This is a genomic window from Photorhabdus stackebrandtii (genome assembly GCF_011189495.1).
GTDB lineage: Bacteria > Pseudomonadota > Gammaproteobacteria > Enterobacterales > Enterobacteriaceae > Photorhabdus > Photorhabdus khanii.
Map to the genome: position 1 here is coordinate 1 of NZ_PUJV01000021.1, position 57671 is coordinate 57671.

Annotated in this window: 49 protein-coding genes, 3 tRNA genes and 3 pseudogenes (1 of these 55 running past the window's edge); 38 read left to right on the forward strand and 17 right to left on the reverse strand. The window is 43.4% G+C overall.

Translation table 11 applies throughout. The features are described 5' to 3' along the window. Positions 1–463 precede the first annotated feature (463 nt). Positions 464–839 (forward strand): annotated as a pseudogene (locus C5470_RS15830) (transposase); the annotation flags it as partial. 143 nt (positions 840–982) lie between these two features. Here the strand turns inward: C5470_RS15830 and C5470_RS15835 are convergent. Beyond that, positions 983–2077, reverse strand: coding sequence for a Fic/DOC family N-terminal domain-containing protein (locus C5470_RS15835; protein WP_207627017.1), 1095 nt, complete (start codon positions 2075–2077; stop codon positions 983–985). A gap of 396 nt (positions 2078–2473) precedes the next feature. Between C5470_RS15835 and C5470_RS15840 the strand changes: the two genes are divergently transcribed. The 3 genes from C5470_RS15840 to C5470_RS15850 are packed head-to-tail and all read left to right on the forward strand — an operon-like array spanning position 2474 to position 3281. Continuing rightward, positions 2474–2743, forward strand: a complete 270-nt coding sequence (locus C5470_RS15840) for a type II toxin-antitoxin system Phd/YefM family antitoxin (protein WP_152964129.1) — start codon at positions 2474–2476, stop codon at positions 2741–2743. A 2-nt stretch (positions 2744–2745) separates the two neighbouring features. Further along, positions 2746–3039, forward strand: coding sequence for a type II toxin-antitoxin system RelE/ParE family toxin (locus C5470_RS15845; RefSeq protein ID WP_152964128.1), 294 nt, complete (start codon positions 2746–2748; stop codon positions 3037–3039). A gap of 32 nt (positions 3040–3071) precedes the next feature. Next, positions 3072–3281, forward strand: coding sequence for a hypothetical protein (locus C5470_RS15850; RefSeq protein WP_242688043.1), 210 nt, complete (start codon positions 3072–3074; stop codon positions 3279–3281). A 133-nt stretch (positions 3282–3414) separates the two neighbouring features. Here C5470_RS15850 and argA read toward each other — a convergent pair whose 3' ends face one another. Continuing rightward, complete coding sequence (argA, locus tag C5470_RS15855; protein WP_166290585.1) at positions 3415–4749, reverse strand: amino-acid N-acetyltransferase; 1335 nt, start codon at positions 4747–4749, stop codon at positions 3415–3417. A 241-nt stretch (positions 4750–4990) separates the two neighbouring features. Here argA and amiC point away from each other — a divergent pair, with 241 nt between their 5' ends. Further along, positions 4991–6238, forward strand: a complete 1248-nt coding sequence (gene amiC / locus C5470_RS15860) for an N-acetylmuramoyl-L-alanine amidase AmiC (protein ID WP_166290587.1) — start codon at positions 4991–4993, stop codon at positions 6236–6238. A 67-nt stretch (positions 6239–6305) separates the two neighbouring features. Here the strand turns inward: amiC and C5470_RS15865 are convergent, their stop codons facing one another. From C5470_RS15865 to C5470_RS15885, 5 genes and pseudogenes are all read right to left on the reverse strand, one after another. After that, positions 6306–6605 carry a helix-turn-helix domain-containing transcriptional regulator gene (locus C5470_RS15865; RefSeq protein WP_166290589.1) on the reverse strand — a complete coding sequence of 100 codons (300 nt, stop codon included), beginning with the start codon at positions 6603–6605 and terminating at the stop codon, positions 6306–6308. 11 nt (positions 6606–6616) lie between these two features. Further along, positions 6617–6929, reverse strand: a pseudogene (locus C5470_RS15870) (type II toxin-antitoxin system RelE/ParE family toxin). Between the two features lie 153 nt (positions 6930–7082). Further along, positions 7083–7159 (reverse strand) — tRNA-Met (locus C5470_RS15875). Positions 7160–7188: 29 nt separating this feature from the next. Next, positions 7189–7265 (reverse strand) — tRNA-Met (locus C5470_RS15880). 92 nt (positions 7266–7357) lie between these two features. Then, positions 7358–7434: transfer RNA gene (locus tag C5470_RS15885), tRNA-Met, on the reverse strand. Between the two features lie 220 nt (positions 7435–7654). Here C5470_RS15885 and mltA point away from each other — a divergent pair. Together mltA and tcdA are read left to right on the forward strand one after the other, a co-directional pair. Then, positions 7655–8752: a murein transglycosylase A gene (mltA, locus tag C5470_RS15890; protein ID WP_166290674.1), complete on the forward strand. Its 1098-nt coding sequence runs from the start codon at positions 7655–7657 to the stop codon at positions 8750–8752. Positions 8753–8800: 48 nt separating this feature from the next. Next, the gene (gene tcdA, locus C5470_RS15895; RefSeq protein ID WP_166290676.1) at positions 8801–9613 is read left to right on the forward strand and encodes a tRNA cyclic N6-threonylcarbamoyladenosine(37) synthase TcdA; all 813 of its coding nucleotides are present in this window, start codon (positions 8801–8803) and stop codon (positions 9611–9613) included. On the opposite strand, the gene csdE is transcribed toward tcdA, so the two are convergent. Together csdE and csdA are read right to left on the reverse strand one after the other, a co-directional pair. After that, positions 9585–10064, reverse strand: coding sequence for a cysteine desulfurase sulfur acceptor subunit CsdE (csdE, locus tag C5470_RS15900; RefSeq protein ID WP_166290591.1), 480 nt, complete (start codon positions 10062–10064; stop codon positions 9585–9587). The genes tcdA and csdE overlap by 29 nt on opposite strands. Positions 10065–10067: 3 nt before the next feature. Then, positions 10068–11276, reverse strand: a complete 1209-nt coding sequence (csdA, locus tag C5470_RS15905; protein WP_166290592.1) for a cysteine desulfurase CsdA — start codon at positions 11274–11276, stop codon at positions 10068–10070. Positions 11277–11719: 443 nt separating this feature from the next. On the opposite strand from csdA, the gene C5470_RS15910 reads away from it, so the two are divergent. The 8 genes from C5470_RS15910 (at position 11720) to C5470_RS15945 (ending at position 21886) form a co-directional block, all read left to right on the forward strand. Beyond that, complete coding sequence (locus C5470_RS15910; RefSeq protein ID WP_166290594.1) at positions 11720–12640, forward strand: transcriptional regulator GcvA; 921 nt, start codon at positions 11720–11722, stop codon at positions 12638–12640. 63 nt (positions 12641–12703) lie between these two features. Next, positions 12704–13099, forward strand: coding sequence for a DUF423 domain-containing protein (locus C5470_RS15915; RefSeq protein ID WP_166290618.1), 396 nt, complete (start codon positions 12704–12706; stop codon positions 13097–13099). Then, the gene (gene rlmM / locus C5470_RS15920; protein WP_166290620.1) at positions 13092–14192 is read left to right on the forward strand and encodes a 23S rRNA (cytidine(2498)-2'-O)-methyltransferase RlmM; all 1101 of its coding nucleotides are present in this window, start codon (positions 13092–13094) and stop codon (positions 14190–14192) included. The genes C5470_RS15915 and rlmM overlap by 8 nt, the downstream gene beginning before the upstream one ends. 1217 nt (positions 14193–15409) lie before the next feature. Further along, positions 15410–16861, forward strand: a complete 1452-nt coding sequence (prtA, locus tag C5470_RS15925; protein WP_278249194.1) for a serralysin — start codon at positions 15410–15412, stop codon at positions 16859–16861. A gap of 52 nt (positions 16862–16913) precedes the next feature. Next, positions 16914–17309, forward strand: a complete 396-nt coding sequence (locus C5470_RS15930) for a protease inhibitor Inh/omp19 family protein (RefSeq protein ID WP_207627018.1) — start codon at positions 16914–16916, stop codon at positions 17307–17309. Positions 17310–17387: 78 nt separating this feature from the next. Beyond that, entirely contained in the window at positions 17388–19112 is a 1725-nt protein-coding gene (locus C5470_RS15935; RefSeq protein ID WP_166290624.1) for a type I secretion system permease/ATPase, read from the forward strand. A 66-nt stretch (positions 19113–19178) separates the two neighbouring features. Beyond that, on the forward strand, positions 19179–20507 hold the full coding sequence (locus tag C5470_RS15940) for an HlyD family type I secretion periplasmic adaptor subunit (protein ID WP_207627019.1): 1329 nt from the start codon (positions 19179–19181) through the stop codon (positions 20505–20507). A gap of 2 nt (positions 20508–20509) precedes the next feature. Continuing rightward, positions 20510–21886 (forward strand): TolC family outer membrane protein, encoded by a 1377-nt coding sequence (locus C5470_RS15945; protein ID WP_166290628.1) that lies wholly within the window; start codon positions 20510–20512, stop codon positions 21884–21886. Here C5470_RS15945 and xni read toward each other — a convergent pair. Together xni and ppnN are read right to left on the reverse strand one after the other, a co-directional pair. Continuing rightward, positions 21883–22641, reverse strand: a complete 759-nt coding sequence (xni, locus tag C5470_RS15950) for a flap endonuclease Xni (protein ID WP_166290630.1) — start codon at positions 22639–22641, stop codon at positions 21883–21885. The genes C5470_RS15945 and xni overlap by 4 nt on opposite strands. Positions 22642–22705: 64 nt before the next feature. Then, a complete protein-coding gene (ppnN, locus tag C5470_RS15955) occupies positions 22706–24073 on the reverse strand; it encodes a nucleotide 5'-monophosphate nucleosidase PpnN (protein ID WP_166290632.1) in 1368 nt (455 codons plus the stop codon). A gap of 1632 nt (positions 24074–25705) precedes the next feature. Here ppnN and syd point away from each other — a divergent pair. The 3 genes from syd (at position 25706) to truC (ending at position 27875) form a co-directional block, all read left to right on the forward strand. Beyond that, positions 25706–26257: a SecY-interacting protein gene (gene syd / locus C5470_RS15960; RefSeq protein ID WP_166290633.1), complete on the forward strand. Its 552-nt coding sequence runs from the start codon at positions 25706–25708 to the stop codon at positions 26255–26257. A gap of 537 nt (positions 26258–26794) precedes the next feature. Then, entirely contained in the window at positions 26795–27127 is a 333-nt protein-coding gene (locus C5470_RS15965) for a YqcC family protein (protein ID WP_166290635.1), read from the forward strand. A 1-nt stretch (position 27128) separates the two neighbouring features. Beyond that, positions 27129–27875, forward strand: a complete 747-nt coding sequence (truC, locus tag C5470_RS15970; protein ID WP_166290637.1) for a tRNA pseudouridine(65) synthase TruC — start codon at positions 27129–27131, stop codon at positions 27873–27875. 170 nt (positions 27876–28045) lie between these two features. On the opposite strand, the gene C5470_RS15975 is transcribed toward truC, so the two are convergent. After that, positions 28046–29209, reverse strand: coding sequence for a hypothetical protein (locus C5470_RS15975; protein WP_166290639.1), 1164 nt, complete (start codon positions 29207–29209; stop codon positions 28046–28048). Between the two features lie 472 nt (positions 29210–29681). Between C5470_RS15975 and C5470_RS15980 the strand changes: the two genes are divergently transcribed. Continuing rightward, positions 29682–30131: a flavodoxin gene (locus C5470_RS15980; protein ID WP_036843744.1), complete on the forward strand. Its 450-nt coding sequence runs from the start codon at positions 29682–29684 to the stop codon at positions 30129–30131. Positions 30132–30190: 59 nt separating this feature from the next. On the opposite strand, the gene C5470_RS15985 is transcribed toward C5470_RS15980, so the two are convergent. From C5470_RS15985 to tnpA, 5 genes are all read right to left on the reverse strand, one after another. After that, positions 30191–30577 (reverse strand): DUF3461 family protein, encoded by a 387-nt coding sequence (locus C5470_RS15985; protein WP_166290641.1) that lies wholly within the window; start codon positions 30575–30577, stop codon positions 30191–30193. Between the two features lie 209 nt (positions 30578–30786). Beyond that, positions 30787–31611 (reverse strand): 2,3,4,5-tetrahydropyridine-2,6-dicarboxylate N-succinyltransferase, encoded by an 825-nt coding sequence (gene dapD, locus C5470_RS15990; RefSeq protein WP_166290643.1) that lies wholly within the window; start codon positions 31609–31611, stop codon positions 30787–30789. Between the two features lie 50 nt (positions 31612–31661). Beyond that, positions 31662–34310 carry a bifunctional uridylyltransferase/uridylyl-removing protein GlnD gene (glnD, locus tag C5470_RS15995; RefSeq protein ID WP_166290645.1) on the reverse strand — a complete coding sequence of 883 codons (2649 nt, stop codon included), beginning with the start codon at positions 34308–34310 and terminating at the stop codon, positions 31662–31664. A 138-nt stretch (positions 34311–34448) separates the two neighbouring features. Then, complete coding sequence (gene map / locus C5470_RS16000) at positions 34449–35246, reverse strand: type I methionyl aminopeptidase (protein WP_036843737.1); 798 nt, start codon at positions 35244–35246, stop codon at positions 34449–34451. A gap of 232 nt (positions 35247–35478) precedes the next feature. Further along, positions 35479–35865, reverse strand: coding sequence for an IS200/IS605 family transposase (tnpA, locus tag C5470_RS16005; protein WP_051477171.1), 387 nt, complete (start codon positions 35863–35865; stop codon positions 35479–35481). Positions 35866–35923: 58 nt separating this feature from the next. Here tnpA and C5470_RS16010 point away from each other — a divergent pair. The 19 genes and pseudogenes from C5470_RS16010 to tilS all read left to right on the forward strand — a co-directional run. Beyond that, a pseudogene (locus C5470_RS16010) lies at positions 35924–37105 on the forward strand (RNA-guided endonuclease InsQ/TnpB family protein); the annotation flags it as partial. A 368-nt stretch (positions 37106–37473) separates the two neighbouring features. Further along, complete coding sequence (gene rpsB / locus C5470_RS16015; RefSeq protein ID WP_046974080.1) at positions 37474–38199, forward strand: 30S ribosomal protein S2; 726 nt, start codon at positions 37474–37476, stop codon at positions 38197–38199. 150 nt (positions 38200–38349) lie between these two features. Continuing rightward, positions 38350–39207, forward strand: a complete 858-nt coding sequence (gene tsf / locus C5470_RS16020; protein WP_166290647.1) for a translation elongation factor Ts — start codon at positions 38350–38352, stop codon at positions 39205–39207. Between the two features lie 148 nt (positions 39208–39355). Beyond that, positions 39356–40084, forward strand: coding sequence for a UMP kinase (gene pyrH, locus C5470_RS16025; protein ID WP_133813348.1), 729 nt, complete (start codon positions 39356–39358; stop codon positions 40082–40084). A 119-nt stretch (positions 40085–40203) separates the two neighbouring features. Beyond that, complete coding sequence (gene frr / locus C5470_RS16030) at positions 40204–40761, forward strand: ribosome recycling factor (RefSeq protein ID WP_036843730.1); 558 nt, start codon at positions 40204–40206, stop codon at positions 40759–40761. A gap of 142 nt (positions 40762–40903) precedes the next feature. Next, complete coding sequence (gene ispC, locus C5470_RS16035; protein WP_166290649.1) at positions 40904–42100, forward strand: 1-deoxy-D-xylulose-5-phosphate reductoisomerase; 1197 nt, start codon at positions 40904–40906, stop codon at positions 42098–42100. Between the two features lie 285 nt (positions 42101–42385). Continuing rightward, positions 42386–43081, forward strand: coding sequence for a (2E,6E)-farnesyl-diphosphate-specific ditrans,polycis-undecaprenyl-diphosphate synthase (gene ispU, locus C5470_RS16040; protein ID WP_242688048.1), 696 nt, complete (start codon positions 42386–42388; stop codon positions 43079–43081). A gap of 9 nt (positions 43082–43090) precedes the next feature. Beyond that, positions 43091–43939, forward strand: a complete 849-nt coding sequence (gene cdsA, locus C5470_RS16045) for a phosphatidate cytidylyltransferase (protein WP_166290651.1) — start codon at positions 43091–43093, stop codon at positions 43937–43939. A gap of 30 nt (positions 43940–43969) precedes the next feature. Continuing rightward, entirely contained in the window at positions 43970–45325 is a 1356-nt protein-coding gene (gene rseP / locus C5470_RS16050) for a sigma E protease regulator RseP (protein ID WP_207627021.1), read from the forward strand. Positions 45326–45359: 34 nt separating this feature from the next. Then, positions 45360–47753 carry an outer membrane protein assembly factor BamA gene (gene bamA, locus C5470_RS16055; RefSeq protein WP_036844239.1) on the forward strand — a complete coding sequence of 798 codons (2394 nt, stop codon included), beginning with the start codon at positions 45360–45362 and terminating at the stop codon, positions 47751–47753. 126 nt (positions 47754–47879) lie between these two features. Continuing rightward, on the forward strand, positions 47880–48377 hold the full coding sequence (gene skp / locus C5470_RS16060; RefSeq protein ID WP_021324817.1) for a molecular chaperone Skp: 498 nt from the start codon (positions 47880–47882) through the stop codon (positions 48375–48377). A 3-nt stretch (positions 48378–48380) separates the two neighbouring features. Continuing rightward, complete coding sequence (gene lpxD / locus C5470_RS16065; RefSeq protein WP_166290653.1) at positions 48381–49409, forward strand: UDP-3-O-(3-hydroxymyristoyl)glucosamine N-acyltransferase; 1029 nt, start codon at positions 48381–48383, stop codon at positions 49407–49409. A gap of 120 nt (positions 49410–49529) precedes the next feature. Then, positions 49530–49982: a 3-hydroxyacyl-ACP dehydratase FabZ gene (fabZ, locus tag C5470_RS16070; RefSeq protein WP_021324819.1), complete on the forward strand. Its 453-nt coding sequence runs from the start codon at positions 49530–49532 to the stop codon at positions 49980–49982. A gap of 3 nt (positions 49983–49985) precedes the next feature. Beyond that, complete coding sequence (lpxA, locus tag C5470_RS16075) at positions 49986–50774, forward strand: acyl-ACP--UDP-N-acetylglucosamine O-acyltransferase (RefSeq protein ID WP_036843719.1); 789 nt, start codon at positions 49986–49988, stop codon at positions 50772–50774. 4 nt (positions 50775–50778) lie between these two features. Then, entirely contained in the window at positions 50779–51963 is a 1185-nt protein-coding gene (lpxB, locus tag C5470_RS16080) for a lipid-A-disaccharide synthase (RefSeq protein WP_166290655.1), read from the forward strand. Further along, the gene (rnhB, locus tag C5470_RS16085; RefSeq protein ID WP_110742792.1) at positions 51960–52550 is read left to right on the forward strand and encodes a ribonuclease HII; all 591 of its coding nucleotides are present in this window, start codon (positions 51960–51962) and stop codon (positions 52548–52550) included. The genes lpxB and rnhB overlap by 4 nt, the downstream gene beginning before the upstream one ends. A gap of 57 nt (positions 52551–52607) precedes the next feature. Then, a complete protein-coding gene (gene dnaE / locus C5470_RS16090) occupies positions 52608–56090 on the forward strand; it encodes a DNA polymerase III subunit alpha (protein ID WP_166290657.1) in 3483 nt (1160 codons plus the stop codon). Between the two features lie 12 nt (positions 56091–56102). Next, a complete protein-coding gene (gene accA / locus C5470_RS16095; RefSeq protein ID WP_036843708.1) occupies positions 56103–57062 on the forward strand; it encodes an acetyl-CoA carboxylase carboxyl transferase subunit alpha in 960 nt (319 codons plus the stop codon). A 203-nt stretch (positions 57063–57265) separates the two neighbouring features. Continuing rightward, positions 57266–57671 carry the 5' end (the start) of a tRNA lysidine(34) synthetase TilS gene (gene tilS / locus C5470_RS16100; protein ID WP_166290659.1) on the forward strand. The gene runs 923 nt beyond the window's last position, so the window shows 406 of its 1329 coding nt (coding positions 1–406); the start codon lies at positions 57266–57268; its stop codon lies off the right edge, out of view.

Genomic DNA, 57671 nt, shown 5'->3' on the forward strand with positions numbered 1-57671 from the left:
TCATTATAAAGACAGGTCACCGGGGGATTAACATGTTCCAGAACAAAGAACAATCGGGGTTCGCTGGCGCCGTCAATGACGGCATAGTGTTTTTCAGCGGCCATCAGTCGTTATCCTCCTTTGGACAGTGTGCAACAATTTGGTTAATTACCATACGAATGGGAGAATGGGAAAGGGAAGGAAGAATGCACTTATTTTCTTTTAATAACGAAATTTTATTCTGATCAAATTGAAGATTTTTTGCGGGATATAATAAATAACGATGAGAAATTTAATGGGTTAGAATTAACTGCCTCAATGTGATCAAGCGGAATTTATGACTTTAATTTGTAATTATTTGGCATTAAATAATAGTTAAATGGAAGTCAAAGATATATTTTGCTGATTAGACTAATAAGTGCAATTTTTCAGAAAGGGGCCAGTTGCTAGAGTCGGTATCTTTCCCACCACATGAAAACGCACTATGACCTATACACAACTAACCGAAACAGAAAGATACCCGCTTTCCAGTTTAAAAGAAGCGGGTTTTTCACAGTGTTTCATTGCTCAGTTACTTAAGCGAAGCCCGTCGACCATCAGCAGAGAATTGAAGAGAAACCAAGAAGTCCAGACATACTGCCCTGAACAGGCTCATTTTGAAGGGACTGGCTCGTCGTCATTTTGCTAAGAAAGCGGTGAAAATAACGCCGGAAGTCAAAAGATGGATAAAACGGTTAATTTGAAAAGACTTAAGTCCTGAACAAGTGGCTGATTATTTGAAGCAACATAAAGGGATATCTTTGCATCATGAGACGATTTATAGACTGATTTATCAAGATAAATTTGATATAAAAGATTTAATACCTCTGTATTCGTGATTTTAAATGATTATGGCAAGTTAGGTAAATGTAAAATAAGTGGAGTATAGAATCGCTGATAAATAAATATCACATGACAGGATAAATAAAGTGGAATCCTGCCATGTGATATTAATATGGTTTTGTTAAAAATCTTGGTTTAAAATTTCTATATAGCGGTTATAAGCATACACGCGATTGCGTTTTTGGCCGGTAAGTTCAGAGACCAATACGAGATCAGCCTGAGATAAGCGTTCCATAACCTTACCAATTGTTGCCGGTGTCAGCCCTGTAAGTTGCACCAATTTATTAATGTTGACGATAGGATGCTCAAATAACGCATCCAATATCTGGCTCGCTGAATTCTCTATACGCCCTAATGGCTGCAACAGTTTTTTGTGCTCACGGTGTAACTGATAAAGTTGTTGGGCGATATTGACTGCTTGTGTCGCTGTAGCCGTAATCGCATCAACAAAAAATAGTAACCACGCTTCCCAATCCCCAGTTATGCGGACTTGTTGCAGACGTTCATAGTAGGTTTGTCTATGTTTTTTAAAAAAGACGGATAGATACAGAAGAGGCTGACTCAAAACCTTTGCTTCCACCAAAATTAAGGGAATTAATAAGCGTCCTAACCGACCATTACCATCCATAAATGGATGGATAGTTTCAAACTGAACATGAGCTAAAGCTGCTTTTATCAATGGATCTGTCGGCTCAGGAACATCGTTAATAAACTTCTCCAATGCGGCCCAACAATCAGCCAATTCATTAGCCGGAGGCGGGATAAAAGTAGCTTCATCAGCACGATGACCACCGATCCACACTTGGTTTTGACGGAACTCTCCAGGTCCACGGCTTATACCTCTCCTTGATGTCATTAAAGCGGTATATAGTTCTTTGATTAAACGAAAAGTGATGGGATAGGACTCTTGAATACGTTGTACACCTAATGATAAAGCATTAACGTAACAAGATACCTCTTGTACATCATCCATTGGCACACCAGGCATCCCTTCCATTTCAAACAACATTAGATCGCTGAGGGACGATTGAGTACCTTCAATTTGAGAGGACATAACGGCTTCTTTACGGACGTAACTGTAAAGAAATAGATGCGCGTCTGGTAATAACGTACTAATCGCGTCTAATCGACCCAGTGCTAACATGGCCTCATTGATTCGTCGTTGCAATTTGCTATTAATATCAAGCGGCGGTACCGGTGGTAGAGGATGAGGCACAAAAGCCTGGCAGGCGACACCGCCAGCAATCTTGGGACATAGTGACCTGTAGATCCGCGTTGCAAGGTTTTTTACTCCTTATTCGCATAGCTTAAAGTTAAAATAAGACTGCACATTATTTTAACTTAAGGCTGAAGATAAAATAAGGAAAAGTGTTCTTTTAACTTTTGCAGGAATGTCTTAGGGGTCCTGGGATGAGTAGACCTACCCGGTCACCCAGGTAGGCCCCTCCTCAGAACCGGACTTGCAGAATTACCGCATCCAGCTCCCGACAGATCCGTGTCCCCACATCTATTTCGTTGAGGATCTGTTAGCTAGGCTGTTTTTGATTGCTGGTGATTTTTTGCACGTTTAGCTATAATGGCTATTCAAGCCATTTTAGACGGTAGGTGATGTATGGAAGTTATTCCCGCACAATTAGCTAAGAACCAGTTTGGTGATCTGCTTATGAAGGTGCAGCGTGAGCCTGTGGAAATTAGTAAGCATGGTAAGCGTGTGGCCGTGGTCATTTCTCCTGAAGAGTATGACCAGTTCGCGCAGCTCAAGCTACAGAGTTTAAAAGCCGTTCTGGCTGAATCTATTGCACAAGCTGACCGTGGCGAATTGCATAGTATTGATGATGTGTTTGCACCGTTGACGGCTGATGAGCTTGAGGGTAAGGCTTAAGGATGAGTGTTCGGTTTACTAAGAAGGCCAGAGAGCATATTCGTGCAATGAAACTCTATTCCATGCGCCGGTGGGGGGCGAATATCGCGGAGGCTTATGCAACTTCATTGCGTGTGACTATGACGGAAATTCTTGATCGTCACCCCTCGCCCGGTCGTGATCGTAGTGAAGATCTTCACTATGGTGTGCTGAGTTTTCCCGTTGAGAGCCACATTATTTACTATCGGGAAGTTCCGACTGGTATCGAAGTGTTGGCGGTGTTGCATCAGGCGCAAGATCCACATAAACATCTGTAATAGGGGTCTAGGGTGAGTAGGTAACACCGTTGATGGCGAAGCCTTTGAGATTAAGTCAATGCCATCCGCTTACCGAAACCGGCGATGCACAATTACTGAAAACCTGTTATGACTATATGGATGGGTTCAAACAGGTGATGGATAGAGTGCATCACTTGTCCAAATGGATTACATCTGCCAGCAGTACGCGGTTTTTTCCTATTTGCCAAACTGATGGAAATGCTGGCTCAGGGTATCGCTGAGGGCATTATCGGCGTTCCCTGGGATCTATATTTTAGTCAGAGAAAATCGAACCCGGTTTAGGCGATCTGATCGATCGCCAGACAGGACGTTTTCCCAATGGTAATGAGTTATTTTTCAACATTAATCAGCTCATTACAGTGGCTCCAAATTCAACATAAGAATCTTAGAGCGACGTTGGTAGTTGTATAGCACTTGTTTCTGAATTGGCAGCATTGAGATTTCCGCCGGTTCAAAACCCCGTTCCTGGAACCAGTGAATGCTGCGGGTAGTCAGGACGAAAAGTTTTTCCAATCCGAGCTGTTTCGCGTGATCTGTAATGCGGTTCATAAGTTCTTCACCTCTTAAAGAACTCCGGTATTTAGGATGAACCGCTAAACAAGCCATCTCCCCAATTTTCTCACCAGGATAGGGGTAAAGGGCAGCACAGGCGATAGTCAGGTTGTCGCGTTCAATAATGATGAATTGATCTATTTCTCTCTCAAGTTGTTCTCTTGAACGGCGAACCAAAATGCCTTGCTGTTCCAACGGACGAATAAGTTCGAGAATACCGCCGATGTCATTAATATTCGCTCTGCGTATTTGTTCCGCGCTCTCCATGACTATTTGAGTACCAATACCATCACGGGAGAATAATTCTTGAACCAGAGAACCATCTGCCTGATAACTCAATAAGTGGCTGCGGTGAACGCCACGACGGCAAGCTTTTATGGCACTCCGTAAAAAACAGGCTGTACCTGAATAATAGTCACCTTCAGCTTCCAGCTCTTTAATGAGATCTGGCGCCTGATTAAGAAAAATTTCAGATAGAATTTTTCCGTCTTTGCCTTGTACGCCTTGAGTAGAGCAGAAACCAATTAGTTTTTCAGCTTGTAGCTTGATAGCCAATTGAGTAGCAACTTCTTCAAATGACAGATTAAAACTCTCGCCGGTAACGGAAACTGCAACCGGACCAATGAGCACTATTGCACCATTGTCTAACTGACGATTTATAGCTGCCTCATCAATACGGCGAATTTTTCCACTGTGGCAATAATCCACACCATCATCAACACCAAGGGGTTGAGCAATAATAAAGTTACCGCTGACAACATTAATATTTGCTCCCTGTAACGGGGTATTATTCAGATTCATAGAAAGACGTGCAGTGATATCCAGTTGTAGTAAGCCAGCAGATTGTTTGACGAATTCTAATGTCTTATTATCGGTAACGCGGGTGTGTTTGTGGTAAATCGGTTCATAATGATGGGTTGCAAGGTTTTGTTCAATTTGAGGTCTGGCACCATAAACGACTATCAGCCGGATGCCTAAACTATGCAGTAATCCGATGTCGTTGATGATGTTCGGGAAGTTCTCGTGAGCAATAGCCTCTCCGCCAAGCATGATAACAAAAGTTTTGCCACGGTGTGCATTGATGTATGGAACCGAGTGGCGAAATCCCTCAACTAATTCGGTGCTGCGTTCTTTCATAACAGACCCTCGATTGAATTTTTATTCGTAATTTATGTATTTTTATTCCTTTTGAAAGAAAATGGCAAGAGGCAATTAAAACAAAAACATTGCGATATATATGTGGACGTGAATAATTTGCCAAATATAAAATACTTATTACTGATGGCAGCATAATGTTGGTTAGCGTTTTTCACTTGGTTGTTTCCTGAGTTGAATATCACCTTGAATATTTGTATTTTATGAATGGAATGAATAGTAGATGAGTCATTCAGATTTTAATCTGTCACGGCGTCGCTTGTTGCAGGGAGCCGCAGCAATGTGGTTGCTTAGTGTCAGCCAAGTGGGTTATGCAGCGTCATCAAAAATTATTGCGGTTCGTATTTGGCCTGCATCCAGTTATACCCGTGTGACTCTTGAGTCCAATATTCCACTCAAATATCGTCAGTTCACGCTGAAAAATCCAAACAGAATTGTGGTTGATCTCGAAGATGTGCAATTAAATCATACCCTAAAAGGTATGGGAGAGCAGGTTCAATCCCGCGATCCTTATCTTAAACTGGTCAGGACGGGGCAGTTTGATCCTAAAACGGTCCGTCTGGTGTTTGAAGTTAAACAATCGGTCAGCCCACATATGTTTACTTTGAAACCCGTGGCGGAATTTAAGCACCGTTTGGTTTTGGATATTTATCCCGCAGCGGGAGCAAATAAGGATGATGACCCATTACTTGCTCTGCTTGAAGAGTATAATAAAGGTAATTTGGCTGAAGACTTACCGGCAGAAATACCGAAGTCAGGTAAAGCAGGTAAAGACAGGCCAATTGTTATTATGCTCGATCCTGGGCATGGTGGGGAAGATCCCGGCGCTATCGGCAAATATAAAACCCGCGAGAAAGACGTTGTTCTGCAAATCGCCCGTCGATTGCGAACTATTATTCAGCGTGAACCGGGCATGAAAGTGTATATGACTCGTAATGAAGATGTGTTTATCCCGCTAAAAGTCCGGGTGGCAAAAGCACGTAAAATGCGGGCTGATTTATTTGTTTCTATTCATGCTGATGCCTTTTCTAACCGGGCTGCACGTGGCTCTTCGGTTTTTGCACTTTCTACTAAAGGCGCAACCAGTAATACCGCACGTTTTCTGGCCCAAACGCAAAATGAAGCTGACCAGATTGGTGGTGTAAGTAAAAGCGGTGATAAGTATCTGGATCATGCCATGTTTGATTTGCTACAGACTGCGACAATCAATGACAGCCTTAAATTTGGCAGTGAAGTGCTCAAGCGCATGGGTAAGGTGAATAAATTGCATAAGAACCGGGTGGATCAGGCTGGGTTTGCGGTACTGAAAGCACCGGATATCCCCTCTATTCTGGTAGAAACTGCGTTTATCAGTAACCTTGAAGAGGAACGAAAATTGAAAACAGCGCGCTTCCAGCAGCAGGTAGCGGAGTCCATTTTCGCCGGTATCAAAGCGTATTTTAGTAATGGTGGCAATGTAAACGTATCTTAGCGGATTATTTTTAACACTGAAAAGGGAAGGGAGGTTATTTTCTTTTAGCCTATACTCCCTTCCTCTGCTAGTGGGTAATGATCGGTTGAACTGCCAGGCGTAATCCCATGACACGCAGGATTGTGCTTAGATTTCTGACCTCTGGGTTGCCTTCGGCCGACAAGGTGCGATAGAGTTGGTTCGGATTCAACTCGGCTTCCTTGGCCACGTTACGAATGCCGCCGAAGGCTTTGGTCATTTGGCGAAGAGCAATCAGTAGCTCGGCTTGTTCTCTATCCTCAAGGATACTGTTGAGTAGCTCGATTGCGTAAGCTGGATTTTTGCGGAACACTTCGGCCATTGCGTCGTTGTGTGATCTGTCTTTCATTACTCGTTCTCCTATTTGTTGCTGTTTTTCCATTCGCGCCAGTATTCACTGGCTCGGGTTATGTCCGCGTCCTGCTTGCGTTTATCGCCGCCGCAGAGTAGCAGAACGATAGTTAAGCCAATAGACCCGATACCCTGGCCCTACGTCGATACGTAGTTCCCAGACACCTTCGGACAGGGGCTTGTGGTCGCCAAAGTTGCCCAGCTCCATGCGTATGAGGCGTCGGTCAATAGCAATTTGAGCCTTGGTGTCACGTACCTGTTCTCGCCATTCTCCGAAGAGGTCACGTCCGTTGTTGTCGATATAGTGTCGTATTTCGTTCATAGCTTTCGTTATCGTTTATAAACGATAACGAAAGCTCGAAATGACTATAGGTGGATATTCGTAATTGAACTGAGTACAGATAGGCAAATACGGTGGAGGTAAAACCATCCAGAAGTTGTTTTTGGAATTTGTATGCTGAAACGCATTAAGAATTGGTTGCGGGGGCCGGATTTGAACCAACGACCTTCGGGTTATGAGCCCGACGAGCTACCAAGCTGCTCCACCCCGCGTCCGTTTTGATACTTTGAATTGCAAAAATTGGTTGCGGGAGCCGGATTTGAACCGACGACCTTCGGGTTATGAGCCCGACGAGCTACCATGCTGCTCCATCCCGCGTCCGTTGAGAACCCATTTTTTCGTTTTCCTGCATTATTAATACCTGCCGGAATAGGTTCCTCATTCGCAAATATCGAACTATTTCATTGTGTTGGTTGCGGGGGCCGGATTTGAACCGACGGCCTTCGGGTTATGAGCCCGACGAGCTACCATGCTGCTCCACCCCGCGTCCGATGCGGGCACTATACTCAGGATCAGATCTGTTGCAAGTTTTTTTATTAAAAATTGTTTGTTTCGTTACTTTTTTGATTAGTTACTCTGCATGTTGGTGTTTTTGTATTCGTTTGTGTCGCTGTTTCATTAAGTCATTTTTTTGTAGTAAGTTTCATTATTTTTGTTGGTTTGGTATTGTTCGCCGTTAGGCAATGTCGGTAAGAGAGAAAGCAGCAATGACATTCTGGAGTAAGTATTTTCTGTGTGGGATCGTGATTTCACTGTTAGTTGGATGTCATTCCCGTCCAACAGCTCAGGGCCAACAATATAAAGATGGTCATATCACTCAGGATTTATTGCTGGTTAATCAGCCCAATGCTCAGGGCAGGCCGGTTAATGCTAAAGATTTTTCAGAGCAGGTTATGCTTATCAGTCAATCTGCTCCCCGCCTGTATAGCCGTAATAGCTCAACTTTTGACGCAGTTCAGAATTGGGTACTGGCTGGCGGTGCAACCAGTAAATTAAATTTGTTTAATTTACGCGCTTACCAGATGGAAGGTGTGGATAATTACGGTAATGTCCAATTCACGGGTTATTATACGCCGGTGTTACAGGCCCGCCGCGTTAAACAGGGGGAGTTTAGATATCCCTTGTACCGTATGCCGTCTAAAAGCAGATATCATTTACCAAGCCGGGCTGCGATATACAATGGCGCCCTCAGTTCCAACCTGATCATTGGCTATAGTAATTCTCTGATTGATAATTTTATTATGGAAGTGCAGGGCAGTGGTTATGTCGATTTTGGTGACGGCGAGCCGCTGACCTTTTTGAGTTATGCGGGTAAGAATGGACAGGCTTATCGGAGTATTGGCAGGCTGCTGGTTGAACGCGGAGAAATCGCGCAGAAAGATATCTCTATGCTGGCGATTCGCAAATGGGCTGAATCGCACAGTGAGGCAGAGGTTCGTAAGCTGCTAGAACAGAATCCATCATTTGTCTTTTTTAAACCCGAAGTGTATGCCTCGGTGCGGGGAGCGAGTAGCGTTCCTCTGATTGCAAAAGCCGCTGTGGCCGCTGATAAAATGCTTGTTCCACCAGGAACAACATTGCTGGCGGAGATACCTTTGCTGGATAACCAGGGTAAATTTACCGGTCAGTACCAGATGCGCCTGATGATTGCACTGGATGTCGGCGGCGCAATAAAGGGACATCATTTCGATATCTATCATGGTATTGGTGATGAGGCTGGTATCGCAGCGGGTTTCTATAATCACTACGGCCGGGTTTGGGTGCTGAAAGAAGAGCAGCCTGTTATGCTAACGGTAAATCAGTAATTCCTTTCCACAAATTTTATAACAGGTTTTCAGGATTGATATTCAGTGATGCAAACTTCTCTTTCTGATGCATATATGCAGCGCTTTGCGGGTACAGCCCGTTTATATGGCCAAAAAGCGCTTTCTTTGTTTTCTCATTCCCATGTTTGTGTCGTGGGTATCGGTGGGGTGGGTTCCTGGGCAGCCGAGGCGTTAGCTCGTACAGGAATAGGCGCGATTACCCTGATTGATATGGATGATGTCTGTATCACTAACACTAATCGCCAGTTGCATGCTTTAAAACAGCATATTGGACAACCAAAAACGGAAGTGATCGCTGAACGTATTCTGGCGATTAATCCTGAGTGTAAAGTAACGTGTATTGATGATTTTCTCACGCCGGATAATGTTGCAGAGATGATGGCGGTTGGATTCAGTTATGTCATTGATGCGATCGATAGTGTCAGGCCAAAAGCGGCGCTGTTGGCTTATTGTCGTCGTTATAAAATTCCGTTGGTAACAACTGGTGGGGCGGGTGGACAACTTGACCCTACACAAATTCAGGTTATTGATTTGGCGAAAACGATTCAGGACCCTTTAGCGGCTAAATTACGGGAAAGGCTGAAATCTGATTATCACGTTGTGAAGAACGGTAAAGGCAAGTTGGGAATTGATTGTGTGTTCTCAACTGAGCAGTTGGTTTATCCACAGAGTGATGGCTCTGTTTGTGCCGCTAAAAGTACCGCGGAGGGGACGAAACGCATGGATTGCGCATCGGGTTTTGGTGCCGCAACAATGGTCACGGCGACATTCGGATTTGTTGCGGTTTCCCATGTTCTGAAAAAGATGGTTGCTAAAGCTCAACGTCAGGGGGCGCTTTAGTATAATTTTTTGCGGTGTTTTGCACCGTATGAATCAGCAATTTCACGCCGTTCAACCGTGAGCCGCTTAACTGTTGCTCCAGCCCAAGTTGGTGGAGCAGCGTCAACAGGTTAGTTTCCAAAACTTGTTGCGGTGTTTTTCCTTCCACCGCGGTCAATATCACCGCCAGCAAGCCTTTGACAATGCGGCCTTCGCTATCGCCATAAAAATGCAGATAACCATCTGACAGTAATTGATGTCCTAACCAAACCCGGTTTTCACAGCCAGACATTTCGATATCTTGTTGTTTCAAGTTATCAGGTAGTGTAGGCAGTTTCTTGGACAGCAGGATTAACTGGCGATAGCGATCTTCCCATTGGCGGCATTGGTTAAATGTTTCAACTAGCTGTTGTTGGCTAATTTCCTTGCCAAATGGATGTGGTGCGGTCAGGTTTTTTGCGGCTTGAGCCATATTTTATTCATCCTGTAACAGAGAAAGGCCGAATTTTACTGCCTGAACGAAAGAATCGGCATCCTGTTGATTGTTATAAGGCATAAAAGAGGCACGCAAACAACCGTTGATACCTAAAGCCTCGAGCAGTGGTTGAGCGCAATGCTGACCGGAGCGTAAGGCAATATTTTGTTCTGCTAAAATAGCCGCCAGATCACTGTGATGAATATCGGCAAAATTAAAAGCCAACAGGCTGGAACCGGCAATGCGATAACTGATAAATCCGGGTAAAGCGGAAAGTTGGTGTTCGGTATAGTCAGTGAGTGTGACGGCATGGGCTTCAGCTTTGACGATATCAATATCTTTTAGCCATTCCAACGTGGCAGAAAAACCAATAACACCGGCAACATTCGGTGTCCCCGCTTCAAACCTGAATGGTACAGCTTCCGGTGTGAAACCGCTGAATGAAGCGTGGGTAAGCATTTTTCCGCCGCCTTGCCAGGGAGACATCGCATCAAGTAACTCACTTTTGCCATAAAGTACACCAACGCCATTTGAACTATAGAGCTTATGAGCGGAAAACGCGTAGAAATCAATGTCAGATTGCTGAACATCAACGGGATTGTGAACAACTCCTTGAGCACCATCAACAACGACCAGACAATCATGTTGGCGCGCTATTTTTGTTATTGCAGTCAGATCGACAGCTCCGCCGGTCACATTAGACATTTGACTGATTGCTATCAATTGGCTGCGTTTGTTCAGGAGTTCAGGCAGCGTGTTGATATCCGGCAATTTTCTGTTGCCTAAAGGCCATTTAATCACTCTGGCACCGATTTGTTCCGCCAGCATTAACCAAGGGATCAGGTTGGAATGGTGCTCCTGCTCACTAACGATAATTTCATCTCCGGGCTGGAGATAGTAACGGAAATAATTTTGGGCAACCAGATTGATAGACTCTGTTGTACCTTTTGTCCAGATAATATTTTCAGCTTTTGGAGCATTGATGAGTTCAGCAACCTGTTGCCGGGCATTTTCATAGCGAGAGGTGATTTCCAGCGCTGTATGGTGTTGGCTGCGATGTACAGTAGTACCACTGTATTGATAATAATCCTGAGTTACCTTTATCATGGCTTGTGGTTTCAGGGCCGTTGCTGCACTATCCAGGAATACAGTTTGTTGTTGCAGGGCTGGGAATTGTTGGCGGAACTGTTCTGGTTCGAACTTTTTCATAGTGTTTTAATTAGGTTTCGTGGTTATTGATCAGATTATTCTATTGGTGATGATCCGCTTGCTTCTGGCTGAAAATGGATAGGTTGTTACATTGAATAATATTGCCATGTTCCCGCTATTATGACAAAAAAAGCACCGCAATCGCGGTGCATTAAAAATCACTATGGACAGACAGGGTAAATGTACAGGAAGTGAAAAAAACAGTAGCCTAAGCTACACAGTCCGGTTTCCCAGACAACTTGCAAACACAACATCACAACCACAAAGCCAAAAGTTTCATAGTGTTACAACTAATTCACTTTTCGTTCCGGCTTAGGAAGTGGCGCCACTATAGGGATTTACTGGTGTATCCTCAATGGACAATTTATAATGATTCGGATTACAAAAACTAATAACTAAATATAAAGAGTTACCGGTATCACCAACATTGTATAAAGGTTCACATGTCCAAACGTTTACCACCACTGAATGCGTTGCGGGTTTTTGATGCTGCGGCGCGTCATTTGAGTTTTACTAAGGCGGCTGAAGAGTTATTTGTGACGCAGGCCGCAGTTAGCCACCAGATGAAAAGTCTGGAGGATTTCCTTGGCTTGAAGTTGTTTCGTCGTCGCAACCGATCATTATTGTTGACTGAAGAGGGGCAAAGCTACTATCTGGATATTAAAGAAATATTCACATCAATAAATGAAGCAACGTGTAAACTTCAGGCACGAAGTGCTAAAGGTGCTTTGACTGTCAGTCTTTCACCCAGTTTTGCTATTCAGTGGTTGGTTCCAAGGTTGTCTGGCTTTAATTTAGCTTATCCGGGAATTGATGTCAGGATACAGGCGGTAGACAGAGAAGAAGATAAACTCGCTGATGATGTTGATGTTGCTATCTTTTATGGTCGTGGAAACTGGCCGGGGTTGCGAACGGATCGTCTTTATGCGGAATATTTGCTCCCCGTTTGCGCACCTTCGCTACTGACTGGGGAAAACCCTTTGAAAATTCCCGCAGATTTGGCACGACATACATTGTTACACGATTCTTCCCGCCGTGACTGGCAGGCTTATATACGCCAGCTTGATATGCAGCAGCAGATAAATGTTCAGCAAGGTCCTATATTCAGCCATAGTGCAATGGTGATCCAGGCCGCGGTTCATGGTCAGGGGATTGCATTGGCAAATAATGTTATGGCTCGGACTGAAATTGATGCCGGGCGTTTAGTGTGTCCATTTAATGATGTGTTAGTGAGTAAGAATGCATTTTACCTTGTCTGTCATGACAATCAGGCTGAGGTAGGGAAAATCGCGGCATTCCGGCAATGGGTGCTGGCACAGGCAGCCAGTGAGCAGGAGAAACTGGGCTTTATTACCAATGAATAAGAAAAGCATAAGGTATTCGGGCTGTAAGAGCTCTCAAATATAATGTGAAAAAGGAAGATAACAGTGAATAGTCGTTTAATGCTTATCTTTGCTGGCTTCAGTGGTTTTTTCTATGTGGCGTTTGGTGCTATTGGGACGCATTTCTTATCCCCTATGATGGCAAAATATCAGATAAGTTGGATTGATCTCGGTCTGCAATATCAAGGTATCCACACTCTGGCAATGATGGCGATGTCTGCCATGCTGATGCGTAAAGTTATTCTCTGGTTTTACTGGAGCGGGGTCTTTTTCGCGGTAGGCATTTTGTTGTTTAGTGGCAGCCTCTATTGTATGGCCTTATTGCAGATTAAATTTTTTGCTTATATTACTCCAGTTGGAGGACTCAGCTTTCTTATCGGCTGGTTCTTAGTGTTAATCGGCGCTTTGCGTCTAAGGAAATCGGCGCTTTGCCATGAATAAAATTGCTTTATATTGCCGCCCTGGTTTTGAAAAAGAGTGTGCAGCAGAAATCACCGATAAAGCGGGTCAAAAAGAGATTTACGGTTTTTCCCGGGTGAAAGAGAACAGTGGTTATGTCTTGTTTGAGTGTTATCAACATGAAGATGCGGATCGCCTTATTCGTGAGATATCATTCCGGGGGTTGATTTTTGCCCGTCAAATGCTGGTCGTGGGAGAATTATTGCGGGATTTATCTCCTGAAGATCGGATAAGCCCGATTATTGGTATGTTACAGGGTGTCATGGAACGTGCCGGTGAATTGCGGGTTGAAGTGCCTGATACCAACGAAAGCAAAGAGCTACTGAAATTTTGCCGGAAATTCACTGTTCCGCTGCGTAATGCGATGCGTCAGGAAAAGATCTTGCAGATGAGAGAAAATGCTAACCGCCCGGTAATACACGTTTTCTTTATTGCTCCGGGTTGTTGTTATGTTGGTTATTCTTACAGTAATAATAACTCACCGTTTTATATGGGCATTCCCCGGCTGAAATTTCCTTCAGATGCACCGAGTCGCTCAACATTGAAACTGGAAGAAGCTTTTCATGTTTTCATTCCTTATGACGAATGGGAAGAGCGTCTGGCGAGTGGTTTGTATGCTGTCGATTTGGGCGCGTGCCCTGGGGGCTGGACTTATCAACTGGTGAAACGCAGTATGATGGTTCATGCTGTAGATAATGGCCCGATGGCGGAAAGTTTGATGGATACGGGGCAGGTTAAACATCACAAAGTTGACGGTTTTAAGTTTGTACCTTCGACAAAAAATATTTATTGGTTGGTGTGTGATATGGTGGAAAAACCAGCGAAAGTAACTCAGCTAATGGCAGATTGGTTGGTTAATGGCTGGTGCCGGGAAGCTATTTTTAATCTTAAATTACCAATGAAAAAGCGTTATGAAGAAGTGGCGCATAATTTGCAGAAAATGGATCTGCAATTAAAGGAAAATGGTATTAATGCGCAAATTCAAGCAAAGCATCTATACCATGACAGGGAAGAAATAACCGTTCATGTCCGCCGTATTTGGTCTGCTTATGCAGCCAACCGGGATGATTATTAATTCACTTATGTTCATCTGCATCCCGGAATAAATTCTGAAAATAAAGCTTCCTAAATCGCCTCAAATATTCTGAGGCGATTTCATTTTTCAGTATTAGTTGACATTATTGTATTTTATTTCTCATTTTTATGTGGAATAAAAGTAGTGTAATAAAATGATTTATCTCATTTATTCAACAAAGAAACTATTGCACCATATTCTATGGTAAGGTCATCATGATTTAATGTAATAATTAATATTGTGTGATTTTTATCTGGTAAATTTTGGTTTTTTACTTGACTTAAGGTAAATAATAAATTCAATATGTCATTGTGATTGTTTGATGATATATTGGTTTAATATGAAAGAATTAAATGCATTAAGGTTGTAAATTATAATTGTAATCTTGGTTTCTTTTATGAATATATATTAATTGGGTGTCTATTTTATATTGGTTAATTCTGATGTTTTATTGAGATATTTTCTTTCTATTAAATGGTCGTTGCGATAGATATTCAGATAAATATAATATTCTTTCAATGCACGTAACAAAATGTTAATTGTTTGTTTCTATATTCTATTTTTAATTTTACTCAATCAACTATACTGATGTCTCTGTCTGTTATTTAAAAATCATAAATATAGTTTAATTGTATTTGGATGAAGCTATTAAGAAGAAAGAAAATATTAAATTTCCTGTTATATATATTTTATTTATTGATTTCGTAGGGTTGTTGTTGCCTTGATTAATAATAACATGTTGGTTTTGTATGGATATGCCCTAACTCAATTTACTTTCAGGCGCCACAGAATGCCTGGCATTGCAAGCATAGGGTGTTTTTTATTTCGTATTTGGTCTGTTTATTTGGCTGGTAGTGATAATTTCTAATTATAATTATTTATAAGAACTTTATAAAATTTTTAAATTTTACTTTATGGATAATTAAATAATAGATAATTTAGCTATAATAAAATATCAATAGGAAATTAGAGGTGTTTTTTTTGTCTTAAATAGTTATGTGATATAAAACAATCGCTTATTTGTTTTATGTTATTTTTATCACGTTTATATTAAAAAAATATGCTAATTGCTTTTTACATAATTAACTTTAGTGTTACGTTTGTGTGAAAGGGATTTTCATTGTTATTTGTGTGGCCAGGAGGGCCTATTGTTCTCAGGTTTTATTGACTTGTATTTAATTAAATAAAAAGGTTTTTATATTCTAAGTCCTGCATTTATGGAGAGATATATGTCTTTAAAGAAGAAAATTTCATACTCGGAACTTATCGGCTCTGCAAAGGCAAATGAGCTTCAGGCACAGTTACAGGCTTATGTACCAGGCAAGGATCCTAATATTGTTGTTGAGCATGAGCCAAGTAAAAATGCTGCAAAAGAATTAATTCGAGGTGATTATCGCTGGGGGCATCAGGGCGACGATAAATCGGAAGCTTTCCAATTAACTTATAGTTTCCTGGAGAGTAAACCGGAGAATATGCCTTGGCATATTTCTGGGTTTTCATCATTTAATGAAGAACAAAGAGCTGCTGCGAAACTATCAATACAATCCTGGGCTGATGTCGCTAATATTAATTTCACTGAAACAACTGATTCGGATAAGGCCCACGTTACCTTTGGTTTCTTTGACGTTAGTTTGACCGGGAGCTACGCGTTTGCTTATCTTCCCAGTCCTGAATCGAAACAATCAGGAACCTGGTATAACCTGAAAAGTCACACTTTCTCAGAAAATGATATTGGCGTAAATGGTTATGGTCGTCAGACTTTTACTCATGAAATCGGCCATACACTGGGGTTAGAGCACCCCGCTGCATATAATGCGTCTGATAAGGAAAGACCGACTTATAAGAAGAGCGCCACCTATTTTGAAGATAGCCGCGCTTATACTGTCATGAGTTATTTCGGTGAAAAAAATACCGGGCAGGACTTTAAAGGTATTTATTCTTCCGCTCCATTACTTAACGATATTTCAGCCATTCAAGAAGTGTATGGCGTTAATAATACAACCCGTACAGATGACACGGTATATGGTTTTAATTCCAACACCGATCGTGATTTCTATACTGCAAAAGATGCAGATAGCAAGTTATTGTTCACCGCTTGGGATGCGGGTGGTAATGATACGTTTGATTTTTCTGGTTTTACGCAGGATCAGCGCATCAATCTGAACGAAGCTTCCTTCTCAGATGTTGGTGGCCTGAAAGGAAACGTCTCTATTGCCCGTGGCGTGACGATTGAAAATGCGATTGGTGGCAGTGGTAATGACATTCTGATCGGGAATGACGCTGAGAATATTCTGAAGGGGGGGGCCGGTGATGACATTATCTACGGTGGCCTGGGCGCAGATCAGCTTTGGGGCGGGGAAGGCAAAGATACATTTGTTTACCTGAGCGCTAAAGAATCACCACCTCTTGAGCGTGATTGGATCCATGACTTTGTTTCCGGTGAGGACAAAATTGATGTGTCGTTGTTTGATCTGGGTGAAGCAGGGAAAGGTGGCGTTAAATTTGTCAGGGAATTTACTGGCGAAGTTGGAGAAGCAGTGCTTCGCTATGATACGGTTAATAAGGTGAATGATTTCGCTATTAATCTGGGCGATAAATTCTCCTACGATGATTTTTGGGTGAAAATTGTTGGAGAGCCGATATTAGAGTCCGATTTCATCCTTGCATAACATAGCAACACAACCGCACCTGACTGGGTGCGGTTATTCGTTTGGAGGTGGAATGATTTTTTCAGCCTGGTATCTGAAATTTGTATTCTTTGTTGCTCTTGCATTCAGCATCATCGGAGGAAGTATGGCAAGTAGTCTTCATCTCCCGCACGCCGGTGAATTAAAAGGCGTGTGGCAACTGTCGGATAAGCATCAGCAATGTGATGTGTCGTTGACTGATCAACCATTACCTGAGGGTTCAATTTGGTCACTTAACGGTGATAGCGCCTGCTTGACCGATATGTTTGGCGAAGTACCTGCCGGGTGGCGGCCTACTCCTGATGGCATCACGATTACCGATGAACAGGGCAGTGGTTTGGCTTTCTTCGCTCAGGAGTCAGATGGCTGGTTTGCCCGCTTTGCTGGTGGCCGGGAATTGATGATGAAGCCCAATAAGAAAAGTGGATAGGGCGGGGAACGTTAACGTCAGATGGCGATTTTTTTAGAAAGATAAAAAAATGTATCAAACAGTTGTTAAGGAAATACTGTGAAATTACATCTCCCGAAGGATGAAATTACTGATGTTATTCGTGCCCGTAGCCGGGTGTTCTGGACTATCGGGTTGTTCACTGCCTTTATTAACCTGCTGATGTTGGTTCCATCTGTTTATATGTTGCAGGTTTATGACAGAGTATTGCCATCGGGCAATGAAATCACTTTGCTGATGTTGACTCTGATTACTCTTGGCATGTTTACCATGATGGGTATGCTGGAATATATCCGCAGCATGATTGTTATTCGTATCGGTAGTCAGCTTGATATGAAGTTGAATAATCGTGTTTATACCGCATCTTATGAATCAAATCTGAAAAATGGCACAACAGATGCGGGTCAGATGCTCAATGATTTGGCAAATATCCGCCAGTTTTTAACCGGCAATGCTTTGTTTGCTTTCTTTGATGCTCCCTGGTTTCCAATCTATCTGTTGGTTATTTTTCTTTTTAACCCTTGGCTTGGTTTGCTGGCATTAGTAGGTGCTCTGGTATTAATTGCCCTTGCTGCGTTGAATCAATGGTTATCAAGTCAGCCTTTATCTGAAGCAAGTCAACTCTCTCTGCGTTCAGCCAGCCTTGCCAGCACTAATTTACGTAACGCAGAAGTGATAGAGGCGTTAGGCATGTTGCCGGTGCTTCGCCGGAGATGGTTTGGGTTGCATGAACGTTTTCTGAATTTCCAGCGCATTGCCAGTGAACGGGCTTCTGTGATTAATTCAGTCACTAAAACCGTGCGTATGGCATTACAGTCGCTGATCCTCGGATTAGGGGGCTGGTTGGCGATTGATGGGCATATTACGCCGGGGATGATGATTGCGGCTTCAATTCTGATGGGGCGTGCACTTTCACCGATTGAACAACTTATTCAAGCCTGGAAAGGTTGGAATGGTGCCCGTTTATCATGGCAGCGGTTAACAAACCTACTGGAACAACAACCGGAACGGAAACCGGGAATGTCATTACCTGCACCAAAAGGTAATTTGGCGGTGGATAAAGTTTCCGCAGCGCCTCCGGGAAGAAACAGCAAAGTTGTTTTACAGGATATCAGCTTTACGCTGGATGCAGGAGATGTGCTGGGATTAATTGGCCCTAGTGCTTCCGGGAAATCGACCCTTGCCAGGTTACTTGTCGGCATATGGCCGGCACAGGAAGGTGTTGTACGCCTGGATAATGCCGATATTTATCAATGGAATAAAGATGAACTGGGTTCCTCAATAGGCTATTTGCCGCAAGATATTGAGCTGTTTGGCGGCACTATTGCTGAGAACATTGCCCGTTTTAATGTAGTGGAGCCGGAAAAGGTCGTTAAGGCGGCACAGAAAGCGGGTGTTCATGAGCTGGTATTGGCTCTTGATAAGGGTTATGACACGGTTATTGGTGCCGGAGGCGTGGGTTTATCGGGTGGGCAGAAGCAGCGAATTGGTCTTGCTCGTGCATTATATGATGAGCCGTCATTAGTGGTCTTGGATGAGCCTAATTCCAGCCTGGATGAAGCAGGGGAAAGAGCACTGAATGAGGCGATTTCTCAGCTAAAAGCGCAAGGAAAAACAGTGATTGTGATTACTCACCGCATGTCATTGTTGTCACAGACAAACAAAATATTGCTGCTGGTTCAGGGAAAAATGAAGATGTTTGGCTCATCTCAGCAGGTGATAGCGGCTTTATCGCAACAAAATCAGGAACATTCTGCGGCCAAGGCAGTAGCACAGGCATCATAAGTAAATAGGCATTCAATCATAATAATATTAAATAGCTGAGACGGAGATTTCTGTCCGGGAGTGGATATGTCTGATCAGGTTACGCCGGTAAGAGATGAAAAAGGATTGTTGCCTCTGGAAGAAAGGCATTTTTTACGACTAGGATGGTTAGTGATTGGGGTGGGGATCCTGGGGTTTCTTATTTGGGCGGCATTAGCGCCGTTGGATAAGGGGGTTGCCTCTTCCGGCGTGGTGGTGGTGGATGGCAACCGTAAAACAGTTCAGGCCCCGGCAAGCGGTATTATCAGCCAGATCAGGGTTGTTGAAGGCGAAACAATCAAAGCGGGTCAGACACTGGTCCAGCTCAGTCAGGTGCAGGCAAAAGCACAGGTCGATGTGCTTCAGGATCAACTGTATACCACGCTGGCAACGGAAGCCCGTTTATTGGCCGAGCAGCATGGTGATGAAACTCTGATTTTCCCTGAAATATTACAGCAATTACAATCTGAACCCCGGGTGAAAGAGATCATCGTACTGCAAAAACAACTGTTTGCATCGCGTCGTGAAATACTGCAAAGCGACTTGGAAGGGCTTGAACAGTCTGTCGAAGGTACAAATTTTCAGATTCAAGGGTTGAAATCTTCGCTTGTCAGCAAGCGTGTGCAGCAGGTGGCGCTTAGGGAGCAGATAGCTAATCTTAAATCTTTAGCGGATGAGGGCTATTTTCCGCGTAACCGTTATCTGGAGCTGTTGCGTGAGCAGGCTGAACTCAACAGCGGTATAGCGGAAATGGTAGGACGCGTTGGTCAGCTTGAAAAACAGTTACAGGAAACGCAGCAGCGTATTATCCAGCGCAAAGCAGACTATCAGCGGGAAGTTCGCACCCAATTGGCGGAGGTGCAGGGTGCTGCCAGCGAATACAGAAATAAGCTGGATACAGCACAATTCGAACTTACCCATACTTCAATTGTCGCGCCTGTTGATGGCACGGTTGTCGGATTAAATATTTTTACGCAAGGCGGTGTTGTTGCTCCCGGCGAAAAACTGATGGAAATCCTGCCGGACCAGATGGCGCTTGAGGTTGAAACCCGTGTTGCGGTTAATTTGGCAGATAAGATTAGCAAAGGGATGGATGTGGATCTGATGTTCACTGCTTTTAACCAGAACCGGACGCCAAAAATTGAAGGGAAAGTGGTCATGGTTTCCGCAGACAGGTTGGTGGATCCTGCAACCAGCCAACCTTATTATCAGATGAGAGCCGTGGTTTCTCCTGAGGGGATGGAAAAACTGAAAGGCTTGGATATCAGGCCAGGGATGCCGGTTGAGGTCTTTGTTAAAACGGGTTCCCGCTCCCTGTTTAGTTATCTGTTCAAGCCATTGGTGGATCGGGCTTCAACATCGTTGATAGAGGAGTAATTATGAAATTGAATCACGCTTCTTTATCAGTGGGTTTGCTTATTCTTTTCAGCGTCAGTTTATTCTCTTTTCCTGCATGGTCGCTAAGTTTGACAGAGGCTTATGCGCTGGCATTAGAAAATGATCCTACTTTTCTTGCTGCAATAAAAGAGAAAGAAGGGGGGGCTGAATACGAAAAGATTGGTAGAGCAGAATTGTTACCTAAGGTGATGATGTCTTATCAGAATTCACCAAGGAACTGGCAACATACGGAATATCCTGCTGGCTATGATCGCCGGGGAAATAGGATCACTGAAACCCGGGATCGCCAATATCGCAGTTATAACGCAGCTATTGTGGTCACTCAGCCATTGATGGATTTTGAAATATTGGCGCGTTTTAAAGCCAGTCAGGCTCACACCTTGATGAGTAATGAACGTTTTCGGGCAGATTTTCAGCAACTGGCTGTTCGGGTAGTGAATGCTTACGTGGATGTGGCTTATGCGCAGGATCAGATTGATTTAGTTGTGCGGCAGAAAATGGCTTATGAAAAACAACTGGAATTGAATAAGAAATTGTTTACTTCTGGTGAAGGGACTCGAACTGACGTGCTGGAAACACAATCCCGTTACAGTCAGGCGGTTGCGGATGAGATAGCGGCCAACGACGATTTGGATGCGGCAATCCGGAGTTTGCAACTGATTGTCGGTGTTCCTCTACCTGTTGATTTACCGGTACAACGATTATCGGATAAAAAACAATTTCAGATATCGAAGTTGTCGCCTAACCGTTATGGGGAATGGGAAAAATTGGCCTTAGCTAACAATCCGGTGCTGGCCGCTTCCCGTCAGGAAGTGAAAGCGGCGTATCATGAGGTGCAACGTAACCAGGCCGGTTATTTACCCAAGCTGGAACTCTATGCCTCCCATTCTGAAAACGAATCCAGCAGCGATAATACGGTAGATCAAAAATATCGAACCGATACTATTGGCGTGCGGATGAGTATGAATATCTATAATGGTGGCGGGACGTCTGCCGCTGTGCGTCAGGCAGCGGCACAATATGGCAGAACTAAATATGATCTTGATGCTCAGGCGGGGGAAATCCTTAATGCATTACGACGCAACTATAATCAGTACCTGAATAGCGAAAAACGGATTAATGCTTATGAAATAGCCGTTGAATCAGCCAGCTTGCAGGTAGATGCGACCAGTAAAAGTGTTGCTCTCGGACAGCGGGTTAATGTGGATGTCCTGAATGCAGAGCAACAGTTATATACTGCCCGGCGTGATCTTTCTCAGGCAAAATATAACTATATTAAAGCCTGGATCGGCCTGCTTAACGAGGCCGGAGAATTAAAAGGCGAACATCTGGATAAGATAGCGGGTTATTTTCGCTAGTTTGCAGTTGTCAGCCGGAGTTGTTGCAGATTGCCAGTTAAAGCCAGATTGGTACGTAATGACGCAACTTCCCGGCTGATAAACGCGATTGCTTTATTTGATTCCAGTTTGTTGCGCCATTTATCGGGTTGTTGATCGAGATTCTGGAAAAGGTTATCCAATGTACCGGCCTGTTGCAATAAAGTGGCTGCGGTTTTAGGGCCAATTCCCTGGATCCCGGGGATCTTACTGCTGCTGATACCCGCCAGACCCCAGTAATCAGGTAACTGTTCCGGTAAAACGCCAAATTCTCGTTGAACAAATGGCATATCCAGCCAGCGTTTCTGGAAGTAGTCCCGGATACGGATATTCGGTGAAAGTAACTGGCAATAACCTTTATCGGTAGAAACAATTGTCACATTGTGACCAGAGGAAGCGATTTTTACTGACAGCGTTGCTGCCAGATCATCGGCTTCATGCCCTTGGGCATGCCAGCAGGCAACCCCTTGTTGCTCAAATGACGCTCTGATCTGCGACATTTCTTGTTTCAAATTGTCGGGCATGGGTGAACGGCCAGCTTTGTAGTCAGGCAATATTTGGTGGCGCCAGCTATTACTGCGATCTTCTTCATCAAATACGGCAACAGCATGTGTGGGATTGGTATGTTGGATCAACTGCCTTAACGCATGTTCACAAGCGGGAATGCATGGGCTACCCTGCACAGCGTGAATACGGCGGATAAGGTTAAGAGCATCAACAATCAGAAGGTGTATCATATGGGTCACTATTTTGCCGAGTTATGCTCCATCCGTGGAGCAGACGTCTTTTTCTTGGGTCATTTTAACTGATAATTTCGTAGCAGGGCTCGTAGGCTGTGCCACCCGGTAGTTTCATCCGGTGTTGCCCTACAAAGTTTTTCAACAGATTATCCATATGGCGCATTATTTCAGTATCACCGTGGATTTTGAATGGGCCATGTTTTTCAATCGTTTGAATACCAATCTCTTTCACGTTACCTGCAACAATCCCAGAGAAAGCACGGCGTAGCGATGCCGCCAGTTTTTCCGGCGACTGATCGGGATAGAGATTGAGATTAACCATGTTTTCATGCGCTGGCTCGAATGGTTGTTGAAGATCATGGTTGATCTTCATTGACCAATTAAAGCTGTATGCATCACCGGTACTGTGTCGGTTATCTCTCACTAATGGCATCGCTTTTTTCATTACTTGGGCAACTTCCGGCGCATTATCAATAATAATGTGATAGTAGCGTCGTGCCTCTTTTCCTAATGTGTGAATAATAAATTCATCCATGACCTGGAAATAGTCTGCACTCTCCTTCGGGCCGGTAAGAATCAATGGCAGCACTTGCCCCTGGTTTTCCGGGTTCATCAGAATGCCGAGCAGATAGAGTAATTCTTCTGCTGTGCCGACACCGCCTGGGAAAATAATGATGCCGTGAGCAATGCGAACGAAAGCTTCCAGACGTTTTTCTATGTCTGGCATGATAACCAGTTCGTTCACGAGTGGGTTAGGGGGTTCGGCTGCAATGATGGAGGGTTCAGTGATACCGATAAAACGGCTATTTTTGTAATTCTGTTGGGCATGTCCTACCGCCGCGCCTTTCATCGGTGCTTCCATTGCGCCAGGGCCGCAGCCGGTACAGATATTGAGCCCACGTAACCCAAGCTGATTACCGACTTTACGGCCATATTGATACTCTAGCTTACTAATTGAATGGCCTCCCCAACAGACAATCATATTGGGCTCTTCATCGGTATGCAGTGCTCTGGCATTGCGCAGAATAGAGAATACTCTGTTGGTGATAGATGCACCATTTTTCAGATCGGGATGCTGCTGCTGTTCTGAATCGGTAATCTGAGTATGAACGAACAGGATATCCCGAAGTACTGCGAATAAATTAGCTTGTAGTGAATGGATAATTTTTCCGTCAACAAATGCATCTTCTGGTGGATTCACCAGTTCCAATTTTACCCCGCGCTCACGACGCAATACGTTAATTTCAAAATCTGTGTATTTAGAGAGCAGCTCTTTGCTATTATCGGTTTGGCTACCTGAATTGAGTACAGCCAGTGAGCAGTTACGGAACAGGCGATACAGATCACTTTTTGCGGTACTCTTTAGCATATCTACTTCAAGTTGAGATAATAAATCCATTGAGCCGAGTGGGTTGATATGTGTAATCAAGAATGACTCCTTTTATATCGTATGTGGGTTACACATCAATATCACTAAACTGAATGTATTACATTGCTTATTTTAGCTTATTTTGTACAAACGGCACTCAGAAAAGCCGTTTTTTTCTGTCGGTAAGGTTTTAAAATCTAGAAAAAAGGTAAGTGTATCATGAAAAAATAGGTAAAAAATTTAATCATCAGAGGTAAAAAACGTGGTTAAGGATTTTTTAAAGTGGGTAAAAAAATCGATGTTGTATTGACAATTGGAAGAGAAAACATCATGGAAAGCGGGTTTTAAGTTTTTTAATAAGGCGATAAAACAACAGAGTTAACCCAATAATAAGAATATGAGATTATATCAAAATATTTAACCACATTAACCAAAATAAAATACTTTGCATGACTGCAAGATGTTTATGAAAAATCAGAGAAAATAGTTAGATAAAGCCAGAAAGCTTTTAGATTAACCAAATTAGCAGAGAAAAAATGATAATTGTGTTTGGCAATATTAAAAACCGGTTTATTCACAGTCATGTTTAATTCGTTTATCGGCAATGCTACCCTTTACTTATTTTACATTTACCTAATTTGTTATAATTATTTAAAATCGAGAGTGTAGAGATTAAGACATTTATATAAAAAGCAGATTTAATTTAATAAGTGATATTTTCAGGCGAGCAGTAAATTGCGTTTAATCGAAGTCCATTAAATATTAACAAAGAGTTGAAAGAAAATCAGAGAGAAAAAAGAATATTATCTAAACATACTCATATTAAAGTACTTTCTAGTCATTATTTTGCGAAACAAGCCATATAAAATAGTGCAATAAAAAATGGATAAAACGGTGAATTTGGCAGGATTTAAACTATGAAAAAGTGTTAAAAACCATTAAAGCGTCATGCTGATTTAAACCATAAGTTGAAACAATGACTTTTAATAACAGTTTAAAAACTGCCATCATAAAGCTTATCAGTGAAAAATGAGAAACAAAAATGGGTTTGATTAATTTTTATGCCTCTGGGAAAAGGATAAATGAAAACATGAATAGATTAATCGAATGATTTAAATTACAGTTTTCTTATAAAAGGAACCGGATTTAATAATGTTTTCAAATCGGGGAGTAAACTTTTATAAACCAATTAAATCATCAATTATGAAAAATTTGAGTAACAAAATCCCTAAATAAATAATTTAACATAATACGAGTCTGGTTACTTTACAGCATTATTATTTTGTATTTATTATGCAACACCGTGATAGCTTAAATAAGCCCATTTAAACCTGATTTACACTGCTTTAATCCACCAATAGCATTGATTTTCTACGGTTTGATTTAAACTATGCCTCTTTTTATGGCTTTAATGTGATTTAACATTAACGCCGTGATAAAGGACTCTTTACGATGGTTGGAATTCTTCTCTGGGGATTAACGTTTTAACTGTGTAGGTACCTTAGTCACTCTCAGTAGAGCAAAACCGTACCCGGGTGCTGTGCAGTGGGTTTCGTTGTCATGTTAGCCACAAATATTTTGGGTCAGTTTGGTGATGTGTAGATATCTATAGCCTTTAGGAAGGGGAACAGTCAGAATATTTGGTTTACAATAACATTGAGTACACCCTAACAGTGACTGGTTGAAAATAATATGATTTCTAATGTTACAGAGGCGTTGGCTGATTTTACCCGTCGTTATGTTGATTTGTGGCAAAAGGAAACCGGAGCCTCACCTGCCAGCAGAGAACTTTATGGTGTGCCATCACCTTGCATTATCCGTACTGGTAATGACACGGTTTACTGGCTTCCGCAGTCTTTTTCTTCAGAAGATAAGCTGAATAGCGTTGAAGTTGCACTGGATATCCAATTACAGCCAGCAATTCATGATTTTTATACATCGCAATTGGCCGGTGATATGACGGTAATGTTTGAAGGCCAGCAGTTTAGTCTGATTCAGGTCTGGAGTGAGGATGACTTTATCCGTTTACAGGAGAACCTGATAGGGCATTTGGTAACGCAAAAGCGGCTGAAACTATCGCCAACAGCATTTATCGCTACTATGGATTCGGATATGAGTATCATTTCTCTATGTAATTTGACTGGTGAAGTGATTCTGGAGCAGTTTGGCAGTAACAAACGAATCCGCCTGTTTACCGACTTAGTTGAGTTTCTTGGTGCAATTGAGCCCGTCCTCGTTCGTTAAGCCTGGATTTTTAACTCTGAATTTGTGAGACATCTCTTACACTTTATGTAAGAGATGTCATTGTTTACTTTGGTGAGCTTCACATCGGTTTATTATTTTTATGTTATTTCAATAGCCTATAAATAATTACAGATTTCATTTGCTTTACTGACTTACCGGTTCCATTTGTATGGCTTGTTTCATACAGCGAATTAATTCATTCTGTCTCCCGCAGGAAAGGAATCATTGCGCATAACTTCTCAAGGACAAAATAGGGTGATGGTGGTCAGGATGACTGATGCAATGCATAACAGGATTGTATGCAATATAAATAAAAATGATGGGTAAGGGATAACCAATTAAGGATAATCTGTCAGGGAGTGAGCAGGGAGCAAACTATTAGCCGGACTGCTATAAAAAGCACAACTTAAAGGGAGCGCTAGTTCGCTCCCTTCTCTTTATTTGATTGATGGAATAAGCAAATTTTCAGCTTAAGGGCTATCAATGATATTCTTATGAACTTGGTAGCTTTGAATAAATATTTATCAGGCTGAAAATATGAGTACTGAAGAACAAATTCTGCAAAAATTACAACTAATTGAACACGCCATGAGGGACATTGACCTATGGCAAAGTCATCCTCCTAAACCAGAAGCTTTCGACAGTGTTGAACCATTTTCAATTGATACGATGCTGGCTGAAGAGTGGTTGCAGTGGGTATTAATGCCACGAATGTATGCGTTGCTGGAACAGGGCACAGAATTACCCGCGGCATTCTCTATCGCTCCTTATTTTGAAGAGTCCTATAAAGAAGAGGCTACTGGACGTTGCCAGCAACTGCTTGAACATCTTCGCGCGTTGGATCGCTTATTTATTCAGGGTGATTCCTGATATGTTGGAAGTGTTATATCAGGATAAGTATATTGTGGCGGTTAATAAACCGGCTGGTTGGTTAGTTCATCGTAGCTGGTTGGCGCGTCACGAAACACGCTTTGTTATGCAGACATTGCGTGATCAAATTGGTCAGCATGTTTTCCCCGTACACCGTCTGGACAGGCCGACGTCGGGCGTATTGTTAATGGCACTTTCCAGTGATGTTGCTTGTCAGCTTTCTCAACAGTTTGAATATTATCAGTTGCAAAAAACTTATCATGCTGTCGTGCGTGGCTATGTGCTGGAACCCGATATTATCGATTATGCTCTGGTTGAAGAGCTGGATAAAATTGCCGATAAATTTGCAGACAGTGATAAAGAGGCACAACCCAGTGTGACTTATTACCGACCATTGGCGAAAGTAGAATGTCCGGTAGAGATTGGCCGTTATCTTACATCACGCTTTAGTCTGCTGGAACTGATGCCGAAAACAGGCCGGAAACATCAATTGAGACGGCATATGGCACATATTCGTCATCCAATTATTGGTGATACGACACATGGTGATTTACGGCAGAACAGAGGGATTGCCGTTCATTATCAAACCAGCCGGTTGATGCTGCATGCCAGTTTGCTTGAATTAGATCACCCTGTTACCGGTGAGAAGTTATCTCTTACGGCAAAATGGGATGCGTCATGGCAACATTTGATGCAACAATTTGGTTGGCAAGGAATTATCCCTGATTTGGAATATGACAATAATTAGGACGAAGAAAGCAGGATAAAAAATTTTACAGATTAGGGTATTTTAAAAGAATATCTGTTTACCTTGTCTCTTGATTGAGATAATTAAGAGACAAAGGTAAGAATTAAGATAAATGTTATAGTTGGAAATTATTAATATATAATCTCATTGGTTTCTATCGGCTAATGTTGTTATTTTTTAGAGTGAATTATTAAACGAAAAGTAGTTGAGATTACTACTGAGGAAATTAATAATATTGTGAATGCAGCAACTATTTCTTCAATTTTAGCTCCTAAGTAAATAGTGTAAAAAAGAATAATCATAGTAATAAGTACATAAACGCCTGATTGCATACCCAAGGTATAAAGAGAGTCTTTAGAATATAACCCCAGATAAGAGAAAAAAACGGGTTGCATCAGTGTATTAGATAAAAATACCAGAATCGTAAATAACAAATAGAATATACCAGATCCCATAATAATGCCGAGTAAACAGAATCCAAGAGCAAATAACTGAATGATATTACCTACTATGATTTTCTTTCTGAAAGATATTGGTTTCATCACTTTAATGATCACAATTGCAGAGGGGAACCATATAATCAACAATATAGCATACATATGAATCATATCAATATGTTCGAAATATTTTGTCCTGACTGCGGGCATAATCATTAAGGATAGAAAAAAGCAAACATTTATTATAACCAGACTTAGAAAGGCAAAGAAAACACCTAATTTATTTTTTATAATAATGGAATCTTTAATGTCTTGTTTTGGTTTTCTAAAAATATTATTCTTATAACCGGTAAAATAAACAATTAGAGAAATGGAATAAATAAATGCAGCAAAAAAATTTGCGGATGTACGGGAATTCAAATCAAGGAGAGAGAAAATAACTGGGATTAAAAATGGCAGACTTAATAATGCAAGGCTTAAAATAGAGAAATACTTATTCGTTTTCTTTTCATTTCCTTCTGATACAAGAATATTTCTTCCCATTATGACAATAAATCCACTGATTACTCCCCATAATATTCTATGGAGAGCATCCAGCCAAACGGGAATCAATGTTTCCCCTCCTGAAAAGAGAATGCAATTGATAGTTGCGAATAATAAGAGTAATCCAAAGAGATTCTTTCTGAAAAAAACAATATTCACTTTTTGGATGACAAAGGATATTGTTACACATCCCAGAGAGAGTCCTAATAAATAGGAAAAAACAGGAATATAAGCATTTAAAACTATGGTTCCATCTTTAAGCACGGTATCTACCCAGATCATCAGACCCGATGAGCCGGTGATGTTTGCAGCACTTAATAACACACTAAGCACGACAGCCCTATTATTAAACATGGTGATCGTCCTCCTTATGCATATTTACTTCTGCCATTCTAGTAATTTCATTCTACTATTATTTTCATTGAAATAGAGTATAAGTAATTTTTAATACCAATGAAAATATTATCAGCTAAAATTTTTCCAAAAAGTAACGTTAATATTAAATTATTATTGGCTGAATAACTTAGTTTAATTTTGCAGGAATTGTTAAAGATGCAATGTTGGTGATTACTTGTTACCGTTTTATGTAGAATAGCTACAGTCATTGATCAGTGCATCTGTCCGTAATTAGCCTGACAGATATATCATTAGTTATTAGTGCTGATGAGATATTGTTTACATGACAGAGGCAGCCCAACAGTGGCAACATTTGATTGGTGCGACGACTTAGCTGGCAAAGTAATTATCCCTGATTTGGAAAGGGTTGAATTTTCTGTGGTTGCCAGCGAGGATAATTAATAATTCCTTTAAAAAGAGATAATAGGCGATGGCGAAGATTGGTATTTTTGTTGGTACTGTTTACGGTAATGCCCTGGCAGTTGCAGAAGAAGCACAGCTAATCCTTGAACAACAAGGCCATGAGATAGAAGTATTTGAAGAGGGGGAGTTGGAACAGTGGCAATCCTATCTGAATCAGGTAATTTTAGTTATCACTTCAACGACTGGACAAGGGGATTTGCCTGATAATATTCAGCCGCTTTATTGTGCTTTGCGGGATGAATTAGGTTATCAGCCGGAATTACGCTATGGCGTTATTGCTTTGGGTGATGGCAGTTACGAGAATTTTTGTGGTGGTGGTCGTACTTTTGATGAGCTGTTACACGAGCAGGGAGCAATAAGAATCGGTGAGGTTCTTCTGGTGGATGCAATAGAAGAAGCTGAACCGGAAGTTTTTGCTCAGTCCTGGATCAAACAGTGGGGCGAATTAGTTGAATAATCTTAATACACCGTTTATACCGGATAGGATATAAGCGGTGTAGTGATATATGAACCGCTTTATTTACGGGTTAATTTTTCCAGGTCGGCTTCAATCTCGGCAATTTTATTAGCAACAACGTGTTCAAGATGGCGCAGGTCATCAAGGATTTTATGTTTCAAATCGACTTCTGCCTGATCACGTTTGCAAATTTGATCCAATTCTTCAATCACATAACGTAGGTTAGTATTAATTTCGTTGATCTCTTTATATCCTTGCTCTGCATTGTCTGAAGCAACCGTTTTGCGTTGACGTGGATATTTGAATTTCACGCTTTTGGCAAAGAATTCTCCTTTATCTTTGCGAAAATAGATTTTCAGGATGTCATTGTTAGCTTCCTGACGCAGACTGTAGCGGTCAATCTCTTCGGGATATGTGATCCCCAGACTCTTTAAGTTATCGTACATGGCACCACCTTAAGGGTATTTTTCCCAGTAGGTTATTAATGCGTCATTTTGAATTTGGATCGTGCTTAAACTCCTTATGTACTCGGTGTACGTTCGGGATTATGCACAGTGCCCACGTTCAAACTACCTATATTAATAACACTGACTGAGGTCGGTAATGATGATAAAAAGCAAAAAAATAGCGGACTTATTATCCGCTATTTTGAAGTTTAATCTATCGCTCTTAAGAGTTCATTAATGCTCACTTTTGCCCGTGTTTTAGCATCCACTTTTTTTACAATGACAGCGCAATATAGGCTGTAACTGCCATCTTTCGATGGGAGGTTGCCAGAGACAACAACAGAGCCGGCAGGGACTCGGCCATAATGGATTTCGCCTGTTTCACGATCATAGATTTTGGTGCTTTGACCGATATAGACGCCCATTGAAATCACAGAACCTTCTTCGACAATGACACCTTCTACGATCTCAGAACGGGCGCCGATAAAGCAGTTATCTTCAATAATGGTCGGGTTGGCCTGTAATGGTTCCAACACGCCTCCGATGCCAACGCCGCCGGATAAATGGACGTTTTTACCAATTTGCGCACAGGAGCCGACAGTTGCCCAGGTATCTACCATTGTTCCTTCATCGACATAAGCGCCGATGTTGACGTACGAAGGCATCAAGACACAGTTGCGGGCGATAAAGGATCCCTGCCGCGCTGCTGCAGGAGGAACTACGCGAAAACCCTCTTTTTCAAATCTCGCTTGATCGTAATCAGCGAATTTCATCGGGACTTTATCGAAATAACGGCTTTCGGCGCCATCTATGACCTGATTTTCATGAATACGGAAAGAGAGCAGTACCGACATTTTCAGCCATTGATGGGTGACCCACTGACCATCAATTTTCTCTGCAACACGCAGTTTTCCACTATCCAGCAGATTGATGACCTGAGTAATGGCATCACGTGTTTCACGGTTGACTGTCGCTGGAGTAATAGTTGCGCGATTTTCAAAAGCACTTTCGATAATGGATTTTAATTGCTGCATTACATCTGTTTCCTTGGTTATCAGCCGAATCATGAGGGGCTTGTATTCAGTTACATTTTATCCTTTGGATTTAGGGTTTCTGTCAACCTTTCTGACAATTCTTCTCTGGTTTTTTTATTTAATGCTTTGTGGTCCTTATCCGCCAGCACAAAAAAGTCTTCGACACGTTCGCCGATCGTAGTGATGTGTGCACCATGCAATGAAACTTCCATTTCGGTAAAAATATTGCCGACTCTGGCCAGTAATCCTGGTTGATCCAGCGCGAATAACTCCATATAGGTTCGCCGTTCGTTGTGGGTAGGCAGAAAGATCACTTTTGTTGGTACATTGAAGTGACGCAGTTTGGTTGGCAATCTTCGTGCTTTGGGTGTTTTGGTATAAGGATCCAGAACGACCCGCAAAAGTGCGTCATGTATTATCTCATGGCGGTCCAGTGCTAAAGGATAACCATTGGGTTCCAGTACCACGAAAGTATCCATCGTCATATCATCACGATTGGTAAATATCTGCGCGTTATGAACGCTGAGATTGCGTCTGTCCAGTTCGCCGACAACCGCTGCAAATAGGGAAGGGCGGTCCGGACTCCAGATAAAAATCTCGGTACCGCCGCGAGTTGGCTTAGTACTGATCAGTATCAGCGGCTCTTGAGAATCATGTGCCACCAGATGGCGGGCGTGCCATGCCAGTTGCCTTGGTGTATGGCGAAGGAAATAATCTGCATGACAACGGCTCCAAAGCTGATGAAGTTTTTGTTCGTTAATATTGTCCTGGCGCAGAAGCGCAAGTGCCTGAAAACGGTTATGACGGATGCGTTCCCGCAAATCCGGTGTATTTCCCTGGCGCAATTGGCTCTCTGTAGAGAAATAGAGTTCCCGTAATAAGCTCTGCTTCCAACTATTCCACAGGTTGACGTTGGTTGCGCAGATATCAGCGACTGTCAGGCAAATGAGATAATGTAACCGGGTTTCATTGAGTATTTCATGGGCAAATTGTTTAATGACTTCCGGATCCTGGATATCTCGCCGTTGAGCCGTGACTGACATTAATAGATGATGACGCACCAGCCAAGTCACCAAGTCAGCTTCTCGTGAGTTAAGCCCATGTTGCAGTGAAAATGCCCGTGCATCTTCAGCGCCAAGCTCAGAATGGTCACCATTACGCCCTTTGGCGATATCGTGAAACAACGCAGCAAGGCGCAGGATCTCAAGCTGAGGTAAACGCGGGTATAGTTCAACGCAGAGCGGATGGGCTGCACGGTTGTTCTCATCAGCAAAACTTTCCAATTTTCTCAGCACACGGATTGTATGCTCATCGACGGTGTATGCGTGAAACAGATCAAATTGCATCTGGCCGACAATGTTGCCCCAAAGCGGTGTATAGGCGCCAAGAACACTGTGACGGTGCATGGGGACAAATGCGCTTTCAATCGCCCTTGGGTGACGCAGGATATCCATAAAGATTTGGCGGGCTTCGGGTAATTCACACAATGGCTGGTTCAAATTGCGGCGGGCATAACGGAGCTGGCGTAACGTAGTAGAATAGATGCCCTGAACTTCGGCATGTTCCGCCATGCGATAAAACATCCGCATAATTGCTGTGGGATCTTTGATAAACAGCGTCTCATCGACCAGATCAATTAATTGTCCACGTAGCTGGAATTCACTATCCAGTGGGCGGGATTTTTCACTGGTTTCCAGTGCCAGAATAGCTTCATCAAACAGTTGCAGCAGCATATTATTGAGTTCGCTGACGCGGCGTGTCATTCGGTAGAAATCTTTCATCATCCGCTCTATCGGCTGATTACGTTCTCCTTGGTAGCCCAATAATTGAGCAATGCTAAATTGGCGATCAAACAACAGGCGATTATCATAACGATTAACCACCAGATGAAGGGCAAAGCGGATGCGCCAGAGGAAACTTTGGCACTCATTCAATTCATTACGTTCTTCCGCTGTCAGGAAGCCGAAATCGACCATTTCATCTATTGAGGTTGCTCCAAAATGGCGGCGGGCAACCCACAGTAAGGTATGGATATCCCGTAACCCTCCGGGACTGCTTTTGATATCCGGTTCCAGATTGTAACTGGTGCTGTGATAGCGCTGGTGGCGTTCATGTTGTTCGACAATTTTGGCATCAAAGAATTCAGTGGAAGGCCAGAAACCATCATTGCAGGTATGTCGCTGTAATCGAAGAAAAAGTGACAGATCGCCGCAGATTAACCGTGATTCGATTAAATTTGTCGCAACAGTCAGGTCTGACAGCCCTTCCAGCAAACATTCTTCGAATGTACGAACACTATGGCCTACTTCCAGCCGGATATCCCACAATAAGGTGATAAATTGTCCGATATTCTGAGCTTGATGTTGTGTGAGAGATTGCTCACTGAGTATCAGCACGTCAATATCAGATAGCGGGTGTAGCTCCCGTCGGCCGTATCCGCCGACCGCAATCAATGAAAGTGATGAAATTTTATCAAACCCATAAACATTCCATAACTGTTTCAGTAACTGATCTATGTAATCACTGCGGGCTGAAATCAAGGCTTCTGCGGAAATTCCTGCTTTAAATGCATGTTCTAGCCAAAGTTGAAATTCTTCGAGGTGTCGTTTCAGCACCGGGTAGTGAAGATCATCACAGGAAAAATCAGTTGGAGAAAGTGGCGGGACAGGAGCCTTAATGGTGGCGATATCTGCTGGCATAAGTATGAACCCGTGAGAAAGGCGAATCATAACGGCCAGATTACTGAGAAAATATCGTGTTGAACAGGAGATATTGCCAGAGAAAGAGATTGGAAGCCCTGTATGGTTTCAGTAAGGCTTCACAATTTAGTGTCTAATTTATTCATTGACCAGGACGGCGGAAAGAACGGGTTCCTCTTCTTTGCGCAACGTCATGATTTCACAGCCGTTATCAGTTACAACAATTGTGTGTTCATACTGAGCAGACAAACTGCGGTCTTTGGTTTTGACTGTCCAGCCATCTTTCATGGTACGGATGCGGTAATCGCCAGTGTTAACCATAGGTTCAATAGTGAAAGCCATCCCTTTTTGCAGTACAACACCGCCATCATCTGCATCATAGTGCAGTACTTGAGGTTCCTCATGGAAGACTGCGCCGATGCCGTGACCACAATATTCACGAACCACAGAGAAATTCTTGGCTTCAACAAATTGTTGAATGGCTTTACCAAGAGTGCGCAGGCGAATGCCTGGTTTTACCATTTTCAGTGCCAGATAGAGGCTTTCTTGAGTGATGCGGCATAGACGCTCACCCTGAATGGTTGGCTTACCAACAATAAACATTTTTGACGTATCGCCGTGAAAGCCCTCTTTTATGACAGTCACATCAATATTAACGATATCGCCATTTTTCAGAGCCTTATCATCACTTGGGATACCGTGACAAACGACGTCATTAACAGAAATACAAACAGATTTTGGGAAACCGTGATAACCAAGACAAGCTGAAACAGCCTGTTGTTTATTGGTGATGTGATCGTGACAGATGCGATCCAATTCACCTGTTGTCACACCGGGTTTGACGTAAGGTTCAATCATTTCCAGTACTTCCGCCGCCAGGCGGCCGGCGACGCGCATTTTTTCAATATCTTCAGAGGTTTTAATTGAGATTGCCATGAAACTTGTCCATTCAAAGCCAGCAAATCTGCTGGTTGTATGATTATCAATAGGGAAAAAATTGTTGAACCAATGGTATCAGCCTACAGAATATCTGCCAATAACCGTTGGTAGCCATATTTCCCCCGTTATTTGTATTTATTAGGAATATCCATCTTTATCTCCAAAGGGTACTCCCGCCGACATCAGGTGGGAGGGGAATTTGGACGGGCTTGAAAAGCCCGTAGAATCATCAGCCACGCTGATGTTGAATGTATTGTTTCACCACTTCCAGCGGTGCTCCACCGCATGAACCCGCAAAGTAGGAGCGAGACCAGAGAACGGCCTTTCCGTATGCTCCGCGTAAGTCCAGAAACTCATTACGTAAGCGACGGGAGGTTACCGCTTTCAGCGAGTTAACCAATACCGATAGCTGAACGGTCGGGGGATACTCAATCAGCATATGAACATGATCTAAATCGCCGTGACTCTCTTTAAGTTCTGCGTCGAAGTCACAGCAGATTTCACCTGCATAGTGTCGCTCGCCAAGAATCTTTCTACGGTATTTGGTCACAAACACAAGATGTACATGCAAAAGAAAGGCGGCATGTCGTGAACGATTCATTTTGTATTTTTGCATTGAAGTTAGCCGAAGGCACAGTAAGATAGAGAACAAACTGACTACACACTGAATGATAATGCTGATACTGAAAGCCTACAAGTTCAGACTAGAGCCAACCGAAGAACAGTCGCAGCGTCTGCGGCAGTTATGCGGCTGTGCTCGTTTCGTCTGGAATTACGGGCTTGACGAAACGAAGCGCATTCTTGAGTCAGGCGGCAAACTTCCCTCCGCTTTTGAGCTGAATAGGATGCTCACGGTGTGGAAAAACATGCCGGAACACGCCTTTTTGCAGGAAGCCTACACGGATAACCTTCAGCAAAAACTCAAAGATTTACACGGAGCGTGGAAACGTTGTTTTGATAAAAAATTGTCGGCAAAAGCGCCTGTATTTAAAAGAAAAAATGACGGACGCGATTCGATCCGCTTCGTTAATTTTGAGAAATATTGTCGACTTAAACATCGTCGGGTAAAACTGCCTTCGGGTCTCGGTTGGGTTAAATTCCGGCAATCGCAGGAGGTGAACGGAAAAATTAAAAATGCCGCCATCAACCAGTCAGCGGGTAAATGGTCCATCTCATTTCAGGTCGAAATTGAGACGCCTGACCCCCAGCATGAATCCTCTTCAATGATTGGGTTGGATGTGGGGATAACAAAACTGGCCACGCTCTCGGATGGCACAATATACGAACCTGTAAACAGTTTTAAGCGCAATCAGCGCAAGCTGGCGAGGCTTCAGCATCAGTTAAGCCGCAAAGTTAAGTTCAGCGCCAACTGGCAGAAACAGAAGCGAAAAATTCAGCGTCTGCACGCGCATATTGCTAATATTCGCCGCGACTACCTTCATAAGACCACCACGAAAATAAGCAAAAACCACGCGATGATCGTGATTGAAGATTTGAAGGTCAGTAACATGTCGAAGTCAGCGAAAGGCACGGCAGAACAGCCCGGAAGGAACGTTCGGGCTAAATCAGGCTTAAATCGCGCGATATTGGATCAGGGCTGGTATGAAATGCGCCGTCAGCTAGAATATAAGCAGCGCTGGCGCGGCGGTCAGGTACTGGCAGTCCCTCCGGCATACACCAGCCAGCGGTGCGCATGTTGCGGTCATACAGCAAAAGAGAACCGCTTGTCGCAGAGTAAATTCGTGTGCCAGGTGTGTGGATATACCGCGAACGCAGATGTAAACGGCGCTCGTAACATTTTAGCGGCAGGACATGCCGTGCTTGCCTGTGGAGGGATGGTGCAGTCAGGCCGCCCGTCGGCAGGAACCAGACGCAGAGCGATCAGCCGTCGCCCACTAACGGGGATCCCCCTCTTGAGTCACGAAGTGCGAAAGTGGGGGAGGATGTCAACATAACTGCGTTTTTCTTTCCATAATTGTGCTATCAGAAAATGACAACAAAAGTTGGTGTCTTAAGCCGGTTTATGATATAAAGCGCGCCGGCGTTCTGTGTATTTGTTTCTAAGGCAAAACACCAGAGGCGTTAAATATACTCACTGTGTAAATAACACACACGGGTCGGCACATACACCGGGGTGCTCTCATGCAGAACATGCAGCTAAAGAGTCGGTGTTATGGGGCTCGTGGAGGCATAACCCCAACTTAATATTTTATAGAGGTTTACAATGGCAACTGTTTCCATGCGCGATATGCTGCAAGCGGGCGTTCACTTCGGTCACCAGACTCGTTACTGGAACCCAAAAATGAAACCATTCATTTTTGGTGCTCGTAACAAAGTGCATATCATCAACCTGGAAAAAACTGTTCCAATGTTCAACGACGCGTTAGCTGAGCTGAACAAAATTGCTTCACGCAAAGGCAAAATCCTGTTTGTGGGTACTAAGCGTGCTGCAAGCGAAGCGATTAAAGAATCAGCTCTGAGCTGTGATCAATTCTTCGTTAATCACCGTTGGTTAGGCGGTATGCTGACTAACTGGAAAACCGTTCGCCAGTCCATCAAGCGCTTGAAAGATTTAGAAGCACAGTCTCAGGACGGTACTTTTGACAAACTGACCAAGAAAGAAGCGTTAATTCGTTCTCGTGAATTGGGTAAGTTAGAAAACAGCCTGGGCGGTATCAAAGATATGGGCGGCTTACCTGACGCTCTGTTTGTTATCGATGCTGAACATGAACACATTGCTATCAAAGAAGCGAACAATCTGGGTATCCCAGTATTCGCTGTTGTTGATACTAACTCTGATCCAGATGGTGTTGATTTCATCATCCCTGGTAACGATGACGCAATCCGTGCAGTAAAACTGTATTTGGGTGCTGTTGCTACCGCTGTTCGTGAAGGTCGTTCTCAAGATCTGGCTGTTCAGGCAGAAGAAAGCTTTGTAGAAGCTGAATAATAAGGCAAGCTCATTGTTGAGCCCTTATTAACCAGGTATTGAAATATATTGGTTAGGGGGGCCTGTTATGGCCCCCTTTTACGTATCTGATATAAGAACTATCCATGCGGGATATTATCTTCCTGCGGGATACATCGAGGAATAAAACAAATGTCTGGAATTACCGCTGCTTTGGTAAAAGAACTGCGTGAGCGTACTGGCGCAGGTATGATGGAATGTAAAAAAGCGCTGGTTGAAGCTAATGGCGACATCGAGTTAGCCATTGACAACATGCGTAAATCAGGTCAGGCGAAAGCGGCTAAGAAAGCTGGCCGTGTTGCAGCAGAAGGTATCATCTTGGCGGAAGTGGCTGCTGATGGCAAATTCGGTGCTTTGGTTGAGCTGAACTGTGAAACTGACTTTGTTGCTAAAGATGCAGGCTTCATCGCTTTCGGTAAAGAAGTGATGGCAGCAGTCTTGGCTGATAAAGTTTCTGACATTGAAATTCTGAAAGCCAAGTTTGAAGAACAGCGTACTACACTGGTTGCTAAGATCGGTGAAAACATCAACATTCGTCGCGTTTCTGTATTAGAAAGTGAACAACTGGGTACTTACCTGCATGGTGCGCGTATCGGTGTTCTGGTTGCGGCTGAAGGCGCTAATGAAGAGCTGATTAAGCATGTGGCTATGCACATCGCTGCAAGCAAGCCAGAATATGTTAACCCTAGTGATGTACCTGCTGAAGTTGTTGAGCGTGAGCACCAAATCCAGCTGGATATCGCAATGCAGTCTGGTAAACCACGCGAAATTGCAGAGAAAATGGTTTCTGGCCGTATGAACAAATTTACCGGCGAGATCTCTCTGACTGGTCAGCATTTCGTGATGGATCCAAGCAAAACGGTTGGCGATCTGCTGAAAGAGAACAATGCTAAAGTGACTAACTTTATCCGCTATGAAGTGGGTGAAGGTATTGAGAAAGTTGAGGCTGACTTCGCAGCAGAAGTTGCTGCAATGAGTAAACAGTCTTAATTTCTATAAACAGAGCCGCCAAATGGCGGTTCTGTTTTATCTAATCTAAACCGTCTATTCCAGTAGGCGTTGAGTTTTTGCATCTGGTCAGAGTGGCCCGGATGTATGTAAATCCCCAATATACTTTTCTGCTTTAGGACAGAACATCATGGCAACCAATGCAAAACCCGTATATCAGCGTATCCTGCTTAAGCTCAGCGGCGAAGCCCTGCAAGGTGCAGAAGGTTTTGGTATAGATGCCAGCGTCTTAGACCGAATGGCTCAAGAGGTCAAAGAACTGGTTGAGTTAGGCGTACAGGTCGGTGTCGTCATTGGCGGGGGTAACCTGTTTCGTGGCGCTGGTTTGGCTGAAGCAGGAATGAACCGGGTAGTAGGCGACCACATGGGCATGTTGGCAACAGTGATGAATGGTCTGGCAATGCGGGATGCATTACACCGCGCCTATGTGAACGCCCGTCTAATGTCTGCCATTCCTTTAAATGGCGTTTGCGATAACTATAGTTGGGCAGAAGCGATTAGTTTGTTACGTCATGGTCGGGTTGTTATCTTCTCTGCGGGTACTGGCAATCCGTTCTTTACGACAGATTCGGCAGCATGTTTGCGTGGTATTGAGATTGAAGCAGATGTTGTGCTAAAAGCAACTAAAGTAGATGGTGTTTACTCTGCTGATCCGGCTAAAGATGCAGAAGCGGTATTGTTTGATAAGCTGTCTTATCAGCAGGTATTAGAGCGTGAATTAAAAGTCATGGATTTGGCGGCATTCACTCTGGCTCGTGATCATAGCTTACCCATCCGTGTATTCAATATGAATAAACCGGGTGCGTTGCGTCGTGTGGTGATGGGTGAAAATGAAGGTACCCTGATTTCCCACGAATAATGTTCAGAGACACCAGAGATGTTTGGCGGTATGATTAGTCGCCTGATACGTCAAATTTAACAAACATGGTCATAATGACTTATGGCTTGAAAAACAACCAGTTCCCAAGGGTTTGTAACGTGATTAATGAAATTAAAAAAGACGCACAAGACCGTATGGAAAAAAGCGTCGAAGCACTTAAAAACCAAATCAGTAAGGTTCGCACTGGCCGTGCTTCTCCAAGTCTGTTGGACGGTATCACTGTTGAGTATTATGGTGCGCCTACACCTCTGCGTCAGATTGCTAACGTCATCGCTGAGGATGCACGTACTCTGGCTATCACGGTATTTGATCGTACTATGACTCCGGCGATTGAAAAGGCAATCATGGCTTCTGATTTAGGTCTGAACCCCTCTTCTGCGGGTACAACAATCCGTGTTCCTTTGCCCCCATTGACAGAAGAACGTCGTAAAGATCTGATTAAAGTGGTTCGTAGCGAAGCTGAACAAGGACGTGTTTCTGTGCGTAATATTCGTCGTGATGCTAACGATAAAATCAAAGCCTTACTGAAAGATAAAGAGATCAGTGAAGATGATGAGCGTCGTGCACAGGATGATATTCAGAAGTTGACCGATAATTTCATCAAAAAAGTTGATGAAGCTTTAGCGAAGAAAGAAGAAGAACTGATGGAGTTCTAATCTCTTTCGTGAGATATATCAAGCGTCGCTATCGTGCGGCGCTATTTTTTATCCGGCATTTCTCTGAGGCTATAGGCATTCATAGTCAGGCAAATCAGACAAGTATTAATACACATCAAACAGAGCAATTCAGAGCATCAGTATGAAAAGGTTGACCATCCTTGGTTCCACAGGTTCCATAGGCAAAAGTACACTTACTGTAGTTCGCAATCATCCTGATAAATTTGAAATAACGGCGCTTGTCGCTGGGAAGAATATTCAGGTTATGGCTGAACAATGTCTGGAATTTCAGCCTCAATATGCTGCGATGGCGGATGAAGTTTCCGCAAAAGAGCTTAGACAGTTGCTTATTGAACAAGGTTGTAAGACCGAAGTACTTTTCGGCGAACAGGTTGCATGTGATCTGGCTGCTTTGAATGATGTTGATCAGGTAATGTCTGCGATTGTCGGTGTTGCGGGTTTATTGCCAACACTGGCCGCCATCCGGGCGGGTAAACAGATTTTGCTTGCGAATAAAGAATCCCTGATCACCAGCGGCCGGTTTTTTATGGATGCTGTGGTGAAGCATAATGCTCAATTGTTACCGATTGACAGCGAGCATAATGCTATTTTCCAGAGTTTACCTGAGGTAATACAACAGAACCTTGGGGGCGGGGATCTGAAACAACACGGGGTTGCTAATATTATTTTGACGGGATCGGGTGGGCCTTTTCGTCATACCCCGTTGGAACAGTTGGCTTTTATGACACCGGACCAGGCTTGTGCCCACCCGAATTGGTCGATGGGGCGCAAGATTTCTGTAGATTCTGCGACAATGATGAATAAAGGCCTGGAATACATTGAGGCGTGTTGTTTGTTCAATGCATCTGCTGCGGAAATGGAAGTGGTGATTCATCCTCAGTCTGTCATTCATTCGATGGTCCGTTATCAGGATGGTAGCGTTATCGCTCAACTAGGAACCCCGGACATGTGTACGCCGATTGCCTATGCAATGGCATACCCAAATCGTATTGTTTCCGGTGTTGAACCTCTTGATTTTTGTTCTTTAGGCACACTGACTTTTTCGAAACCAGATTATGAACGGTATCCCTGTTTGAAGCTGGCTATTGAAGCATGCCACGAAGGTCAGGCTGCAACTACAGCGTTGAATGCAGCGAATGAAGAAATCGTTAAAGTTTTTTTACAAAATGGAATCTCTTTCACAGATATTGCTATTATAAACCGGCAGGTTGTAGAAAAACTGGATTTACCGGAACCTCAGAGCATTGAAGAAGTCTTACAGATTGATCAGCTCGCAAGAGATTTAGCTATAAAGACTATCAGTTCATTTATCAGATAGTATTGCTGATTGTTAAATGGGTATTTGTTCGCATTTTTACCTGATGGTATAGTTTTCGTATAACTGTTGGTTGGTATAATTAACAGTTCAGATTTTGGAGGGTTTTCTTTCAGATAATTAGGCTCTTACCCAAGTCGTGATACAAGACACGGCTTTTTTATGTTTGGATGCTTGAATTTGCAAGAGAATTACCCTAACCAGTAAAGGATTAATTGAGTGATATTATCCAGCGATCATCATCAGAACGATTTATCGTCATTATTACCTAAACACGTTGCCATTATTATGGATGGTAACGGTCGTTGGGCAAAGAAACGTGGGAAATTAAGAGTCTTTGGTCATCGTGCAGGGATTAAGGCGGTACGGAGTGCGGTGAGCTTCTCTGCTAAACGTAACATTGAGTCGTTGACTCTATACGCTTTCAGCAGTGAAAACTGGAACCGGCCGGAGCAGGAAGTCAGCTCTTTAATGGAGTTGTTTATTTTTGCACTAGACAGCGAAATCAAAAGCTTACATAAACATAATATTAGATTATCTGTTATTGGTGATATCAGCCGGTTCAGTGAGCGTTTACAGGAGCGTATCCGTCGCTCAGTTAAGTTGACGGTTAATAATACTGGTCTGCAACTTAATATTGCTGCAAATTATGGTGGTCGTTGGGATATAGTTCAAAGTGTTCAGAAAATTGCTCAGCAGATTAAGGATAATTCCCTTGAACCACAGGATATTACTGAGGAATTGATGAATAATTACATTAATCTGAGCCAGCAGCCTCAGGTTGATTTGGTCATCAGAACTGGCGGTGAACATCGTATAAGTAATTTTCTGTTATGGCAGATAGCTTATGCAGAATTCTATTTTACCGATATACTCTGGCCTGATTTTAATGAAACCGTTTTTGAAGGTGCAATTAATGCCTTTGCCAAAAGAGAACGCCGATTTGGCGGAACAATACCAGACGATGCCGATGTGGGATCATAGGAGGAGCTCTTGCTGAAGTACCGCCTTATAACGGCTGTGATATTAATCCCTCTTGTGATTGCCGCTCTATTTTTGCTGCCGCCAGCTGCTTTTGGGCTGGTTATTATTGCTGTCTCAGTCCTTGCTGCATGGGAATGGGGGCAATTCGCCAGCTTATTTAGCCAAAAGAAACGGGTTATTCTGGCTGTTCTATTCGCTATCGGTTTATTGACCTTACAATATACTCTGCCAGATTTCACTGATTTGATTGAGCAACAGCAAATCACCTTTATCCTATGGATGGGAATGATTTGGTGGATTGTCGCGACTCTTTTGGTTATTACCTATCCTTCTTCCGCTTTAATCTGGAAGAAATCCATGTTATTACGCCTCTTGTTTGGCGCCCTGACATTAGTGCCGTTTTATTGTGGAATGATGGTCTTGCGGACTCAGGGATATGATGACAATGCATATCATGGTGCGTGGTGGTTGCTGTATGTCATGTTGCTGGTATGGGGAGCTGACTCAGGTGCTTATCTATTTGGACGTATTTTAGGTAAACACAGAATGGCGCCAAAAGTTTCTCCAGGAAAAACGCTGGAAGGATTAGTTGGCGGTTTAATAACTGCGGCTATTATTTCATGGTTATTTGGTAAATATGCGCCAGTACCAGTAATGCCTGAAAAACTCATGTTGTGTTCTGCCATTGTCGTTATCGCTTCTGTATTTGGTGATTTGACTGAGAGTATGTTCAAACGTGAATCTGGTATTAAAGACAGTAGTCAGCTAATTCCGGGACATGGTGGTGTCATGGATCGTATCGATAGCTTGACTGCGGCGATCCCTGTCTTTGCCGGCTTGATATTGCTGGTATTTTGATTTCTACTGTTTGACGGCGTTTAAAGGAATATGATGGGAATTCTCTGGAATCTGGCGGCTTTTATTATTGCGCTGGGTATATTGATCACTGTGCATGAGTTCGGTCATTTTTGGGTGGCTAGAAAGTGTGGTATTCATGTTGAACGTTTCTCCATTGGTTTTGGTAAAGCGTTATGGCGGCGTACGGATCGCCAGGGGACTGAATATGTCATAGCCCTTATTCCACTAGGGGGATATGTGAAAATGCTTGATGAGCGTGTTTCACCTGTTTCTCCTGAACACCGTCATATGGCATTCAATAATAAAACTATTGGTCAGCGTGCTGCGGTTGTCAGTGCAGGGCCAATTGCTAATTTTTTACTGGCGGTTGTAGTTTATTGGTTGGTGTTTATTATTGGTGTGCCGGCAATACGCCCTGTCGTTGCAGATATCAAACCCGATTCTATTGCGGCACAAGCAAATATTTTATCAGGAATGGAACTAAAATCCGTAGATGGTATCGAAACGCCTGACTGGAATTCAGTTCGTTTTGCTCTGATAGGTAAGATAGGTGATGAGAACCTGACTGTTCAGGTCATACCTCCAGGCTCATCGCATCCGGTAGAGAAAATTCTGGATTTGCGGCAATGGCGCTTTAACCCCGATAAACAGGATCCCGTGTTGTCATTAGGGATTATGCCTGTCAGCCCTCGTTTGGATTCTCAGCTGGAGAATGTGACTCCTGGTACCGCAGCGGAAAAGGCCGGTTTACAAAAGGGAGATAGGATAGTTAAAGTCAATGGTCAGGAGATAGATGCCTGGCATACTTTTACATCCTTTGTCAGCAATAATCCGAATGTTCCGTTGGAACTTTCAGTGGATAGGGCTGGTCATATTATTGCTCTTTCTATGACGCCGGAAGTCAGACAGCAAGCCAGGGGTAAGGAAGTTGGCTTTGCCGGTGTGGAACTGCGGGTTATACCATTAGCAGACGAATATAAAATAGTTCAGCAATACGGGCCTTTCTCTGCCATTTATCAGGCAGGAGACAAGACTTGGCAATTGATGCGGTTAACTGTCAGTATGATGGGTAAGCTGATCGTTGGTGATGTGAAAGTTAACAACTTGAGTGGACCTATCTCTATCGCTAAAGGGGCAGGGGTGTCGGCTGATTCAGGCTTGGTGTATTATTTGATGTTTTTGGCGCTAATAAGTGTCAATCTTGGGATCATTAACCTGGTTCCATTACCTGTGTTAGATGGTGGACACTTGCTCTTCTTGATTATCGAAAAGATAAAAGGTGGGCCGGTTTCCGAGCGTGTACAAGACTTCAGCTATCGCATCGGTGCCATAGTACTGGTGTTATTGATGGGGCTTGCACTTTTCAATGATTTCTCCCGCTTCTAAAGCGGAAGACTGGTTAGGAAGACGCATTACAACGATGGCGATGAAAAAGTTACTCATAGCGTCGCTGCTGTTTGGCAGCGCCACTGCGTACGGTGCAGACGGGTTCGTAGTTCGGGACATTCACTTTGAAGGTCTTCAACGCGTTGCCGTAGGGGCAGCATTACTGAACATGCCAGTTCGCGTAGGTGATACGGTCAGCGATGAAGATATCGGTCGTACCATTCATGCACTATTTGCTACTGGTAACTTTGAAGACGTTCGTGTCCTGCGTGATGGCAATACACTTATTGTTCAGGTAAAAGAACGGCCGACTATTGCCAGCATTACTTTCTCTGGAAATAAATCGGTGAAAGATGACATGCTGAAACAGAACCTTGAGGCATCTCATGTTCGGGTCGGTGAAGCTCTTGACCGTACTATGTTGTCCAATATCGAAAAAGGGCTGGAGGATTTCTATTACAGTGTCGGTAAATACAACGCCAGTGTAAAAGCGGTTGTTACGCCACTTCCACGTAATCGTGTTGATTTAAAACTGGTTTTCGCTGAAGGTGTTTCGGCAAAAATTCAGCAGATTAACATCGTAGGTAACAAATCATTTTCTTCTGATGAGTTATTGAATCGTTTCCAACTCAGAGATGATGTGCCGTGGTGGAATCTGACTGCTGATCAGAAATATCAGAAACAAAAACTGGCGGGTGACCTTGAAGCGCTGCGCAGTTTTTACCTTGATCGCGGTTATGCCCGTTTTAACATTGATTCGACTCAGGTCAGTTTGACGCCAGATAAAAAAGGTATTTATGTCACGTTGAATATTACTGAGGGGGATCAATACAAAATATCTGGTATTGACCTGAACGGTAATATGGCGGGCTATCAGTCAGAAATCACTAAACTGGCTAATATTAAGCCTGGTTCTCTGTATAACGGGACTCAGGTGACTAAAATGGAAAGTGAAATCAAAAACTTGCTTGGCCGTTATGGTTATGCTTATCCACGGGTGATGACTCAACCTGAAATCAATGATCAGGACAAAACAGTAAAACTGCATGTCAACATTGATGCAGGTAACCGTTTCTATGTTCGTAAAATCCGTTTCTCTGGTAATGATACTAGTAAAGACTCCGTTTTGCGTCGTGAAATGCGCCAGATGGAAGGAGCATGGTTGGGGAGTGATTTGGTTGAATTGGGTAAAGAACGCCTTAACCGCTTGGGTTATTTTGAAACTGTAGATGTTGAAACTCAGCGTATACCCGGTAGCCCTGATCAGGTAGATATCGTTTATAAAGTTAAAGAGCGTAATACCGGCTCTCTGAACTTTGGGGTTGGTTTCGGTACTGAAAGTGGCGTCAGTTTCCAGATTGGCGCTCAGCAGGATAACTGGTTGGGAACAGGTAACTCTGTTGGGGTTAATGCCAGTAAGAATGATTACTCAACCTATGCAGAAATCTCTTTCACCGATCCTTATTTTACGGTTAATGGGGTGAGTCTCGGAGGTCGGGTATTCTACAACGATTTCAGAGCTGATGATGCTGATTTGTCCGGTTATACCAACCAAAGCTATGGCTTAGATGGTTTCCTTGGCTTTCCGATTAATGAAAATAACTCCCTGCGTTTTGGGTTGGGTTATATTCATAACTCTCTGTCCGAAATGCTCCCTCAGGCAGCAATGTGGCGCTATCTGAAGTCTATGGGTGAGAATCCAAGTCTTGAAAGTAAAGCTGACTTTAAAGCAGATGATTTCTCTCTGAATGTAGGTTGGACATACAACAACCTTGACCGTGGTTTCTTCCCAACATCGGGTGTGAAATCGACTCTGAACGGTAAAGTGACCATCCCTGGTTCGGATAACGAATTCTATAAAGTGACTTTTGATACGTCTGCGTACTATCCAATTAATGATGCGCGTACTTGGGTGATTTTGGGCCGCGGCCGTTTAGGCTATGGTGATGGGGTAGGTGGTAAAGAGTTACCATTCTATGAAAACTTCTATGCAGGTGGTGCCAGTACTGTCCGTGGTTTCCGTTCCAACAATATCGGTCCTAAAGCTATTTACCTGAATAAGGACGGGAGTCCTAAGGAAAATAGCCCATCCCGTGATGCTGTGGGTGGTAACGCAATGGCAGTCGCCAGCCTTGAGTTAATCACGCCAACGCCATTCCTTGATGGTAAATACTCGAATTCTGTCCGAACTTCATTCTTTATTGATTCAGGTACGGTTTGGGATACTGACTGGAGTGATTCTGCGGTAATGAAAGCCAAAGGTATACCTGATTACAGTAAACCAGGTAATATCCGTGTTTCGGCGGGTATTGCATTGCAATGGATATCTCCTTTGGGGCCGCTGGTGTTCTCTTATGCTAAGCCGATCAAAGACTACGAAGGTGATAGATCAGAACAATTCCAATTTAATATTGGCAAAACCTGGTGATAATGCGTTTTTATCTTATTATTGATAAAACAGGTTATTGATAAAGCAAGCTTTGAAATCATTGGTTTCAGGGTATTAACGAAGTTTTCCAACATGTTACAGATAGCGTGGTTTAAGGAGTTTATAGTGAAGAAATTGTTGTGTGCAGCAAGCCTTGGTATTGCATTAGCTTTCTCTGCTGGTGCTCAGGCAGCAGACAAAATTGCCGTTGTAAATGTCGGTGAGATTTTCCAGCAGTTGCCTGCCCGTGAAGCTGTTGCGAAACAGTTGGAAAATGAGTTCAAAAGCCGCGCATCTGAACTGCAAAGAATGGAAGCTGATTTGCAGACCAAAATTCAGAAATTACAGCGCGATGGTTCTACCATGAAATCCAGCGAGCGCGCTAATCTGGAAAAAGATGTTATGGCTAAGCGTGAAGAATTCGGCAAAAAAGCCCAGGCTTTTGAGCAAGATAATCGTCGTCGCCAAATGGAAGAGCGCAACAAAATTCTGAGCCGTATTCAGGACGCAATCAAAGTAGTTGCAGGTAAAGAAGGCTATGACGTTGTAGTTGATGCGAATGCTGTTGCTTATTCAGTATCTGGCAAAGACATTACGGCAAGTGTATTGAAACAGGTTAAATAATAGATGTCTTCAATTCGATTGGCTGATTTAGCTCAGCAGTTGAATGCACAATTACATGGTGATGGCGATGTGGTCATCACCAGTATTGCCCCAATGCATTCGGCCAATAACGAACAGATCACTTTTTTGTCTGACAGCCGTTACCGTGAACGTTTAGGTGAATGTCAGGCTGCCGCTGTCGTTCTCCGCGAGTCAGATCTTCCTTATTGTAATGTTCCGGCATTGGTTGTTGCCAATCCTTATCTGGCCTATGCCTATATGGCTCAGATTATGGATACAACACCGGTTCCCGCACAGGATATTCACCCTTCCGCAGTGATTTCACCTCAGGCAACACTGGGTAAAAATGTTGCTGTTGGCGCTAATGCTGTTGTCGAATCCGGCGTTGTTCTTGGCGACAACGTTGTTATCGGTGCGGGTTGCTTTATTGGCAAAAATACACATATTGGTGCGGGAAGTCGCTTTTGGGCGAATGTCTCTGTTTACCATAATGTTGAAATTGGTGAGCAGTGTTTGATTCAGTCAGGGGCTGTTATCGGATCTGATGGCTTTGGCTATGCGAATGATCGCGGTAATTGGGTTAAAATCCCTCAATTAGGTTCAGTCATTATTGGTGACCGGGTTGAGATTGGTGCCTGCACAACTATCGATCGGGGAGCTCTGGATAATACCATTATCGGTAATGGCGTCATTATCGATAACCAGTGTCAGATTGCCCATAATGTTATCATTGGTGATCACACCGCAGTTGCTGGCGGTGTGATCATGGCCGGTAGTCTGAAAATTGGTCGTTATTGTATGATTGGTGGTGCCAGTGTCATTAATGGACATATGGAAATCTGTGATAAGGTAACCGTCACGGGGATGAGTATGGTGATGCGCCCAATCACCGAACCTGGTGTATACTCCTCTGGCATTCCGTTACAACCAAATAAAGTTTGGCGTAAGACAGCAGCTTTAGTCATGAATATCAATGAAATGAATAAACGTCTTAAGTCACTGGAGAGTAAGCTGGAAGGCAAAAACGAGTAATTGCACTATATTTTTGGTTGTGTTTTATTTTTGCGGCCTGCCTGGGAACTCTGGATTTGGGGTTTAAGCGGGCCGTGTCGTTAATATAATTAGTCCTTTTTAGACAGGAAGAGTATTTAGATGAGTGATAATCATACTCTGCACATTGAAGAAATTTTAGATCTGCTTCCGCATCGTTATCCGTTTTTATTGGTGGATCGCGTTCTTGATTTTGAAGAAGGTAAATTCCTACGTGCAGTTAAAAATGTATCTTTTAACGAACCCTTCTTTCAGGGGCATTTTCCAGGCAAACCTATCTTCCCTGGTGTTTTGATCCTTGAAGCTATGGCACAGGCCACTGGAATTCTAGCATTTAAGAGTGTGGGTAAACTGGAGCCAAATGAACTCTATTATTTTGCCGCTATCGATGGTGCCCGTTTTAAACGCCCGGTAGTGCCTGGGGACCAAATGATTTTAGAAGTTGAATTTATAAAAGAGCGTCGAGGGGTTGCTCGTTGCAGAGGCGTAGCAAAAGTCGATGGAGAAGTAGTTTGCGAAGCAGAAATGATGTGCGCTCGCCGTCGTGAGGTCTAGTCTATGATTGATGAAACCGCTTATATACATCCTAGCGCTATTATAGAAGATGGCGCGGTTATTGGTGCCAATGTTCGTATTGGCCCATTTTGTTGCATTGGTTCTCAGGTTGAAATTGGCGAAGGTACAGAGCTGAAATCTCATGTTGTTGTCAATGGAATAACTAAAATCGGCCGTGATAATCAGATTTTTCAGTTTGCCTCTGTTGGGGAAATGAATCAGGACCTGAAATATCACGGTGAACCAACCAGAGTTGAAATTGGTGATCGTAACCGTATCCGCGAAAGTGTGACCATTCATCGTGGAACTGAGCAAGGTGGTGGTTTAACGAAAGTCGGCAATGATAATTTGTTGATGATTAATGCTCATATCGCTCATGACTGTATTATCGGTGATCGTTGTGTCATTGCTAATAATGGTACTTTGGGGGGGCATGTTATTCTGGGGGATTATGTCATCATCGGTGGTATGAGCGCGATTCATCAGTTTTGTCAGATTGGCTCTCATGCTATGGTGGGTGGTTGTTCTGGTGTGGTACAGGATATTCCTCCATATGTTATTGCTCAGGGTAATCATGCAACACCTTTTGGCATTAATATTGAAGGCTTGAAACGCCGTGGCTTTGATAAAGATTCATTACATTTAATCAGAAGTGCATACAAGCTATTGTATCGTAATGGAAAAACTTTAGAAGAAGCACAGCAGGAAATTGCTAAGTTGGCTGAAGATAATCAGCATGTCAAAATCTTCAGCGATTTTCTGGCAAATTCTACTCGTGGCATTATCCGTTAAGTAGATGAAGGATACTCCTTTGGCTACCATTTCTTCTATTGATAGTCTGCACCCGCTGACGATTGGATTAGTCGCCGGAGAAACCTCCGGTGATATCCTTGGGGCAGGTTTGATTCGTGCATTAAAAGCCAAAATACCCAATGCCCGTTTTGTTGGTGTTGCAGGCCCTCTTATGCAGGCAGAAGGTTGTGAAGCCTGGTATGAGATGGAAGAGCTGGCTGTAATGGGGATTGTCGAAGTTCTTGAACGTCTTCCTCGTTTGCTGAAAATCCGTAAGGATTTGACAACCCGTTTCACAGAACTGAAACCTGATGTATTTGTGGGCATTGATGCGCCGGATTTCAATATTACATTGGAAGGCCGGTTAAAACAGCAGGGCATCCGTACTCTTCATTATGTCAGTCCGTCGGTATGGGCCTGGCGTCAAAAACGTGTTTTCAAAATTGGTAAAGCCACAGATATGGTTCTGGCCTTCTTGCCTTTTGAAAAAGCGTTTTACGATAAGTTTAATGTCCCTTGCCGGTTTATTGGGCATACAATGGCGGATGCTATGCCGTTACAGCCGGATAAAGCGGCAGCACGTGAGCTATTAGGTATCCCGCAAGAGGCCGTTTGCCTGGCTTTGTTGCCAGGGAGCCGCCATTCTGAAGTTGAGATGCTGGGTGCTGATTTTCTTAAAACAGCTCAGTTATTGCGGCAAAAGATTCTAAATTTGCATGTGTTTGTGCCGTTAGTGAATGCTAAACGGCGTGAACAATTCGAGCGAATCAAACAGGAAACTACGCCAGATCTGAATGTCCACCTTGTGGATGGTAGAGCGCGTGAAATTATGATCGCAAGTGATGCTGCACTTTTGGCATCTGGCACGGCTGCTCTGGAGTGTATGCTGGCAAAATGCCCGATGGTCGTGGGTTACCGGATGAAACCCTTTACTTTCTGGCTGGCAAAACGTCTTGTAAAAACACCTTATGTTTCATTGCCGAACTTGCTATCCGGTAAAGAGCTGGTTAAAGAATTATTGCAGGAAAAGTGTCAGCCGCTGAAACTTGCAGATGAATTGTTGTCATTACTGCAAGGTAGTGAAAAAGTTGAAGCATTGAAACAGACATTTTTACATCTGCACGAAAGCATCCGCTGTAATGCTGATGAACAAGCTGCACAAGCTGTACTGGAATTAGCAGGAAAATGATGGAATTTAAATATCCTCAGGCAAATCTGATTGCCGGAGTTGACGAAGTTGGCCGAGGCCCATTAGTAGGTGCAGTTGTGACCGCGGCTGTTATTTTAGATCCATCCAGGCCGATCGCCGGGCTGGCTGATTCTAAAAAACTCAGTGAGAAACGCCGTGAAGCATTGTATCTGGAGATTACAGAAAAAGCGTTGTGTTGGAGCCTGGGGCGTGCAGAGCCAGAAGAAATTGATCAACTGAATATCTTGCACGCAACTATGCTTGCGATGCAAAGGGCTGTGGCTGGCTTGTCTATTTCGCCTGAATATGTGCTGATTGATGGCAATCGTTGCCCTAAATTGTCAATGCCTGCACAAGCGGTGATAAAAGGTGATGGGCTGGTTGCTGAAATCAGTGCGGCTTCTATTGTGGCGAAAGTGACTAGAGATCGGGAAATGGCTGAACTTGACCAATTATTTCCTGAATATGGATTTGCTAAACATAAAGGCTACCCAACGGCATTTCATTTAGAAAAGCTGGCTCTGTTGGGAGCGACAAAACATCACCGTAAAAGTTTTGCGCCGGTTAAAAGAGCAATTGGCCTTTAAGTTAACTTGTTGACTGAATACAGCTATTCTTCAAATCAATATCATCTGGACAAACACATGGCCGAACCCCGTTTTGTACACTTACGTGTCCACAGCGACTATTCAATGATTGATGGCTTAGCCAAAACCAGCCCTTTAGTGAAAAAGGTTGCTCAATTAGGTATGCCAGCTTTTGCGATCACTGATTTTACTAACCTGTGTGGGTTGGTAAGATTTTACGGCAGTGCTCATGGGGCGGGAATAAAACCGATTATTGGTGCTGATTTCTATATGGAAAGCGAGTTGCTCGGTGATGAGTACGCTAACCTGACCATTCTTGCGCGCAATAATACTGGCTATCATAACCTGACGTTACTGATATCAGAGGCTTATCAGAAGGGGTATGGTGCTGTTGGCCCGACAATTAAACAGGAATGGCTGATAAACCATAAAGAAGGGTTGATCTTGCTCTCCGGTGGTCGTATGGGAGATGTTGGCAAATTCCTGTTACGTGGTAATCAGGTTATGGTGGACCAATGCCTTGAGTTTTATCAGGAGCATTTCCCTGATTGTTATTATCTGGAGCTCATTCGTACTGGTCGTGCAGATGAAGAAAGTTATTTGCATGCTGCGGTTGCATTGGCGACAGAAAAGAACTTGCCTGTTGTTGCGACTAATGATGTGTGTTTCATCGACAGTGAAGATTTTGATGCTCATGAGATCCGCGTGGCGATTCATGATGGCTATACATTAGTTGATCCAAAACGCCCGAAAAATTACAGTCCTCAGCAATATCTGCGTAGTGAACAGGAGATGTGTGAACTATTTGCTGATATTCCCGAAGCACTGGAAAACAGTGTAGAAATTGCTAAGCGTTGTAATGTCACTATCCGCCTTGGTGAGTATTTCCTGCCGCAATTCCCGACGGGAGAAATGAGCACAGAAGATTATCTGGTCGATAAATCTAAACAAGGGTTAGAAGAGCGTTTGGCATTTCTCTACCCGGATCCTAAAGTACGGGCAGAAAAGCGTCCTGAATATGATGAGCGGCTTGATGTTGAACTTCGGGTTATCAATCAGATGGGATTCCCTGGCTACTTCCTGATCGTGATGGAATTTATTCAGTGGTCGAAAGATAATGGTGTTCCTGTCGGCCCAGGACGTGGTTCTGGTGCCGGTTCTTTGGTGGCTTATGCTCTGAAAATAACTGATCTCGATCCTTTGGCGTTCGACCTGCTGTTTGAACGGTTCCTTAATCCTGAACGTGTTTCCATGCCCGATTTTGACGTTGATTTCTGTATGGAAAAGCGTGATCTGGTGATTGATCATGTGGCTGATATATATGGTCGTGATGCTGTATCTCAGATCATCACATTCGGTACGATGGCAGCGAAAGCCGTCATCCGGGATGTTGGCCGTGTGCTGGGGCATCCATACGGGTTTGTTGATAGAATTTCCAAATTGATACCGCTTGATCCTGGTATGACACTGGAAAAGGCATTTGTCGCAGAGCCACAGCTTCCTGAAATTTATGAAGCGGATGAGGAAGTTAAAGCGCTGATAGATATGGCGCGCAAACTGGAAGGTGTTACCCGTAACGCGGGGAAACACGCTGGTGGGGTCGTTATCGCCCCAACCAAGATCACAGATTTCGCGCCTCTCTACTGTGATCCAGAAGGTTTGAACCCGGTTACTCAGTTTGATAAAAACGATGTGGAATATGCTGGGTTGGTGAAATTCGATTTCCTTGGTCTGAGGACGTTGACCATCATCAATTGGGCGTTGGAAATGATCAACGCACGCAGAGCGAAGAAAAATCTGGATCCAATTGATATCGCAGCGATTCCGCTGAACGACGCCAAGAGCTTCGATATGCTGCAACGCGCTGAAACAACAGCGGTATTCCAGCTTGAATCCCGTGGTATGAAGGATCTTATCAAACGCCTGCGTCCCGACTGCTTCGAAGACATGATTGCGCTTGTGGCACTGTTTCGGCCGGGTCCTTTGCAATCAGGTATGGTGGACAACTTCATTGACCGCAAACATGGTCGGGAAGAGATTTCATACCCAGATGTACAATGGCAGCACGAATCTTTACAACCTGTTTTGGAGCCAACCTACGGCATTATCCTTTATCAGGAACAAGTGATGCAGATTGCTCAGGTGCTGGCGGGATATACTCTCGGTGGTGCAGATATGCTCCGACGGGCAATGGGCAAGAAAAAGCCGGAGGAGATGGCGAAGCAGCGTTCTGTATTTGAGGATGGAGCCAAAAAACTCGGCATTGATGGCGAACTATCAATAAAAATCTTTGACTTGGTAGAGAAATTTGCTGGTTATGGGTTTAACAAATCTCACTCTGCTGCGTATGCATTGGTTTCTTATCAGACTTTATGGCTGAAAGCACATTATCCAGCTGAGTTCATGGCTGCGGTAATGACGGCTGATATGGATAATACAGAAAAAGTCGTTGGGCTGATTGATGAATGTTGGCGTATGGGGCTGAAAATATTACCACCTGATATTAATAGCGGCCTGTATCATTTCCACGTTAATGATGACGGGGAGATCGTATATGGGATTGGTGCCATTAAAGGGGTTGGTGAGGGGCCGATTGAAGCGATCATTGAGGCTCGTCAGAAAGGTGGTTATTTTAGAGAGCTATTTGATTTATGTGCCCGCGTTGACACCAAGAAATTAAATCGTCGGGTGATGGAAAAGCTGATTATGTCAGGGGCGTTTGACCGTCTGGGGCCGCACCGTGCGGCACTGATGTCCTCTCTGGAAGATGCCCTGAAAGCAGCGGATCAGCATGCTAAGGCAGAAGCCATTGGTCAGACTGATATGTTTGGTGTATTAGCTGAAGCGCCGGAAGAAGTTGAGCGTTCTTATGCCAATATTTCTCAATGGCCAGAACAGGTTGTTCTTGATGGTGAACGGGAAACGCTGGGACTCTATTTAACTGGGCACCCGATCACACGTTATTTAAAAGAAATTGAGCGCTATACTAATGGATTACGGTTAAAAGATGTGAATCCGACACCGCGTGGTCAAGTAACGACGGTGATAGGCTTAGTGCTGGCGTCCAAAGTGATTATAACCAAACGGGGTAACCGGATTGGTATTTGTACATTGGACGACCGTTCAGGACGTCTGGAAGTCATGTTATTTTCCGATGCCTTGGAGAAATACCGGCATTTGTTGGAACAGGACCGGATATTGATAGCTACGGGGCAGGTCAGCTTTGATGACTTCAACGGTGGTCTTAAAATGACAGCCCGTGAATTAATGGATATTAGTGAAGCGCGTGAAAAATATGCGCGTGGGCTTGCTATCTCGCTGTTAGACAGGCAAATTGATGATCAATTGTTGAGCCGTCTTCGTGGCGCCTTGGAACCACATCGTTCTGGAACGATACCGGTTCATCTTTATTACCAGAGGGAAGACGCCCGCGCCCGTTTAAGATTTGGCGCGACATGGAGGGTAACGCCAACGGATAACCTTCTGACAGATTTGCGAACTCTGCTGGGTAATGAGCAGGTAGAATTAGAATTTGACTAAAATAGGAATGTTATGAGTCTGAATTTTCTTGAATTTGAACAGCCGATTGCCGAGCTGGAAGCGAAAATTGATTCGCTAACCGCAGTTAGCCGTCAAGATGAAAAATTAGATATAAATCTGGATGAAGAAGTACAACGTTTGCGGGAAAAAAGTCTGGAATTGACTCGCAAAATCTTTTCAGATTTAGGTGCTTGGCAAATTGCTCAACTTGCCCGTCATCCACGCCGTCCTTATACATTGGACTATATTCAGCATATTTTTACTGATTTTGAAGAGCTGGCGGGTGATCGCGCTTACGCTGATGACAAAGCAATTGTTGGTGGTTTGGCTCGTATTGATGGGCGTCCAGTGATGATTATTGGTCATCAAAAAGGCCGTGAAACGAAAGAAAAAATCCGCCGTAATTTCGGTATGCCGGCGCCGGAAGGCTATCGTAAGGCTCTGCGTCTGATGGAAATGGCGGAACGTTTTAAACTGCCAATTATCACTTTCATTGATACTCCTGGCGCATATCCTGGCGTTGGTGCAGAAGAACGTGGTCAGTCTGAGGCTATTGCCCGCAATTTGCGTGAAATGTCCCGTTTGTCTGTGCCTGTTATTTGTACTGTGATTGGTGAAGGTGGTTCCGGTGGTGCGTTAGCAATTGGTGTCGGTGATAAAGTGAATATGCTGCAATACAGTACTTATTCTGTTATCTCCCCGGAAGGCTGTGCCTCCATTCTGTGGAAAAGTGCGGAAAAAGCGCCTCTGGCGGCAGAAGCAATGGGGATCACTGCTCCTCGCTTGAAAGAGCTGGAATTAATCGATACCGTGATCCCAGAGCCATTAGGTGGTGCGCATCGTAATTACGAAGCAATATCAGCATCACTAAAAGCTCAGTTATTGGCTGATCTGGCAGCTCTTGATCATTTAGCACCTGAAGAATTGGTGAACCGTCGTTATCAGCGCCTGATGCAATATGGTTATTGTTGAGATCTGAACTAACTGATTGCATAAGGGATGGGAGTCACTGGAATTGATAAATTTCAGCGACTCCCATCCCTTACTGTTTCTAACTTTTTTTGCTATTTCATATTGTTGGAAAATATTATCTGAGAGGCAGTGGTTCTTTGATTAATAACACAGATGATAATGAATTCATGATTGTTGCAAATTAAGGAACTCTTGAGTCTGTAATGACAAAAATTGATGAGCGATTATTCTTCACTTTAGCTAAACAGCTTGGTGAACATAAGAAAATCCTGGTTGGATTCAGTGGTGGGCTGGATTCTTCAGTTTTGCTGCATTTGTTGGTCAATTGGCGTAGTCAGCACAATCAGGAAGTTCAACTGAGAGCAATGCATATTCACCATGGTTTAAATCCGAAAGCAGATCAATGGGTTAAACATTGCCAACAGATTTGTGATGACTGGCAAGTGGAATTTTGTTTTGAAAGAGTAACGATAGATGCCCGTGAAAAGGGCATTGAAGCTGCTGCTCGTGATACCAGATATCAGATGTTCAGGCGTGAATTACAAAAAGACGAAATTCTGGTAACTGCTCAGCATCTTGATGATCAGGCGGAAACTTTTTTATTGGCAC

What these genes read in the sequence shown, in the direction of transcription:
- accA (WP_036843708.1), top strand. Translation starts at nt 56,103, where the DNA reads ATGAGTCTGAATTTTCTTGAATTTGAACAGCCGATTGCCGAGCTGGAA.
- tnpA (WP_051477171.1), bottom strand. Translation starts at nt 35,865, where the DNA reads ATGCAAAAATACAAAATGAATCGTTCACGACATGCCGCCTTTCTTTTG.
- argA (WP_166290585.1), bottom strand. Translation starts at nt 4,749, where the DNA reads ATGAAAGAACGCAGCACCGAATTAGTTGAGGGATTTCGCCACTCGGTT.
- rseP (WP_207627021.1), top strand. Translation starts at nt 43,970, where the DNA reads ATGATGGGAATTCTCTGGAATCTGGCGGCTTTTATTATTGCGCTGGGT.
- truC (WP_166290637.1), top strand. Translation starts at nt 27,129, where the DNA reads ATGTTGGAAGTGTTATATCAGGATAAGTATATTGTGGCGGTTAATAAA.
- C5470_RS15965 (WP_166290635.1), top strand. Translation starts at nt 26,795, where the DNA reads ATGAGTACTGAAGAACAAATTCTGCAAAAATTACAACTAATTGAACAC.
- pyrH (WP_133813348.1), top strand. Translation starts at nt 39,356, where the DNA reads ATGGCAACCAATGCAAAACCCGTATATCAGCGTATCCTGCTTAAGCTC.
- lpxB (WP_166290655.1), top strand. Translation starts at nt 50,779, where the DNA reads ATGAAGGATACTCCTTTGGCTACCATTTCTTCTATTGATAGTCTGCAC.
- C5470_RS15910 (WP_166290594.1), top strand. Translation starts at nt 11,720, where the DNA reads ATGTCCAAACGTTTACCACCACTGAATGCGTTGCGGGTTTTTGATGCT.
- tcdA (WP_166290676.1), top strand. Translation starts at nt 8,801, where the DNA reads ATGCAAACTTCTCTTTCTGATGCATATATGCAGCGCTTTGCGGGTACA.
- map (WP_036843737.1), bottom strand. Translation starts at nt 35,246, where the DNA reads ATGGCAATCTCAATTAAAACCTCTGAAGATATTGAAAAAATGCGCGTC.
- rpsB (WP_046974080.1), top strand. Translation starts at nt 37,474, where the DNA reads ATGGCAACTGTTTCCATGCGCGATATGCTGCAAGCGGGCGTTCACTTC.
- C5470_RS15865 (WP_166290589.1), bottom strand. Translation starts at nt 6,605, where the DNA reads ATGAAAGACAGATCACACAACGACGCAATGGCCGAAGTGTTCCGCAAA.
- tsf (WP_166290647.1), top strand. Translation starts at nt 38,350, where the DNA reads ATGTCTGGAATTACCGCTGCTTTGGTAAAAGAACTGCGTGAGCGTACT.
- amiC (WP_166290587.1), top strand. Translation starts at nt 4,991, where the DNA reads ATGAGTCATTCAGATTTTAATCTGTCACGGCGTCGCTTGTTGCAGGGA.
- syd (WP_166290633.1), top strand. Translation starts at nt 25,706, where the DNA reads ATGATTTCTAATGTTACAGAGGCGTTGGCTGATTTTACCCGTCGTTAT.
- rnhB (WP_110742792.1), top strand. Translation starts at nt 51,960, where the DNA reads ATGATGGAATTTAAATATCCTCAGGCAAATCTGATTGCCGGAGTTGAC.
- csdA (WP_166290592.1), bottom strand. Translation starts at nt 11,276, where the DNA reads ATGAAAAAGTTCGAACCAGAACAGTTCCGCCAACAATTCCCAGCCCTG.
- csdE (WP_166290591.1), bottom strand. Translation starts at nt 10,064, where the DNA reads ATGGCTCAAGCCGCAAAAAACCTGACCGCACCACATCCATTTGGCAAG.
- dapD (WP_166290643.1), bottom strand. Translation starts at nt 31,611, where the DNA reads ATGCAGCAATTAAAATCCATTATCGAAAGTGCTTTTGAAAATCGCGCA.
- bamA (WP_036844239.1), top strand. Translation starts at nt 45,360, where the DNA reads ATGGCGATGAAAAAGTTACTCATAGCGTCGCTGCTGTTTGGCAGCGCC.
- C5470_RS15850 (WP_242688043.1), top strand. Translation starts at nt 3,072, where the DNA reads ATGGCGAAGCCTTTGAGATTAAGTCAATGCCATCCGCTTACCGAAACC.
- C5470_RS15975 (WP_166290639.1), bottom strand. Translation starts at nt 29,209, where the DNA reads ATGTTTAATAATAGGGCTGTCGTGCTTAGTGTGTTATTAAGTGCTGCA.
- mltA (WP_166290674.1), top strand. Translation starts at nt 7,655, where the DNA reads ATGACATTCTGGAGTAAGTATTTTCTGTGTGGGATCGTGATTTCACTG.
- C5470_RS15985 (WP_166290641.1), bottom strand. Translation starts at nt 30,577, where the DNA reads ATGTACGATAACTTAAAGAGTCTGGGGATCACATATCCCGAAGAGATT.
- glnD (WP_166290645.1), bottom strand. Translation starts at nt 34,310, where the DNA reads ATGCCAGCAGATATCGCCACCATTAAGGCTCCTGTCCCGCCACTTTCT.
- xni (WP_166290630.1), bottom strand. Translation starts at nt 22,641, where the DNA reads ATGATACACCTTCTGATTGTTGATGCTCTTAACCTTATCCGCCGTATT.
- lpxA (WP_036843719.1), top strand. Translation starts at nt 49,986, where the DNA reads ATGATTGATGAAACCGCTTATATACATCCTAGCGCTATTATAGAAGAT.
- C5470_RS15940 (WP_207627019.1), top strand. Translation starts at nt 19,179, where the DNA reads ATGTCTGATCAGGTTACGCCGGTAAGAGATGAAAAAGGATTGTTGCCT.
- C5470_RS15845 (WP_152964128.1), top strand. Translation starts at nt 2,746, where the DNA reads ATGAGTGTTCGGTTTACTAAGAAGGCCAGAGAGCATATTCGTGCAATG.
- fabZ (WP_021324819.1), top strand. Translation starts at nt 49,530, where the DNA reads ATGAGTGATAATCATACTCTGCACATTGAAGAAATTTTAGATCTGCTT.
- C5470_RS15840 (WP_152964129.1), top strand. Translation starts at nt 2,474, where the DNA reads ATGGAAGTTATTCCCGCACAATTAGCTAAGAACCAGTTTGGTGATCTG.
- lpxD (WP_166290653.1), top strand. Translation starts at nt 48,381, where the DNA reads ATGTCTTCAATTCGATTGGCTGATTTAGCTCAGCAGTTGAATGCACAA.
- rlmM (WP_166290620.1), top strand. Translation starts at nt 13,092, where the DNA reads ATGAATAAAATTGCTTTATATTGCCGCCCTGGTTTTGAAAAAGAGTGT.
- C5470_RS15945 (WP_166290628.1), top strand. Translation starts at nt 20,510, where the DNA reads ATGAAATTGAATCACGCTTCTTTATCAGTGGGTTTGCTTATTCTTTTC.
- dnaE (WP_166290657.1), top strand. Translation starts at nt 52,608, where the DNA reads ATGGCCGAACCCCGTTTTGTACACTTACGTGTCCACAGCGACTATTCA.
- C5470_RS15930 (WP_207627018.1), top strand. Translation starts at nt 16,914, where the DNA reads ATGATTTTTTCAGCCTGGTATCTGAAATTTGTATTCTTTGTTGCTCTT.
- ispC (WP_166290649.1), top strand. Translation starts at nt 40,904, where the DNA reads ATGAAAAGGTTGACCATCCTTGGTTCCACAGGTTCCATAGGCAAAAGT.
- prtA (WP_278249194.1), top strand. Translation starts at nt 15,410, where the DNA reads ATGGAGAGATATATGTCTTTAAAGAAGAAAATTTCATACTCGGAACTT.
- C5470_RS15980 (WP_036843744.1), top strand. Translation starts at nt 29,682, where the DNA reads ATGGCGAAGATTGGTATTTTTGTTGGTACTGTTTACGGTAATGCCCTG.
- ispU (WP_242688048.1), top strand. Translation starts at nt 42,386, where the DNA reads ATGGATGGTAACGGTCGTTGGGCAAAGAAACGTGGGAAATTAAGAGTC.